This is a genomic window from Glaciibacter superstes DSM 21135, from assembly GCF_000421145.1.
In the GTDB taxonomy this organism is placed as follows: Bacteria; Actinomycetota; Actinomycetes; order Actinomycetales; family Microbacteriaceae; genus Cryobacterium; species Cryobacterium superstes.
This window is the reverse complement of the sequence record NZ_ATWH01000004.1, coordinates 230686-288003: the sequence shown is the minus strand read 5'-3', so window position 1 is coordinate 288003 and position 57318 is coordinate 230686. Positions and strand designations below refer to the sequence as shown.

The window sequence follows — 57318 nt, the reverse complement described above, 5'->3', positions numbered from 1 at the left end:
CGCGGGCAACGACGACGTTCAGATCTACACCGGCGAGGAGGAAGAACGGTCGGAATCGGAGCCAGCAACGGCGGTGATCGCCACCCGGTTTCCGCCGGAACGGGAGGCAGATTTCCTCGAGTGGCAGCGCGAGGTGATGGCGGCCGAGTCTCGCTTCGAAGGCTTCACTGGCCACCGACTTGATCGGCCGATGCCGGGTGTGCGCGACGACTGGGCCATGCGGCTCTCGTTCGACAGTCAGGATCATCTGTCTGCCTGGTTGGATTCAGACGAGCGCCGGACCCTCCTCGCAAAGGGGACGGCCTTCAACGAGAACATGTCGCTCACTCGCTCGTCACGCGGATTCGGTTTCTGGGCTCCTGGCCCACGTGACAAGGATCCGGTGTTCAAGAACAACCTGCTCGTGCTCCTGATGCTGTATCCGCTCGTCTTCCTGTGGGGGTACTTTGTCAGCGAGCCGCTGATCGACAGTCACGGCGTTCCGTTCTGGTTGTCGTTGTTCATCGGAAACCTGGTCAGCACCCAGCTTCTCGGCTGGGTTCTCGTGCCGTGGGTGTTCTCCCGGTTCGGTTGGTGGCTGAAGGGCGGGGGCTCCCGTGGCACCCAGATTCTCGGCTACGGGGTTGTCGTCGCGTTGTTCATCGTTTCGATGGCCGTCTATGCGTGGCTGCTCATGATCCGCGGCTGACGTCGTACGCGGCTGCCGCACTGTTCAGCCGCACTGTTCAGCCGCACTGGTCAGCCGCACTGTTTAGCCGCACATTACAGAGCGGCGAGTCGCAGGTGCATCGAACGCGACTCCGGGCGCAGCAGTGCGTCTGGCCAGACGTCCGGGCCGCAGGCGCGCGAACCGAGCCCGTTCTGGGCGGCGTCGAGGTAGAGATAGGTCGCGACCGGCGTCGGCAATTCGTGCTGGTGCGTAGCCCGGTCCACCTCCTGGGCCGTATGCCGGGCGAGGGTGAACCCCGGACGGCGGCCCCGCACATCCTCCTCGGCGTCCACGCGAAGCCATCCCTCGCCCCGCGAGGCCAGATCGAGGCGCCGCAGATCACTGCGGTGGCCGCTCTCCTGTGGCCACGCGTACGGAAATGTCAGCTGCTCGATGCCGGCCTGGTACCGGCCGACGAGCACGTGCCTGCGCGAGTCCGGGTACGACTCTCCCGGCCCCGTGCCGAACCATTCCGCTTCGTCCACGGCGACCGGCAGGTCGAAGCGGACCCCGAACCGCGGCCAGACGAGGTCCCACCGCGAGGTCGGGACCAACTGCAGGCCGAGCAGCACGGTATCGCCGTCAACCTCCCACCGCTCGTGGAGGTTCACTGCCGCGCGGGTGTCCGCGGCAGCCCAGCGCGTCGTCCGCTCGAGAGTCGTGGTGCTGCGCCGAATGTCGACGACGCGCGAGCTCAGGCGGTCGAGCCCGGCCTCGCGCCAGCGCGCGGCGTACGACGGTCCGGGGATGCCGAGCCCACGCCCCTCCATCGGGTCGCTGACGTCGTAGCTGCCCATGTGCGAGCCGCCGTCGTTGTCGGTGGGAGCGCGCCAGAGCTCGAGGCGCGGTCCGCTGACAGGTACACCGGCGAGCGCGATGAGTCGGCCGTTCGCAAACTCTGCCGGGCCGAGCGAGTAACGGCCGGTGACGTCTCGTTGCGCGCCCACCGCCGTCGGTCTCGCGCCGTCCGGCACCGAGCGGGAGACGGGCACAGTCGACCCGGGCGGCAGGGCCGTCTGTGCTGCGGCGAGCACGTGACCCGCCGCCGCCCAGGCGGTGTCGGCTGAAAGCGCCGCCGACACCGTGAACCACAGCTCACCGGCATCCGGCGTGTAATTGTCCCGATCGAGCTTCACATCGATGATCGCGGATTCTCCCGCGCGCAGAGGATGGCCGTCCGCCCCGGCGACGCCCTGCACACCGGCGGCGACTTCCGCCCCGTCGCGCTCTATCCGCCACGGAAAGACCAGGTCGCCGGCATCCGCCGAATGACGCAGGTTACGCACCGTAACCGTGGCAGTCTGCCGGGCCACGTCAATGGCGAAGCGGATCGGCGCCGTCACGGCCGCGAACTCTGCCAGCCCTGGCGTTGGGGTGCCATCGGACATCACCATGCCATCCATGCAGAAGTGGCCGTCGTGTACTCCGGTCTCGCCGAAGTCGCCACCGTAGCCGAAGAACGGGACGCCGTCTGCTGTGCGGGTGCGGATGCCGTGGTCGCGCCACTCCCACACGAAGCCGCCGTGCAGCCGGGGGTAGCGGTCCACCAGTTCTTCATAGAGCTCGATGCCGCCCGGACCGTTACCCATCGCGTGCACATATTCACAAAGCACGAAGGGCTTGGTGCGTTGGCGTGCGGATTGCGCCCCAGACGCGTCCATCAGCAGGGTCGTCGAGTCGCTGCCGATGCTCACGACCTCCGCGATGGATGGGTACATGCGCGAGTAGACGTCGGTGTAATCACCGGCCCGGTCGCCTTCGTAGTGAACGGGGCGCTCCGGATCGCGCGCGTGTACCCAGTCAGCCATCGCGGCCAGGTTCGCGCCGGTGCCGGACTCGTTGCCGAGCGACCACATCACGATGCTCGGGTGGTTCTTGTCACGCTCAACGGTCCGCTCGATGCGGTCGAGGTAGGTTGCGCGCCAGGCAGGGTCCTCGCTCGGGTTGTCCATCCATTCATCCGTGCCAGGGTTGAACGCGCTGCCGCCGTGATGGAAGGCGTGCGTCTCGATGTCGCACTCGAGCATCACCCAGAACCCGAGTTCGTCGGCAAGGTCGAGCAACCGAGGATGCGGCGGGTAGTGCGCCGTACGGATCGCGTTGACGTTGTGCCGCTTCATCAGCTCCAGATCACGGCGCACGAAGTCCTCGTCGAAGCCGCGACCCAGATCGGGGTGAGTGTCGTGCCGGTTCATTCCGTGCAGCACGACTCGGCGCCCGTTGACGAGGAAGCGGTCGCCCACAACCTCGACGGTGCGGAAGCCGAGGCGCAACTCGATCGTCTCCGCGCCGTCGCCGCTCACCACTGTGGCATCGTAAAGTCGCGGGCGCTCCGCCGTCCAGGGCTCGACCGTGCCGATCCCGATCGCCGTGACCTCCGCGGCGCTCGCCCACTCGACGTCGATGCCGAGCTCTGGTACGTGCATCCGCACGGGGTATGCGGCGTCCGCGGCTCGCAGCTCCGTCGACAGAAGCCCCTCGCCCGTGCGCTGGTCGAACCCAGCACGCACCCACACGTCTTCGAGCCCACCGACCGGCCGCGCCTGCACGGTCACGTCCCGGTAGATTCCCGGTAACCACCACTGGTCCTGGTCTTCGACGTAGGTGGAGGCCGACCACTGGTGCACGCGCACGGCGACAGTGTTGACCCCCGCCCTGACAGCCTCCGTCACATCGAACTCCTGCGCGAGCCGCGATCCCGTGCCGACGCCGATCTCTATTCCGTTCACCCACACCCGGTAGCGGGATTCGACTCCGTCGAATCGGAGCACGATCGCCTCGTATGCGTCGCGCGCCATCCACTCCGCCGGCAACTCGAATGTACGCCGGTGGTCGCCCGTGGGGTTCACGTCGGGCGAGTACGGCGGATCTTGCGGAAACGGCAACTGCACGTTCGTGTACTGCGGGGCGCCGTAGCGCCCCTCTCCCTGCAGAACCCAGTGGCTCGGCACGGGCAGCAGGTCCCATCCGGAGTCGTCGAAGCCCGGGTCGGCGAATGCCTCCGGGGCCTCGCCTGCCGGGAGGACGTCAGGGGCTCCGAGCATCCCTGGCACGCCGGCCAACAGGCGGAAGTGCCAGTCACCGTCGAGCGAGACAGTGGGCGCGTCAGAGTGCAGCCACGACCGCGCGGCGCGGCGCCGTCCCCGGCCGGGACCGACGTCGTTCAGGTAGTGATCGTTCTCAGGCATGGGGTGTCCTCTCAGGCCGCGGTACGCGGAAATGCAGGGTCAGTAGCTCGAACGGACGGATTCACACTGCACAGCACGCTCGAGCAGATCGGTCACGCTCAGGGCTCCTGCGTCGCGACGGGCTGGCGAGTGTAGTAGTCGACCAGTCCCTCCGGCGACTGCAGCACCGGCTGGTCGAACTCCCCGGTGAGGTACATCGGCGTCACCGTGTACGGCTCGCGCGCCCGCTCGGGGCTCGCCCACCGCACGCCGTTCGCGATCACGCGCTGCACGTCCGGGTGGTGGTACACGGGGTAGACCTCGTCGCCTGGACTGAAGTAGAAGACGCGTCCGTACCCGCGCCGGTAAGTGACACCGCTGCGGAACACCTCGCCGCCGGAGAAGCTGCTGATGAACACCAGCTCCTCTGGCTCCGGGATGTCGAAGAACTCGCCGTACATCTCCTGCCCGGGGATGACGATGGGCTGGTGCACTCCCTCGGCGATCGGATGCCGCGGCGCGATCGTCCACACCAGCTCACGATCGCCGTCATTGCGCCAGCGCAAGCTGCAGGTGGTCCCCATCAGACGCCGGAAGATCTTTGAGTGGTGCCCCGAGTGCAGAACGATGATGCCCATGCCCTCGAGCACGTGACGGTGGATGCGCTCGACGACCTCGTCGTCGACCTCCTCGTGGGCAGTGTGCCCCCACCACAGCAGCACGTCGGTCGCCGCGAGCGTCTCCTCGGTCATCCCATGGTCGGGCTCGTCTAGCACGCGCGTCGACACCGTTACGTCGCGTCCGAGCAGGCCGCTGATCCCGTCCGCGATGGTGCTGTGCATCCCGTCCGGGTAGATCCCGCGCACGACGGGGTTCACCTGTTCATGCCGGTTTTCCCCCCAGACGACGACGCGGATCGGTTCTGTATTCGCTGAGTCTGTACTGGTCATATGGCTCCTCCTGATGCGGTCGTGACGGGGGTGGATCCCCAGGCCGGGGTAGCGAGGCCGTCGGCGGCGCTGGCCCAGGAGCGCAGCAGCCCGGCGACGTCGCCCTGCTGCTCGTCGGCGATGGCCTGCGCGAGCGACTCCTCCAGCAACTCGGCGACGACCACGCGCTCGCCTTGGCGGTCGCTGCTGCGGATCGCGCCCTCGACCATTGCCAGGCTGAGGACGTTGGCGCGCACCTCGTTCTGCGGCGTCGTGCCGGCCCGGAGCGAGGTCACGAACTCCTCCAACGATCCCTCGATGCCCTCGCGCCGGTCCGGCACGTCGAATCCGATCCCCTCGGAGTCGACGCGGACATCGCTGTCGCCGTCCCAGGCTGCAGCGCCACGCTCGGCGTAAACGTGCCAGTCGGCGTTCCACGAGGTTTGCAGGCCCGGCGTGCACCGGCTGCCCGAATAAACGAAGCGCGCCCCCGAGGCGAGTTCGAACTCGGCCGTCGCAGCAGCGTCACCCGCGAACCAGCTCCACGGCGGGTTCCACGAGCTGCAGCGCACCGCAACCGGTTCGTCGCCGGTGAGGTAGCGGAGCATGTCGAAATGGTGGACGGACATGTCCACGAGCAGCGGATGCGCCATCTGCTCGCGGAAGCCGGGCTCGTGATCGGCGTGGAAGAACTGCGCGTGCACAGCGGCCAGTGGGCCGAGCGCGCTGACGGCGCCGCGGAACGCCGCCAGGTGGTTGAAATACCGGCGCGACTGGCTCACCATCAGCAGGCCGCCGGTGAGCTCCGCGAGGGCAACCTGGCGGAGCGCCTCGGCGACAGTCGGGCCGAGCGGCTTCTCGCACAGCACCGGCAATCCGGCGCGCAGAGCCTGCTCGTTGACGACGCGGTGGGCCTGCGGCACGGTCACGTTGACCACGGCCTCCGCCCCAGCGCGCTCGGCGACCTCGGCGACGGAGTCACCAACGATGACGCCGCCTTGGCCAACGGATGCCACCACAGTCGCCGCGAGGTCGAGGTCCAGGTCCACGACGCCAACGAGCGCCGCGTGCGGCGACACCGCGAGCATCCGGATCCACTCCCCGCCCATCGCGCCGGCACCCACCACGACGACCGGCAGGCGGTCTCCTGGCTCGGTCGGTTGGTCCGTGCGGTCGATCATCGTCGTGGTCATCCCTTCACCGCGCCGCCGAGGCTGGAGTGGAGCAGATGCTTGCGCACGAAGACGTAGAGCACGGCTGGCGGCAACACGTAGACGATCGCGCTGGCGGCGAGGAGGCCCCAGTCGACCTGGTTGTGCTCGCTGAAGGCCCGGAACAGCCCAATCGAGAGCGGGTAGAGCTCCTGGCTCTGCAGCATCACGAGTGGAGTGAGGAAGTCGCCCCAGATGCCCATGAAGGTCAGCATCGCGGCGGCGCCCAGGCCGGGTCCGACGAGCGGCAATACGATTCGCCGGATGGCCTGGAAACGGGTGTTTCCGTCGACCCAGGCGGCCTCCTCCAGTTCGATGGGAACGGCGGAAATTGTTCCCTTGAGTAGCCACAGCGTCACCGGGAGCTGGAGCACCGCTTCGACGAGGATGAGGCCGATGAGGGAGTTCGTGAGATGCAGGTTCACCATGATCAGGTAGAGCGCAACGATCGTGGCCGGTGCGGGGACCACCCTGATCAGCAGGATGCTGAACATGAATGTGCGGCGCCCCCGGAACGCGAAGCGGGCGAGCGCATACCCCCCGGTGAGCCCGAGAACGAGGTTCAGTGTCGTGCCAGCGATTCCGATGATCAGGCTGTTGAGCAGCAGAAGTGGGGTGCCGGAGTTCGTGAAGAAGCGCCCGAAGTTCTCAAATGAGAATGCAGGCAACTGCACATTCGGCCCCGCATTCGCGTCAACGGCACTCAACACCAGCCAGGCGAACGGCACCACGCAGAAGAGCGCAAGCAACACGATGAGGGTATGGCCAAGCGCCCGCTGCATGACTTCGGCTGGGGTGAGTGGACGTCGCCTGAAGCGTCGCACAGGGGCGACCGGTTCCTGGGACGCGACAGGGATGGCATCCGCCGTCATCTCACACCTCCACTTTCGCGAGTCGCACGTAGACGAAACCCAGAATCAGCACGATGGCCAGCAGGATTATCGACGCGGCGCTGCCGATCCCGATCTGGGAGAACTGCAGCGCGCGCTCGTAGATGTAGATCGCCGCGATGCGGGTCTGGCCACCTGGACCGCCCTGCGTGAGTAAATAGACGAGTCCGAAGGCGCCAACCGTGCTGATCGTGGTCAGCAGTAGATAGAGGAAGACCGGGCCGCGGATCAGCGGCAACGTGACGTGCCGGAACACTTGCACGGCACTGGCGCCATCGATCCTCGCGGCCTCGATGAGCTCGGCCGGCACGTCTTCGAGTGCGGCCTGGAACATGATCATGGCGAAGGCGATGCCGCGCCAAATGTTGACCGCGATGATCGAGGCCATCGGCACCACCTGCAGCCAGTCCGTCGACGCGGCGCCGAAGAGCCCGGTCAGCTGATTCAGCGTGCCAGAGGAGTCGCTGGACAGCACGCTCGCCCAGGTCAGGGACGCCACCACCTCTGGCACGACCATCGGCATGAGGATCGCGGCACCGTAGAGGCCCTTGCCGCGGATCCATGGCCTGCTGAGTATGAGCGCGGCGACCATGCCGAGCACGGTCTGGCCGATGATGGCGGAATAGAGCACGAATTCGCCGGTGTGCCCGATCGAGGCGATGAAGTCCGCGTTCGTCAGCAGATAGACGAAGTTGTCGAAGCCGACAAACTGCGGATCACGGGCTGCGAATCCGGTGAGTTGGGTGTTCGTGAAGCTGAGGTACACGCTGTACACGGCGGGAGCCACGATGAACGCTGCGATCAACACAGCGGCCGGACCGAGCAGCAAAAGGAGCAGGGCCGAATGGCGGGTACGCCGCCCGCTGCGTCGCTTCGGCGACGGCGGGCGTATGCCCACCGCCGCCGAAGCGGGTGCGTCAGTTATCGAGGTCATTACTTGACGAGGGTCGGGCCGAGCAGGTCGGTCGCGTCTTTCACGAACGCAGCGTAGGCCTCCTTGCCGTCCGCCGCGCCGGTGATGATGAGTTCGGTCGCTGCTGCAATCGCCTGCGCGATCTGTTCGGCCCCGTCTCCCGTCGGCACGTAGACGCTGCTCTGAAGGTCTTCGCCCGCCTGCAGCAACTTTGGCTCGTCGGCGTATGGCTTCACGTCGGCGAGGTCGTCACGCGGGGCCGCAGCACCAGAGGAGACAAGCTGCTCGGCGAGCGGCTCGCCGCTGGAGAGGTACTGGGCGAGGAGCATCGCCTCATCCTTGTGCTCTGACTTCTCAGGGATGGCGAAACCGGAGCCGAGGCCGCTCCAGCCGAAGGGCTCGTCGCCGCTCCGGAGCGCCGGGTACTGCCAGGTGTCGACCTTTTCAGTCAGGTCAGGGATCGGAGCGGCACCGTTGGGGCCCCAGTCGAACTTCCAACCCGAGGTGCCCTGCGCCGCGACCTGGATCTCGCCGGCCGGGAACTTGACGTACTTGGTCGGCTCCCACGGATTGGGGTTCTCCAGATCCTGAACCGGGAGTAGTCCATTCGAGTAGAGCTCGCTGTACAGATCGAAGACCGCAGCAAATCCGCTGCTCTCGAGGTCCCACTTGCCTGTCTCGAGGTCGTAGTAGTCCTGATCAGTGCCTCCGAGGATCGGTTGGAACCCCTCGGTCCACGTGCTTCCGCCCCAAGCGGTGCCAGCGGGGATGACGATGGGCGTGCCACCGGTCTTCTCCTTCACCTCAACCAGGCGGGCGATCAGGTCGTCCCAGGTCGCCGGCTGGCTAGTGTCGATACCGAGCTCTGTCAGTACGTCCTTGCGGTAGAAGAGGTTCTGCACGCCCGTGTCGTGCACGAGGGCGTAGATGTGGCCGTCTTGGCGCACCATCGCCTCCTTGAACTGCGGGTAGTAGTGATCCCAGCCGTCCCACTTGTCGAGGTAGTCGTCGAGCGGAGCCAGATAGCCGGCGCCGGCGAAGCCGGGAACGAGGCTGTCGCCCATATCGATGAGGTCGGGAGCCTGGCCGGCGATGAGCTGCTGGGTGACCTTGGTCTTGAACTGGTCGTCGGTCAGGACGTCGGCCACGAGCTTGACCTTGATGTCCTTTCCCTGCTTCTTCATGGCCGCCTCAAAGCCCGGGAGGACCTTCTTGATGGAGTCGATACGGGTCTGTTGAAATTCCATGATGGAGATAGTGACGGATCCGTCGCTGCTGCTGCTGTCAGCAGAGCAGGCAGCGAGCCCACCCGCCGCGACAACAGCGACGACAAAGGCGGCGATCCCACGATTGCGCTTCATTGCGGTGCCTCTCTCCGCTCTGCTCCCAATGGCCACTTTGCCTATTCGATGGGATAAAGTGTGATCAACATGTTAGGACATAGTCGGGCGCCCGTCAACCGGCCGGCCAGTTTCATCTTGTATGCCCGTAAAGTGAGCAGCGGATGGCGAAACCAGACACGACCTGCACGAGGAAAACGAACTGAAGTGGCTGGTCCGGCCGCGCGGCAGTTTGGCTGTTTGATAGAATAATCGGTGCGCGGCAGATTACGGCCAGCGCGTCGGACCGGCTGAGCGCACGGGGGTGACATGTTCCGAGGCAGCAACCTGCTCCGCCTGGCTGACTACAACCAGGCGGTCATCCTCGACCTGATCCGCCGGGATCCCGGCAAGAGCAGGGCAGATCTGCAGCGCAATTCCGGGCTCGCGTCTCAGACCATTTCCAATATCACCCGCCGCCTCATCGACGCCGAGATGGTGTGCGAGAGCGCACCAGGCGATGCGGTTCGCGGACGGCCAAGCATCCCCCTGACCGTCAACGGCGACGGCGCCTTCGCTGTCGGCGTGCACGTCGACCCCGCCCGCCTCACAATCCTGCTGCTCGACGTCGCCGGCGAGGTTCGCAGCCGACAGCAGTTGCGCACCCCGCAGGCCACTAACCCCGGCGAGATGACATCGCTCATCGCTGTGAGCACCGGCCGTCTCATCCGCGAGGCCGGCATCGATCGAGATCGGGTGCTCGGGCTGGGCATCGCCGTGCCAGGCCCGCTCGACGTGCGGACTGGTGTCGTGCTCGACCCGCCCCAGCTGCCCAAATGGCGCGGCGTGCGACTGCGTGCCGACCTCCACGACGCCACAGGGATGCCGGTGCTGCTCGATAAGGATGTCACCGCGTCGGCCACCGCGGAGCTGCGCAAATCTGCCGACTCCGACTCCGACTTCCTGTTCGTCTACCTCGGGTCCGGTGTCGGCGCCTCCGTGGTCAACCAGGGTCAGGTGCTCCGCGGCGTCAGCAACAACATCGGCGAGATCGGTGACATCCTGGTCGACCCCGCGGCAGAGGACCTCGGCTGGAGCGGGCGGCGTGGCGGGCTTGCCGCCGCCTGCGTCCCAGAGGCGCTCGTCATCCAGGCGGCCCAGGCCGGCCTGATGCCGCTGCCCGATCTGACCGATTATCTGACAATCGACGACGCCTGCACCACGCTCTGCGAGCTGGCGGCCGCGGGAAATGCCGAAGCCTCTGTCATTCTGAATCGTGCCGCGCGGCGGGTCGCTGTCGGCATTGGCGTGCTCGTCAACTTCCTCGATGTACCCCGCGTTGTGCTCGGCGGCCCCACCTGGAATCGACTCTCCGGAGCCTTCCTGCCCGTGCTTGAGGACGCGGTGCGCCACGAGCTTGTCGTTTCTCGCGAGGCATTCGCCGTCGTCGGTTCGGCCGTTGGCGAGCAGATCGCCGCCCAGGGCGCCGCCGAACTCGTGATGGATCACTTCCTCGCGCCTCGCGCAAGCGTGCTGGTCATGGACTGATCCCGCCGGCAGCCCGCGACGTGGAGCGCCCAGAAATCGCCACAATCCGCTTCAGCCGGGCGGAGTATCCGACCCGGCGTGGTCGACGACGAAGTCGCTGCCAGGAAAGACGATGCTCTCGTGGCCGTTCTCGAACCGCACCAAGTACGGGGGACCGCCGTCTGCGCCGCGCACCTCGACGATCTCACCGTGTCGATCGGGTGTCTCAACCGTTCTGCCTCGGATGAGTATCCTGTCGCCCGTCGTTGCGTGCGTGGAAATCACCTCCACGTCCCCACGCTACGCCCATTCAGGCATCGTTGACAGGATGCCTGCACGGCTCTACCGTCGGCCGCCGAGGCCGACAGCACCAGGCGGGCTGGCCGTGGTGAATACGGTCTGGATCCAAAGGTCTGCCAGCAATCTGTGCCCCAACGGCGTCGGATGGACCCCGTCATAGGCGATGGCAGCCGCGCCATGCTGTTGCGCCTGGGAGTCGAGGTATGACTGCGCGGGAACGAATATCGCCCCGAACACCTCAGCGAGCTCGCGCACAGCCGCGGCCTTGGGCGCGAGGTCGTTGAGCCACGCGTCCTGTTCCGGCCGCACCGGAAGCAGGAACGGCTCGATCAAGACGACGGATGTCGCCTCCGCCGGAAGCCGCTCGAGTATGCGCCGATAACCGGCGCGGAAGGCGGCAGTGGAGGTGGGATCATTGCGGCTGAACCTGTGCCACATGTCGTTCACGCCAATCAGAATCGACAGGAGGCCCGGGTGGTGATCGACCACGTCGTGGTCCCAGCGTTGCTCGAGGTCACAGACACGATTACCTCCGATGCCGGTGTTCACCACGTCCTTCGCGGCGAGTTCCAGTGCCTCGTTCAGCAGGCGAACATATCCGAAACCGAGATGGTCGGGGTCAGCCCTCCGATCGCAGTCCGTAATGCTGTCTCCGGTGAAGAGGACGCCCGTGCGATGTGCGGCCTGGGACATCTGGAGCACTCCTTTGCCGCTCGGCACCTGCAGTAGGCGCAGTTCACGGCGCCACTGCAAGCATACGCAAATCTTGCATGATTGTCGCATCCGCTTGCATTACCCCAACGACACTCTTCATAATGAGACGAGTTCCGTTCAGCAACGAAAGAGTCGACATGTCGCAACCATCGAACACGTTCATCGCAGGGAACCTCGCCGTCGAGGTGTACGACAGCGAACAGGCGATGGGCAGGGCCGCAGCACAACGAGCCGCCGCGGTCATCACCGACGCCATCACAGCGAGAGGTGAAGCCCGTGTTGTCGTCGCCACCGGCAACTCGCAGTTCGAATTTGTCAACGCGCTGCAGGACCAACCCATCGACTGGGGCAGAGTCACCGTCTTCCACATGGACGAATACGTCGGCATGGATGGTGACCACAGCGCCAGCTTTGTGCGCTGGATCCGCGAGCGGGTCGAGGTGCCGTTCCATCCCGCACGGGTCGAGTACATCCACGGCAACGCGCCGGACCCGGAGGCGGAATGTGCGAGGTACGAGGTCGCACTCCGCGAAGCACCCCTTGACCTCGTGTGCATGGGCATCGGCGAAAACGGGCACATCGCCTTCAATGAACCGTTCGAGGCCAATGTCAACGACGACCGCTTCATCAGGATCATCGAGCTCAATGACGTTTCTCGGCGTCAACAGGTCGGCGAAGGCCACTTCCCCAGCGTCGCAGACGTTCCGGCGCAGGCGATGTCCCTGACCGTCCCCGCATTGCTGTCTGCCCGCGTGGTGCAGGTGTGCGCGCCAGAGTCGCGGAAGGCCGAAGCAGTGGCCAAGACGATGAGCGAGCCCATCTCCAATGCCGTCCCGTCGACATACCTGCGGAACTGCCCGCACGCCACACTGTTCCTCGATCCTTCATCGGCTGGCCAGATCGCGACTCCTGCCGGAAACTAGATCCAGGCCCAGAACGATGGCTATTGGGAAAGGGGTGCCGATGGACAGGTTCGCCCTCACCAACGCCCGATGCGCCCTGCCGGGTGGCATGCAGGAGAACCTGGCGATCGTTGTGGCCGGCGATCGTATCGAGACGATCTGCCCCATGGCAGATTTCTCCAGTGGAACGTCGTTCGAGTCCGTTCCCAGCATCGACGTTGATGGTCGCCTGACGACTGCGGGTCTGATCGACATCCACGTGCACGGTGCTGACGCACTCTCTTTCGACACCGTTGATCCGACCGAACCTGCTCGAATCGCCGACTTCTACGCCGCGAGGGGCGTGACCGCCATCGCGGCGTCGCTGGTTTCTGCGGCGATACCGGAACTCAGTGGCCGGATCGAGAATCTCCGTGCTGCGGTGGAACACCCACAACCCGGGCACGCGCGAGTACTGGGCGCGCACCTGGAGGGACCCTTCCTGGCCGCTTCGCAGGCCGGTGCGCATGATCCGAAGGCCCTGGTGAGCCCGGACTCGGTGGACTGGCGACCCCTTGTCGACGCGGGCGATCTACTCTCTATGGTCACGCTGGCACCGGAACTGACAGGAGCGGTCGAACTGACGCGGGCTCTCGCCGGCGCCGGAGTCGTGGTGGCGGCGGGGCACAGCGAAGCACGCGGCCGTGAGTTGCGCGCCTGTGTGGAAGCCGGGCTCAGTCACATCACCCACCTCTGGAGCGGCCAGTCCACCTTGATTCGTAACGGTCCATGGCGATTGCCAGGCTTGCTGGAGGAATCGCTCGCATCGATAGGGCTCACGGCGGAAGTCATTGCCGACGGCAAACATCTTCCATTCCCCCTCCTTGAGATTGCCAGGCGTTGCCTCGGCGGAAGGCTGGCGATCGTGTCGGACGCAACGGCAGGCGCCGGACTGCCCCGTGGAGCGGAGTATGACCTCGGCGGCATTCGCTGCGTGGTCGACGACGGAGTCGCGGTGGTGAAGGATGCCGCGTCTGGGGCGTTCGGCGGGAGCGTCACGCCGTTGCCCGCGATGCTCGATATTCTTGTCCACCAGGCGGGATGGGACGAACACGAGGCGATCATGGCAGGCACCGCCGTCCCGGCGGGCATCATGAACGCCGGGAATCGGCAGGGCAGACTGGCACCTGGCTACGCAGCCGACATAGCCATTTTCGACCACGGTTTCCGCGCTGTCGGAACAGTCGTTCGCGGGGTGGTGCGGGGCTGCGACGGTCTACACAGCGACGGATCCATCCCGAGGATGCGGGACCGAGGTTGATGAGCGCACGATCAGGTGCGTCTCCAGCTCGACAATCTGTGGCTCGTGTTTTCCAGGTGTGGAGAGTTGCTCCAGGATGATATCGACGGCGGCCACCCCGGCTTCGGCTCCGGGAACATGCACGCTGGTCAGGGTGGGGTACGCCATGCCGGACATGGGGCTGTCGTCGACACCGATCACGCTCATATCGCGTCCGATCCGCAAACCGCGCTCGGTGAGCCTCGCCATTACCCCGAGGGCGATGAGATCGTCATAAGCGATCACGGCTGTGACGGCACTGGCGTAAACCAGGTCGGCAGCTCGTGCTCCAGCCTGGATCTGCGCCTCGAAGGGGCCGAACTCGCTCAGGGTCATGCCGAGGCGCGCGCACGCCGATTCGATTGCAGACTGGCGAAGGGCATTCGACCAGGACCGCTTCGGGCCATTCAGATACGCGATGTTGCGGTGGCCGAGGGCGTGCAGGTGCTCGACTGCCTGCACCATGCCGTCGCCGTCGTCAATGAGCACGAAGGAGGCCCCTTCGACTTCACGATTGACAAACACGATGTTCGGGATGTCTCTCAGGCCGGCCAGGTGAGCGGACGCAGTGCGAGGAGACACCATGATCAAGCCGTCCACGCGTTTAGCGAGGTTGCGTGCACGATCGATCTCGTCGACGGCGTGCTCGTCGACATCACTCAGCAGCACCGTCATCCCGCGCCTGGCCGCCCTGGCCTGGACGGCCTTGATGATGGGCGGGAAGAATGGGTTCGCGATGTCGGGAACGATGATGGCAAGCGTGTCCATCCGTCCGGAGGTGAGCGACCTGGCCACCTGGTTGGGCACGTAGCCCATCTGGTGCACCGTCTGCTGAATGCGCTCCCTGGTCTGGGCGTTGACCTTTTCGGGCATCGACAGGGCGCGGGAAACGGTCGAGGCGCTCAAGCCGAGGGCATTGGCGACATCGGTCAGTGTTACGGCCATAGCCCGTCTTTCTCTGAGGCGCTGCGGGAGCGCGATGGTCCCGTTCACTGCATGCTATCGTCCGAATGCCTCAGTGCAGAAACGGTTTGCGGTGTTTCGAAGGCGGACATCTACCTGTGATCGAGACACTTCGCGTCCTTCCATGCTCTGATGATGCGTCGGGCGATTGATTTGCTATGCACATTGCGACAAGCGCTTGCCTTCCGTAGGCTGATATCTGGAGCGGCCTTCTCTGGCCCCGTCACGCATAACAAAGAGGTGTGGACACGTGAAGAAGCTGCGTTTGGGAGTTGTTGGGTTCGGAAACCGCGGGGTGATCGCGCATCGGGCTCTCGCGGTGGATCCTGATCTGGAAGTCGTGGTGTCCGCGGATCCGGGTGCCACTGCCAAGGAGCGGGCGCGGGCCACTTTCGGAGCGGATGTCGCACTGGTCGATACTGTTCAGCAGCTCATCGACATCGGCGTCGATGCGGCGTTCGTCACTACTCCCGACTACCTCCATCACGATGCGGCGACCGCGCTGCTGCGCGCGGGTGTTGCCGTTTTCGTTGACAAGCCGCTGGCCATCACCCTGGAACAGGCCGATGACATCCTGCAGGCTGCGTACGACACCAAGACCAAACTCTATGTCGGCCACAACATGCGTCACATGCCGGTGATCCGCATCATGAAGGACCTGGTCGACGAAGGCGCCGTCGGTGAAGTGAAGGCGGTATGGGTGCGCAACTTCGTCGGGGAGGGAGGTGACCGCTTCTTCAAGGACTGGCATGCCGATCGGTCCAAAGTGAATTCGCTTGTTCTGCAGAAGGGCTCGCACGACATCGACATCGCTCATTGGCTTGCCGGTTCTTACACGACCAGGGTGACCGCGATGGGGTCGCTCAGCGTCTACGGCCAGATCACCGATCGGACAGACCGCACCGGGCAGGTCGTTCGAGAGTGGATCTCGTCTGACAACTGGCCCCCGCTTTCCCTCACCGGGTTGAACCCGGTGATTGATGTCGAAGACATCTCCATGCTCACCATGCAACTGGCCAATGGAGCCTTCGCCAGTTATCAGGAATGCCATTACACGCCCGACTACTGGCGGAACTTCACCATCATCGGCACAGAGGGACGGATCGAGAATTTCGGCCTCGAAGTCGGCGGTTCAGTTCGCCTTTGGAACAAGCGCACCGTGTATGAAGAGCACGGCCACCGTGAGATCCCCATCCCCCTGGTGGAAGGCGGCCACAGCGGAGCCGACCCGGCATTGCTCGCCGAGTTCATCCGATTTGTGCGTGAGGGCGGTGTGACCGAGACGTCACCGGTTGCGGCGCGAGAGGCCGTTGCGACCGGCGCGCTGGCAGCCGACTCCCTCAGGCACGGTTCGGTGCCGCGCGACGTGCCGCCTCTCCCCGCAGACCTGATCGCCTATTTCGAAGCCGGCCAGCCCGCATGAGCGTGGGATGTCGGCATCAGTCCCCACTGATGATCGGACCTTGCTGTCAGTGGAGGCAGGATGCCGCATATTGCGACAAGCGTTTGCAGCCTGTATCCTCGTACTACCCGCGGGCCAAGTGCCCCCAACCGGTTGGGAATCAACGATGACTTCAACGCCCGGACTCAGTCGCCGCAGCTTCGTTCAGCTCGGAGCAGGCATGATCGCAGGTGTGGCCCTTGTCACCCTGGCCGGCTGCACCTTCGACGCTCCCGCCGGCACGGCCGGTGCCGCTGGAACGAAGACCAGCCTCAAGGAAGCGCCCATGCTCACCAAGCTGGTGAAGGAGGGAAAGCTCCCAGAATTGGCGAAGCGCCTTCCGGCCAAGCCGGCCGTCGCCGCATCTTTCGGTGGGACTGCTCTCTACGGTGGGACCCTGAAACGCGGACAGCTGGATGCCGGCGATCGCGGGGTCATGCAGGCGTTCGCTACGGCGAGCTTCGTCGAATGGGACGAAGACAACCGCAAACCAGTCCCCTCGCTGGCTGAGAAGTTCGAATCGAATGACGACATGTCCGAATTCACGATGACCCTGCGCAGCGGACTCAAATGGTCTGACGGAGAACCGTACACTGCGGACGACGTGCTGTTTGTGATGCAGAACTGGCTCGGCAACAAGACCATGATGCCCTCTGCCCCGTATTGGTTCAGTAGCGCCGACAAATCGGTCCCGCAAGCTGAGAAAGTGTCGGATACGGTGATCAAGATTTCTTTCACCTCGCCGACCCCGCTCTGGCCGAAGTACCTGTCGAACCCTTCCGTCGGAGGACAATTCGTCAAGCCGTTGCACTACCTCCGGCAGTTCCATCCGGATTTCACGGACCAGGGGACCGTTGACGCCCAGGCGAAGGCGGCCGGGTTCGATTCCTGGGACAAGTACTTTGCGGATCGCGACAACACCTGGACGAACCCTGACGTTCCAGTGATGGGTGCATACCGCGTCATCACCTCGGCGAGTTCCGCCAGTGGAACCGCAGATCTCGAGCGCAATCCGTATTACTATAAAACAGATGCCGATGGCCGTCAGTTGCCGTTCGTCGACCGACTGCAGGTGCAGATCCTGGCCCAGGAAGCGCTCGACCTCCGTGCCGCGAACGGCGACCTCGACTTCCAGGCCCAGTTCCTGGGCTACAACACCACGCAGGTGTATCTCCAGAACGCCGAGAAGAACGGCTTCCACGTCGATCGCTGGACTCCGGCCGGGAGCCTCTTGAGCCTCTGCCCGAATCTGAGCCACAAGGATCCCGAGATTCGCGAGCTGTTCTCGAAGAAGGAGTTCCGGGGGGCGCTCTCGCAGGCCATCAACCGCGAGGCAATCAACAAATCGCTTCTGGGCGGCTTGGGCGTTGTGATGCAGCCCGTGGCGCCCAAGGGCGATGAGTACTATAGCGACGGCATCGGTAAGAACTTCCTTGAGTTCGACGCCGACGCAGCCAATAGTGCACTGGACGAACTCGGCCTGACCGAGAAGGACTCCAACGGCGTCCGGCTGATGAACAGCGGCAAACCACTCGACTTCGTGCTTCTCTATGTCGATGCAACCACGGAAATCGCCCGGACCGACGCATACTCCATGGTTGTGAAAGACCTTGCAAACGTCGGCATCAAACTCACGTTGAAGCCGGCCGACAGCACGCTATACACTCAGTCGCGCACGACCAACGATTACGACATCGACGGAACAACCGTTCCGCAGACCAAGTTCGACCTCGAGCCGGTCTGGTACGTTCCCACCGGCGGCAACTCGCATTCAGCGCCGGCATTCGGCCAGTGGTACGCCTCGGCGGGAGAGTCGGGGGAGCAGCCGTCGGCCGATGTGCAGAAACTGCTCGACTCGTGGGATGCGCTGCGCACAGCCACGTCGGACGATGCGCGGGTCAAAGCCGGCAAGGCCATCATGAAGCAGCACAGCGACGAGTGCTACATGATCGGCATTCTTGCGCTACCGTTCGTCCCGGTTGTCATCAACAACGATCTGCTCAATGTGCGCGACGACAAGCCGGAACTGGCCTTCGTCCTCGGCCGGGAGCGCGTCACCAAACCAGAGCAGTTGGCGTTCGCCACCGGTGAATGACGCGCTGCACGCCGGGAGGGGCAAGCGCTCCGAGCCCCACGACGGTGGTGAGGCCTGATGATACGGTTCATCGGCGCCCGGATCCTCTACGTCATTCCGACGCTCTTCGCCATCTCCCTGATCTCGTACTTCATCATCCAGTTGCCGCCCGGCGACTTCCTGACCTCGCAGATTGCGTCCCTGGAGCAGCAGGGCCAGACCCTCGATCCGGCCTACGTCGATGCGCTGCGACAGCGTTACGGGATCGGGGAACCGTTCTGGGTGCAGTACGGCAAATGGATGGGGGGCATCCTCTTCGAAGGTGACCTCGGCCAGTCATTCGAATACGGTCGGCCGGTCACGGCACTGATCGCGGAGCGACTTCCGCTGACCCTGATCCTCGGCGTCACAACACTCATCTTCACCTGGGTCATCGCCCTGACCGCCGGCGTGTATTCGGCGGTCAAGCAGCGCAGCTTCGCCGACTACGCCATTTCGACCGTCGGTTTCATCGCACTGGCGATCCCGAACTTCCTCGCCGCCCTGCTGCTCGCCTACGCCGGTTTCACCCTCTTCGGCGCGAGTATCGGCGGCCTATTCTCCCCGGAGTACGCCAATGCGCCGTGGAGCTGGGGCAAGGTCATCGACCTGATGAATCACCTGTGGATCCCCGTGCTGGTGATCGGCCTCGCCGGAACCGCCGGGATCATCCGGGTCACGAGGGCTAACCTCCTCGACGAGCTTCCGAAGCCGTACGTCGTCACCGCGAGGGCAAAAGGCCTCCCAGAGGGAAAGATCATCAGGAAGTACCCGCTGCGGATCGCGCTGAACCCGTTCATCTCGACGGCCGGCTGGCATCTGCCGTCGCTGTTCGACGGAGAGGTCATCGTGGCCCAGGTGCTCGCGCTCGGAACGACAGGGCCGCTTCTCCTCGGCGCGCTGAAAAGCCAGGATATGTACTTGGCGGGCGGCATCATCCTGATCATCGCGGTCCTGACGGTCATCGGAACGCTGATGTCGGACATCCTGCTCGCCGTGGTCGATCCGCGCGTTCGATTCGGGAAGGCGTGACCATGGTCGACCAGATGAACCCGGCGGCCTTAGAGGCACCGCCAACGCCCCGGCAGATGCGCAAAGCGCGAGCCCAGCTGAAGTTCCTCGACGGGACGGCGTCGCAAAGCCAGCTCATCCGTCGGCGTTACAAGAGCAATCCGATGGCGATGTTCGGTCTCTACCTGCTGTGCCTGATCTACTTCACAGCGATCTTCGCCGGGTTCCTCGCCCCTCACTCCGCGTCGTCGACCAGCGCGGATCATGCCTACCAGCCACCGCAGGCGGTGCATTTCACGCTCGAAGACGGCTTCTTCATCCACCCGACGGAGAGCAGCACCGACATCGAGACGTTGCAGAGGGTGTTCGTCGAAGATCCAGACGTCAAGATTCCGCTGACGTTCTTCGCGACGGGTGACGAGTACCAGCTCCTCGGTTTCATCCCCGCCGACGTTCACTTCTTCGGCACCGTCGATCCCGATCAGCGCCTCTACCTGCTCGGGGCGGACCGCGCGGGAGCGGATCTCTTATCGCTGATCCTCTACGGCGGCCAGATCTCGCTGTCGCTCGGACTGATCGGCGTGGCCGTCTCGCTCGTGCTCGGCATCGTCATCGGGGGTATCTCCGGCTACTTCGGCGGCCTGACCGACACCATCATCCAACGCGTGATCGAGTTCATCATGTCCATCCCGACGCTTCCGCTCTGGCTCGGCCTCGCGGCCGCCATCCCGCCGCGCTGGGGCATAACCGAAACCTACTTTGCGATCACGATGATCCTGTCTCTGCTCGGGTGGACCGGTATGGCGAGGGTGATCAGGGGGCGAGTCCTTCAGTCCAGAGGTGAGGACTACATCCTCGCGGCGAAATTGGACGGCGCCAGTCACGGCCGCATCATCCTGCGCCATATGATGCCATCGTTCGTGTCGCACATCATCGCCTCAATGAGCCTCGCGGTTCCTGCGATGATCCTCGCCGAGACCTCCCTGTCGTTCCTCGGGCTCGGTCTGCGTGCACCCGCGATCTCGTGGGGAGTCCTGCTGCAGGATTCCCAGAATCTCCAGGTGGTGGCGAACGCGCCCTGGCTGCTCATGCCGGCGCTCGCGGTGGTACTGACGGTGATCGCATTCAACTTCGTCGGGGACGGTCTCCGCGATGCGGCAGACCCGTACGGAAAATGAAGAACGGGAAAGGACAGACAATGGACGCTCGGCAGGTTCCGGCGCCCAGCTGGCGGCGGCCGTCGACCGACTGGCGGAGTGATCCGCCACGAGGTGATGTGATCGTGGATGTCCGCAATCTCCATGCCAGCTTCTACACTCCGGATGCCGAAGTGAAGGCCGTCGACGACATCAGCTTCCAGGCCGTCAGGGGACGCACTCTGTGCATCGTCGGCGAGTCCGGGTCTGGCAAATCAGCCACCGCCAGGTCGCTCATGCAACTGATCGACTACCCGGGCCAGATCTCCGAGGGAAACATCCTGTTCTCGCCCGGCGCCGGAAGCGCGGTGCAGGACATCGCCGCGATGGAGCCCACCTGCGAGGAGATCCGTGCCATCAGGGGTCGCCAGATCTCGATGATCTTCCAGGAGCCGATGTCGTCGCTCAGCCCCGTGCACACCATCGGCAACCAGATCAGCGAGGTGCTTGAGATCCATCAGGGCCTCAAGCCTCGCCAGACCCGCGAACGGGTCATCGAGGAACTGCGCCGGGTCGGTATTCCGCTTCCGGAGGAGCGCATCGACTCCTATACCTTCCAGTTGTCCGGCGGGATGCGTCAGCGGGCCATGATCGCCATGGCGCTGATCGCACGCCCGTCACTCCTCATCGCAGATGAGCCGACAACCGCACTCGATGTCACGACGCAGGCGCAGATCCTCGACCTGCTTGCGGAGCTCAAGGAACAACTGGGCATGAGCTTGATCTTCATCACCCACGACATGGGTGTCGTTGCCGAGATCGCCGACGACGTCGCTGTGATGCGTCACGGAAAGATCGTCGAGCAGGGGCCGGTCGACCAGATTTTCCACGACCCGCAGCACGACTACACCAAGCAGCTGCTCGGCTCAGTGCAGGGTGGCGCGACGTCGCGAAATCGCCGGGCGAAAATCGAGCGGGCGGCCGCAAGCCCGGTAGTGCGGGAGCGGGCCGACCCGGCGATCACGGAAGTGACGGAACGACCGCTGCTCAGCATCCGTGACCTTCGCATGGAGTTCCACACCGTCGCAGGCGGACTCTTCGCCCGCCGTTCGAAGAAGAAGCTGGAAGCAGTCAAGGGCGTCAGTCTCGATATCGCCCCCGGCACGACCTTCGGCCTGGTGGGAGAGTCGGGGTGCGGGAAGACCACTCTCGGCCGCTGCATCCTGCGCGCGTACAAGCCGACGTCCGGGCAGATATTCTTCGACGAGGCCGGGCGGGAGCAGGTCGACCTGGCAGCCCTGTCGGAGCGGGAGTTGAAGCCGTATCGGGCGCGGGTGCGAATGGTGTTCCAGGACCCTTACGGGTCGTTGAATCCCCGGATGACCGTCAGGCAGGTGGTGGAGGAGCCGCTTCGGATGCTCGATGGAGTCGACTCGGAGGAAAGGGGCGAGCGCACGGCCGTGATGCTGGAGCGGGTCGGGCTGAAGCGATCCGCCATGAACCGCTACCCGCACGCCTTCTCCGGTGGGGAACGACAGCGGATCGGAATGGCCAGGGCGCTGATCACCGATCCGTCGCTCGTGGTCGCAGATGAGGCGGTGTCGGCGCTCGATGTGTCCGTGCGTGCGCAGGTACTCGACCTCATGGCCGAACTGCAGGACCAGCTCAGCCTGACCTACCTGTTCATCTCCCACGACCTCTCCGTCGTGGAGCGCATCTGTGACGACGTCGCCGTCATGTACTTCGGCGATGTCGTCGAACAGGGGGCGGCGGAGGACGTCTTCGAACGGCCGCAGCATCCGTATACCCAGGCACTGCTCTCCGCGACGCCGGTGACCGACCCGAGTGCGCGGGGCACCAAGGGCCGGCTCACCTATCAACCGTGACCCCGACTATGGCATGACGATCTGCCACAGGTCGGTGCCGGCATCGTAGAGCCGTGGTCCGGCGAGGTCGGCGAGGGTGGGAACGCGCTCACGGTCGAGCTCAACGTCGAGCTCGATTGAATCGTCGACGCTGTGGGCCAGCCAGGCCGTGTACGCGCCGGTCCCCGTACCCGTCATACGGATGCTGCCTGCCGGGCCCAGGAGATCCCGCCGAACCACGGCAGCCGCCACCAGTGCGTCCCAGGCGCGCCCCGCCTGGAGGCTGTCGCCAAGCCAGATCAGGTCGGAGAGGAGTTTGAAGCTGACGGATGCCAGGTCAGACGGATCCCGGTCGTCCTTGTCGTGTGCGCCGACCGCACCGATTCCCCTGGTGTCGAGATAGAGAAGACCCTCGCCCGACGCCCGTTCCGGCATGTCCTCCGCGGTCGGAACCCGGTCGCCGGTGCCCTGCACGACGATCGTGATCGCGGTAGCGTCAGCCGGGGGCCCGACGTAGACCGCCGAATTCCAGAGGTCGCGCTCACTCTGCCAGAAACCGTGGCGCAGCACGTCTTCGCCGATGTGGCCCCTGGCGATCCAGCGGACGTTCAGCGGTGTGGGCATCCGCTGCTCTGTGGACATCCGCTGATCGAGGACCGCGCTGCGCAGCCGGTGCGCGTCGACCGGCGCCGCGGTCGGCAACAGGTCGTGGATCGTGCGAGCGTGTGGCCGCTCGAGCAGGACCTGGCCGCCTCTCGTGGCCTGGAGCGCGGCAGGAGTGAACGGTTCGGACAGACGTGTGACCGGCTGTGCGTCGAGACCGAAGCTTCTGGCGAAGAACTCGGCCGCGCGTGCCGCCATCGCGGGACTGTAACTGTGCTCGCACGCGTCGCGATGAAGCTCGAGACTGCGGTCATCGCCGAGGGCGCCGAACCAGCGACCGGCTCCGGCTACCGTGTCGACGGCGCCCTCGATGGGAAAGAAGTCCGATTCGGCCGCAAGGACAGCGACCGGATTCGGCGCCATGCACGCCAGCAGTTGCGCGTGGTCGATTCCCCTCTCCGTACCGCCCGTCAGCGTCTGCTCGGCATCCTGCCGTTGCCCGCTCCACAGGTACGCACCCCTGCTACTGATGAAGGTGGCGATGGCGGTTGCCCGAATGCGCTGGTCGACGGCGGCAACGAGCGTCGCCTGGAGCCCTCCTCCGCTCTGCCCGGTGATGCCGACTCGGTCCGCATCGACGTCCGGATCGTCGATGAGCAGGTCGAGCAGCGATTGTGCCTCTTCCACGAAGAAGCGGGCCGCCGTCGTTCCCGCAGCCCAGCACTGGATTCCGACGTAGCTGTGTTCGGTGGTGCCCGGTGCGACGAGGAGGTCACCGTCGGGGGAGAGGTAACTGTGCCTCTCCCCCTGCCCGATCGCATCGGTGGCCAGAACAGTGATGCCCTGCCGGCAGATCTGCGCGCACGCACGCTGGTACTCCTCATCGGCCTTGCCGTCAGCGGTATGGCCGGTGAGGAAGAGGACTGCCGGGCCGGGGACGCTGCCTGAGGCACCGCCGGAGCCGCGGCGCTGATCTGAGGCGGCATCCGGAACATAACGCAGGGCGCTGACCACCGTGCCGAGGGAGGTCTCGATCAGAATCGGTTGCACACGGAAACCGTCACCGGCAAGTGAATCCCGCTCCTGCACGACGCGAGACGGGGTGCGGCCCGCGTTTGGACCCGGTGGCAGCCCGATGCTCGTTCGCACCGCTTCTCGCAGCTGTTTCTGGCGGGACAGCACCTCCGGCAGCGCGGGTTCTTGCGCCCAGAAGGCGTCTTCGTCGGCCTCGATGCGGGCCAGGGCTCGTTCCGTTCTCCCGTAGACGTATCGCAACAGCGACAGGCTTGCATCCAGATGACCGTCGAGATTGGCATCGAATTCGGTCTGTGTCATGTGTCTTCGCCTCAGGCTGTCGTGGTTCTCGACCGTGGTTCTCATCGTGGTTCTCGGCGCCGGCAGTAGGGCTGCAATCGCTTGCGGCGAATTGCATTGCGCGTGGTCAGTCTGGCACGATGTGGGGGTGACTTCAAGGAAGAAATACGCCATCTGCGGTCTCTCGAACCGAGGCGTCGCTGCATTCCTGCTGCCGATGCTCGGGCGTGGTGGTGAGGGTGACGCCATGCTCGGGTATGGCGGCGACAGCGAGGACTTCAGCGACGTGGTCGACGTCGTCGCCCTGATCGACGTCGACCTGGAACGCGCCGCGCAGGTCAACGATCGCATCGTCGGCGAGCAGGCGATTCCGGCCTACCTGCCGGAGGAATTCGACCGGATGGTGACCGAGACGGCACCGGATGTCGTTCTGGTCGCAACGCCAGACCATACGCATGGCGAGTACATCCTGCGGGCACTCGCCCATGGGCTCGCCGTCATCTCGGAGAAGCCCATGACGTCGACGGCGGCAGAGGCGAGGGCCGTATTGCAGGCTGAGAAGGCCAGCACCGGTTCTGTGAGCGTCACCCACAACCTCCGGTACGTCGCTCGTCATCAGCAGATCAAGGAGCTGATCATTTCCGGAGCCATCGGCAGGGTCACCCAATTGAACCTCGACTACCACGTCGACATCCGGCACGGGGCGAGCTACTTCCTGCGTTGGAACCGTACCCGGTCGCACTCTGGCGGGCTCTCGCTGCATAAGAGCAGTCACCACCTCGACCTTCTGAGCTGGTGGTCAGGGCAGCGCCCTGAGCAGATCTTCGCCTACGGTGCGCGAAACTTCTATGGTGCAGCGGGTGCCCACCGGCCCCGCGACGCGGACGGAGAGTTCCTCACGGGCGACGCGCTACGGGCTGCTGATCCGTACTATCTCGCCCAGGCGGGTTCTGACGCCTTCCCGGCAGACGCGCGCAGCACACGAACTGGAATGTTTGGCCTGCCATACGGAGTGCAGTACCCGGCGGGCAGGGACGACTATCTCTACGACGACGCGATCGACATCGAAGACACCTACTCCTCGGTCATCCGGTACGACGGCGGAGCCAGCGCCCTGTATTCGGTGACCTTTTCGTCTCCCTGGGAGGGGTATCGCCTGGGGATAAACGGAACCCAGGGACGCATCGAGGCGTTCGTCGGGCGATGGCCAGACGGGACGGAACGCGCGGAGCAGGACGCCATCCTGCTGATGCCGATGTTCGCGGCTCCCGTTGAGATCCCGGTCGAATCAGTCGCCGGAGGACACGGCGGCGCAGACCCGCTCATGCGTACCGACCTGTTCCGGCAGGCCGGTGAACGGTCGGGGCGGCTCGGGCTGGCGGCAGACTCACGGCAGGCAGCGGAGGCCGTTGCACTCGGTGAAGGCATGTGGCGCTCGGTGGCGGACAACCGTCCTTACACGGTGTCGGAACTGCTCGATGAGTCGGAGCTGAGGTAAGTCGCATTTTCCAGGAGCTCGCAGGCCAGCGTGAAGTGGTTGCAGGCACGTTTCGGCTAGCACGTTGGACGGCACGCCCTGCGCCTGGTGCACGCCGGCAATAAGATGGCTTTGAGATACGCCGCCGAGCGGCAACCGGGGGGGATAGCCGATGCGCGCCGACACACGTGACGCCACTGGGGCCAGCGCGGGCGTCGATATCACCGACGCAACGGCCAGGGCGCATTCACCGCGCAGGCGCAGGCGTCGGCGCGCACTCGTCATCACGCTCATCGCTGTTGTCGGTGTGATCTCGATCATCGCAACCGCGTTCGTGGTGAGTCCGTGGCCCGGAGCCCTGGTTGTTCGTGCCCTGTTCGAACGGGATGCCGCAGAGGTTCTGGCGGAGATGCAGCCATACGCTCCGGGTGGAATAACGGTAACAAGCGACCTGTCGTATCGTGCCGACGATCCGGACGCCGTGTTCGACGTGTACTACCCTGATGGCACGGACGAGCCGCTGCCCACCGTGGTCTGGATCCACGGTGGCGCCTGGATCTCTGGTTCAAAAAACGACGGCGGCCCCTACTTCGAACTCCTTGCGGCAGAGGGGTACACCGTTGTGAGCCTGGGGTACACCATCGCCCCAGAGGCCACATACCCGACGGCGCTGAACCAGCTGAACGATGCGTTCGGCTACCTGACCGACAACGCCGACGACTTGAACATCGACCCCACGACGATCGCCATCGCCGGAGACTCGGCAGGGTCGCAGTACACGACCCAGCTGGCCGCACTCACCACAAACCCCGAGTACGCCGATCTGGTCGGCGTCACCCCCAGCCTCACGCCAGACCAGCTGAGGGGTGTCATCCTCAATTGCGGCATCTATGACATTCCCCGGATGCTCCTCGGCACAGGCCTCGTCGGTTGGGGCGTTGACCAATCGATCTGGTCGTACGTCGGAACGCTCGACTATGAGAGTTCAGAGGCGGTGGCGCAGATGTCGACAATCCACCATGTGACGGATGCCTTCCCTCCCGCATTCATCACGGGCGGCAACGGTGACCCGCTGACCGACACCCAGTCGAAGCCTCTTGCCGAGAAGCTCGACGGCCTCGGGGTCGACGTCAGCACCCTGTTCTGGCCGGCCGACCTGGAGCCATCGCTGCCGCACGAGTACCAGTTCAAGCTGGAGCGGCCCCAGGCGCAGGCCGCCCTCGATCACACCATCGAATTCATGGCGACAGTACTGGACTAGCAGCGTCGGCCCAGCCACGCCGGATGAGGAGACAGCCGTGAGCATCAACTCGGATGACGAGAGCGTCACCGTGGCACCGGGACCACAACCAGTCGCACGCACCGCCCACTCGCGCCGGCTGCGGCGGGGCAGCCCCTGGCCGGGTGCCATGCTCATCCGCGCCGTCTTCGAACGCGATGCGCGCGAGGTGCTGCGGGCGATGCAGCGATATGCGCCAGAAGGTGTGACCGCCGTTCTCGACCAGCGCTACAGGGAGGGCGACCGGCACGCGCAATTCGACGTGTACTACCCGGCCGGCACCGCGCATCCGTTGCCCACTGTCGTCTGGATTCACGGCGGAGCGTGGATCTCCGGCAACAAGCACGACGGCCGACCGTACTTCGAATTGCTTGCCGCCGCGGGCTACACCGTGGTCAGCGTTTCCTACCCGATCGCGCCGGAAGCGACCTACCCCGCGGCACTCCACCACCTGAACGACGCGCTTGGTTACCTCACCGCTCATGCCGACTCCCTCTTTATCGACGCCGGGAAAATGGCGCTCGCCGGCGACTCTGCGGGCGCCCAGCTGGCGAGCCAACTGGCCACCCTCACCACCAGCCCGGCATACGCCGCGCTGCTGGGAATCACGTCATCACTGGCACCCGACCAGTTGAAGACGGTCGTCCTCAATTGCGGCATCTACGACGTGCCACGGATGCTGCTCGGCTCTGGCCTGATCGGCTGGGGAATCGAGCGATCGATCTGGGCTTACGTCGGCGCTGCCGACTTTGCGACCTCGGAGGCCGTCCGGCAGATGTCGACGATCAACCATGTGACGGATGCCTTCCCACCCGCGTACATCAGTGGCGGCAACGGGGACCCGCTGACTGAGACCCAGGCGAAGCCGCTGGCCGAGAAGCTCGAGAGACTCGGCGTCGACGTCAACACACTGTTCTGGCCTGCTGACCTGGAACCGTCGCTGCCGCACGAATACCAGTTTCACCTGGACCGGCCAGAAGCGCGGGATGCGCTCGCTGCGACCATCGCGTTCCTGGCGACCGCGCTGGCTTAGGCGGTACGGCCCGCACGGCGTCGTCTTCGACCTCGAACGTCGACGTCTTGGACACCGAACGGCCCGAATCGGCTCTTCACCGGCCCAAGAAAGAGCAGAATCGGGCGGCTCGGCGACCTTGAAGGCGGCAGGGGCGGCCGTGGCGAGATTCCCCAATCTGCAATACGATCCGCGCGGGTCACTCTCGACCGGAACGGGCGCACTCGCCTGCCGAAACGGGCTCGGCCGGCGTAGCGTGACGATATGACGAGCGACAACCCCACCAGGCCACAGGCCGTCTTGTTCGACATCGACGGCACCCTCGTCGACTCGAACTACCTGCACGTTGACGCGTGGAGCCGGGCGTTTGTCGCGGTCGGGCATTCGGTCGCCGCATGGCGCGTGCACCGGGCGATCGGCATGGGGTCGGCCGAGCTGCTTGCGGCGCTCGTCGGCGACGATGCCGAGCAGATCGCCGACGAGGTGAAGCGACTGCACGGCGTGTACCTGGCAGAGAGTGCCTCCCTGCTCAGGCCGTTCGAGCGTGCGCGCGAACTGCTCCGCACCGTTGCGGCCTGGGGAACGCAGGTCGTGCTTGCGACATCCGCCGACCCCAATGAACTTGAGCACCTTCTCCGCGTGCTCGACAGTGACGAGTCGGTGTCTGTCGTGACATCCGCTGCCGACGTTGATGCCGCCAAACCCAACCCCGACCTGCTCAATGCGGCACTGGAGAAAGCCGGAGTCTCGGCCGCCGACGCTGTGATGCTCGGCGATGCGGTGTGGGACGTTCAGGCCGCTGGGCACGCTGACTGCCTACGCCAACTCGACGCCCCTTCCACCCCAATTCCACCCCAACCCGACACCGAGTCGCCCGATTCTGCTCTTCGTTGGCCCGATTACGAGCAGAGTCGGGCGACTCGGCGACCGTGAGGGAGGAAGAGCGGATGCTGATCTCACGTTTGCAACCGGTCGCGCGTCTTCGTAACAGGAGGCAAACACTGTGTCGGTGCCTCCTGTGAGAATAGGAACGAGCGATCCGGAAGGAGCTCAGATGAGCAACCATGCCATCATCGACACCCCTGTCGGCGACCTGACCCTGGTCGGCGAAGACAATGCGCTGACCGGCGTGTATTTTCGGGAACACAGGCATGCTCCGGATGCTGCGATGTTCGGTTCCCGTGACGATGCGGTGTTCGCGGCGGCGGCTGAACAGCTCGCGCAGTACTTCGCGGGGGAGCGCACGAGTTTTGACCTGCCGCTGGCGCCGAAGGGCGACGCGTTCCAGCAGAAGGTCTGGGCGTTGCTGCGTGACATCCCCTACGGCGAGACCCGGTCGTACGGCCAACTGGCCACGGCGCTCGGCGACCGCAACCTCTCGCGAGCCGTCGGCGCCGCGAATGGCAAGAATCCGATCAGCATCATCGTGCCGTGCCATCGCGTGATCGGCGCCGACGGAAACCTCGTCGGCTACGGCGGCGGACTAGACCGCAAGCGGTTCCTGCTCGGGCTCGAGGAGTTGGAAGAGGTGAAGGTCGAGCGGCTTTTCTGAGGTGCAGCTCAGTCTGGCGCAGCCCACCCCCGGAGGGCTCCCAGCAGAGTGCGAACCAATCGCCCTGAGACGGTCGTGCGGGACAATTCAAGAGAGCTCATCAAGTCGAGCACGTCGCGTGGGTCGAATATCTGGTTCCAGAGGAACAACGCTTCTTCGTCGGGAATCGTGATGCCGAGTTCCTTGCAGGCCTCGACGAGAGGTCGGTGCATTGCGGCTTCTTGTAGTTTCAGGTCAGGGGCTTCATTCCGAAGTCGCGCCAGATAGCCTTGGCGCGACCTGGAGTGGCTCATCGCCCGGCCGTCCCGGATGACGAGGTCCACCCATTGCAGGCAGACATCCTCGAGGAGACGAATGCCCGTCTCTGTCGAAGCAGCGCTGAACTCCACTACCTCGGAAATGACACTGCTTCTGAATGCCTCGACGACTCCTTCGATGGATCCGTAGTAGCGATACACGCTTGCCGGTGAGACCTGTGCTTCGCTCGCCAATTGTCGCATCGAGAGTGGGGCCGGCGCCTCGGCGAGGAGTTTTTGCGCGACCTTCAACAACTGCTGCTGGTTCCTCGAGGTGTCCTGGCGCAGACCCGTTGTCCTCATGTATCTCCCTATTCCCGTTCAGTGCTCATGTCGAGTACAGAACTGAGCCTACGGATACCCTCCCATATGTCCTCCGGCGCTGCGGCGAAAGAAAGTCTGATGTGTCCTTCGCCCGCTGGGCCGAATTCACGCCCTGGTCGAACGAGGACGCCGGCCGCAGTTGCAGCTCGACTTAGTCCAGTCGAATCACGGGAGTCCGCGTAGCGGCAATGGAAGTAGAACGCACCGGCAGGGGTACGTGCCTCCAGGCCAGAAACCGAAGACAACGCATCCTCCATCACAACCCGGCGTTCAGCGTATTCCATCAGCATCCGGCTGGCGTCGGGCTGCGCATCTGAGATCGCGGTTATTGCGGCATATTGCACCGCGGTGTTGACGGAGCCGTTGAAGGTGCGGTGCACGACCGAAGCAGCAGCGATCAACTCCGACGGTCCGAGGAGATAGCCCACTCGCCAGCCCGTCATGGCGAACTTCTTGGAAAACGTCTGACACAAGATGCCTCGCGTCTCCAAGCCGGGAACATCGAGAATGGACGTGAACGCATTGCCGTCGTAGATCAGGCTCGCATAGGCCTCATCAGACAGGATAAGGCTCTGGTTGATGCGCGTGGCTTCGACGATAAGTCCCCAGTCCGATGAGGAGAGGATGGCGCCCGTTGGGTTGGACGGCTGGCAGACAATCACCAACCTCGCACTTCTGACCGCGTCGTGGAGGGAGTCTGCGTCGAGCTCGCCGTTCTGATTTCGCCGGAATGTCGTCACGGTCCCTCCTGCGAAAGCGACCAGATCGGCGTAGAGGGAGTAGGTGGGGTCCTCGATTGCGACCACGTCTCCCGGGTTTACAACCCCGAGAATGACGGCGGCGAGGCCGGCGGAGGCGCCGTGGGTGACGAGAACGTCGTCCACGGTGATCGAGCGCCTCCGGCTTCGTCGCTCGTCTGACGCGATGGTCTCTCTGAGCGGCATCAACCCGAACTGATCACAATAGTGGGTAGCGCCAGAGGCCAATGCCTTCAGCATGGCATCGCGGATGACGTTGGGGGTGTCGAAGCTCGGTTCCCCGATGGCAAGCGAGATCGTTCCAACTGGCGCAGAATGCAGGGGACCTCGCAAGGAGACACTCCTGATTCGCTGCACAGAAAGGGATCCAGGGCGAGAAACTGACGACGTTTCCATCACAGAACTCTCGACAAGAAATCTCGTGTTCGCGGATGATTCGGCTTGCGCAGAACCTCGTCAGGATCGCCTCGTTCCACGACGACGCCATCCGCCATGAAGATCGCTTCGTTCGATACTTCCCTGGCGAACGCTACCTCGTGCGTTACCACCAGCATCGTTATTCCGGAATTCGCCACCTCCTTCATCACGGACAGCACTTCGCCGACCAACTCTGGATCCAGGGCGGAAGTCGGCTCGTCGAAGAGCATGACTTTAGGCTTCATCGCCAACGCACGGGCAATTGCGACGCGTTGCTGCTGGCCACCTGAGAGCTGTGCAGGATACGCTCGCGCCCTGTCGCCCAGACCCACCCGATCGAGTAGTTCTCGAGCTTCTTCCATGGCCGAGGTGCGCGACTTCCCCAGAACCCTGATCGGTCCCTCGATGATGTTTTCGATGGCGGTCATGTGAGCGTAGAGATCGAAGCGCTGAAAAACCATCCCGATACCGGCGCGCTGTCGAGCGAGAGCCCTTCCAGAGATTTCTGACAGAGTGTCGCCATTGCGGGTGTATCCGACGTATTCGCCGTCGACCTGGATAGCTCCGGCGGTCGGCTTTTCAAGGTGATTGATGCACCTCAGCATGGTCGACTTGCCCGAGCCCGATGGGCCGAGGATAGAGGTGACCGATCCTGGTGGGACCGCGATATTGATGCCCCGCAGTACCTCTACTCGTCCGAACGACTTGTGGAGGTCTGTGATTTCCACCATCGGTCTCATGCTGCACCCCCCTGCCTGGCTTCGATAGAAGCAATCTGGTCGGTCACGGCCGCCTCGCTGAAATTGGTCACTCCTCTGCCGACCCAACGTTCGAGGTAGTACTGGCCGGCACTTGCAACCGTCACGATCACGAGGTACCAGATACTGGCAACGACGAGAAGCGGGATGACCGCGAAATTGACTGCATAAATGTCCTGCACGGCGGACAACAGGTCACCGCCGGCAATGAACGCGACCAGAGACGTGGCCTTGAGAAGGTTGATTGCCTGATTCGCTGTCGGCGGGACAATGACGCGCATCGCCTGCGGCAACACGATTCTCCGCATGCTCTGGCTTTCGGTCATTCCCGTCGACAGTGCTGCTTCCCGCTGCCCGATGTTCACGGACTGGATACCGGCGCGGACGATCTCGGACATGTAGGCGGCTTCGTTCAGTGTGAAACCCAGCACGGCGGCGACGAACGCCGTGATGACGGCATTCGTGGAGACGCTCGCACCGACGCTCGTGAAAGGGATGCCGATGCCCAGAACGGGGAAGAGTGCTGCCAGGTTGTACCAGAAGATGAGCTGAACCAGGAGGGGCGTGCCACGAAAAAACCACACGTATGCGAACGCGACCGACGACAGCACCCGGTTCTTTGACAGCCGCATGACGGCCAGGACCGTCGCGAGTGCTGTTCCCATCGTCATGCAGAGTACGGTCAACAGGAGAGTCGTGACGATCCCTCTCCCGACCTGCTCATCCCACAGGTACTGCCACACGATGTGCCACTGCATGTTGTCGTTCGTTGCAAGGCTCTGCGCAAGCAGGAACGCGAGCAACAGGACCACAACGGCCGCGGCGATCTGGAGGTAGTGACGACGCGGTGCGAGTTTCAGAGTCGGAGAGGCGACTGGCGTGTCCATGGCGACCGTCGTCATTCGGTTGTCCCGTTGATGAGAACCTCAGTCATTGCCATCTGTGGCACGCCCCACTCGTCGAGGATCGCCTGGTACACGCCGTCTTCGATCAATCCATTGAGTCCTGCCTCGAGCGCGGCCTGGAGTTCTTTGTCGTCCGGTCGCACCGCAGCGCCGTGGTAACCCAGGGCAAACGGCTCACCGGACAATTCGATCTTGTCTGGTACCTGTTGCACGTTGTAGCTCCCGATTGCGTAGTCGATTGCCATCGCATCCGTCCTGCCGTTCTGCAAGGCCAATTGGGTTTCCGCACCGGTCGGATACTGCTGGACGTCCACGGCCGGCTGGCCGTCATCGACACAGGCCTTCGATTGCTCTTTTGCCAATTCCACGGACAGACTTCCGGCGGGTCCGGCCGCCGATTTGCCGCACAGGTCTTCAAGCGAATTGATGTTCTCCGGATTGCCCTTGGCGACCACGAGGATCTGGCCTGCCTCTGTGTAGTCGATGAAGGTCACCTGTTGCTGTCGCTCCAGAGTGTCGGAGAAGTCCGACATGGCAACATCGAAACGCTCAGACACCAGGCCCGTGACCATGGCCGCGAACTTCGTGTTCGTCACCTCGACCTTCAAGCCGAGAGCCTTTCCCAGGGCTGCCATGATGTCCGCCTCCACGCCGGTCAAAGTGCCTTCCGACAGGAATAGGTACGGTGGGAGGCTGGTCTCTCCACCGACCTTGAGCACGCCGGACGTCTTGATCGACTCCGGCAGGAGTTCACTGGCGTCTTCATTGACTTCCACCCCGTCGGTGAGCTTGGACGTTTCAACCGAGACGTCGCCCGTGTTCCCCGGCTCAGTGGATGCCTGACCACCGGACGATCCGTTTTCACTGGACGCACATCCCGCCAGGAGCACTGCGGCCGTTGCGAGGGATGCAAACACCATCATCTTGCGCATAACTTTTCTTCCTCTTCTTTGAGTTTGATCGTTGAGATGGGCTTCTTATCGAATGGTGAATCGAGTCAGCTCGCGAGCTGACTCGCCATTTCTGCTTCACGCGCGACGACGGCATGGGCGGAGGAGAGTATCTCCTGCGCCCTCTCCACCGGAATGAACGCGACACCGTCGTCATCGGCCGCCACGATGTCGCCCGGGTGCACAACGACGCCGCCGATTGCGGCAGCGTGTCCGAGGATCGCCGGCCCGTTCTTGTATGGACCAGCAGGGTTCACCCCGCGCGCCCAGACGGGGTACTTCATGTTTTCCAGAGCTGAGCGATCCCGAATGCAGCCGTCCACGACAACACCTGCGACGCCGATCTGCGTGAGCTTCGTGGCAAGTAGGTCGCCCAGGAGGGCGCGCGAGAGGTCACCTCCGCCGTTCACGACAAGGACGTCGCCCTGTCGAAGATGCTCCAACGCCACATGCAAGCCGGCGTTGTCACCGGCGCGTACCGTAACCGGGAAGGCGTTTCCTACGCATCGTGCCCCCCGCCACATCGCTCGCACGCCCGCATCGCACACGCCCATGCGATCCATTGCGTCGCCAAGATTTGCGACCGGGATGTCGGCGAACAGCGCAGTGAGCTCCGCCCGATCGAATCCCACGTTGCCTATCTGGATCAAACTGCGGTCTATCGTGATCACCGTGAATTCCCCGTTCAACTTTGAATGAGACATGTGTCCTGATTGAGACAAGCATCTCATTCCGTTAGGAGCAACGTCAAGCGGTTGTTGCTATAACCGCAGTTCATGCGGCACCCGCGAGAATGGAGGTCCTGCCGGTTCTGGACTCTCGTGCCGGGAAGAACACTGAGACTGTGCGAATGACGGAGAATTTCTTGAAGGACCAAACTGAGACAGCGACGGGTGTAATCAAGACGAGTTCCGGCATGATTCCGGCCCCGGCATCCGGAATCGTGGTCGGCGACGACGGCCTCGCCCGCCCGAGTTGGGCGGCAACCGACCCGCTCATGCGGGAATACTACGACACAGAGTGGGGCATGCCGGTGCGCGATGAACATGGGATGTTCGAGCGCATCAGTCTCGAGGCATTCCAGTCAGGGTTGTCGTGGGCGACCATCCTGCGCAAGCGGCCGGCGTTTCGCGAAGCGTTCCACGGCTTTGATCCAGATGTGATCGCCGAATACACGGATGCCGACGTCGAACGTCTGCTGGCCGACGCCGGCATCGTGCGCAACCGGCTCAAGATCCTCGCCACGATCACCAATGCGAAGGCCACGATCGCGCTCCGCGATGAGGGCGGACTGGTCGATTTTGTCTGGTCGTTCCGGCCTTCGTCGACGCCGGAGCCGCGAACGTATGCCGACATCCCGACGACCTCGGCGGAGTCGATCGCCCTCTCGAAGGCGCTGCGCAAGAAGGGTTTCGCCTTTGTCGGGCCGACCACCATGTTCGCTCTGATGGAGGCCGTCGGAATCGTCGACACGCACCTGGTCGACAGTCATCGCCGGGGAACATCAGACGTCTGGTCCGCTGCCCGTTAGCCGGGCTCGGAATCGCAACTCGCTCGGAATCGCCGTTTGCGCCGAGTGACCCCGCTATAGCGGCGATTCTGGGCGCGAACGGCGATTGCCGACGCTTGAGGGTCAGCCGGCGGTCAGTGTGTGGCGGACGGATGGCGGTCAGCGGCTGGCGGTCAGGCATCCTCGAAGGGGTCAGAGATACCCACATAGCGCGTCTCGAGATACTCCTCGATTCCCTCGAAACCGCCTTCGCGACCCAGTCCAGACTGCTTCACTCCTCCGAACGGCGCGGCCGGGTTCGACACGATCCCCGTGTTGAGACCCAGCATGCCGACCTCCAGCTCTTCTGCCAGCCGCAACCCGCGGTTCAAGTCCCGCGTGTACGCGTAGGCGACCAGGCCATACTCGGTGTCGTTCGCGAGCTCAACCGCTTCCGCCTCGGTCGAGAAGGTCATGATCGGCGCGACCGGCCCGAATATCTCTTCATGCATGATCCGTGCCGTCGCCGGCACGTTCGTCAGCACCGTCGGCTGGTAGAAGTAGCCAGGGCCCTCGATGCTGTTTCCGCCCAGGGCCAGGGTCGCTCCGGCTTCGATCGATGCGGTCACGAGCTCGTGCACCTTCGTGCGGGTGCCTTCGTCGACCAGCGGACCGATCTTCGAGTCCGGATCCGTGCCACGCGCGACGGCGTGGTTCCGCATGCGGTCCGTCAGCCTGGCGGCGAACTCCGCCGAGACAGATTCCTGCACCAGCAGCCGGTTCGCCGCCGTGCACGCCTCGCCGCCGTTGCGCATCTTGGCCAGCATCGCACCGTCGACGGCCTTGTCGAGATCAGCGTCGTCGAAGACGATGAAGGGCGCGTTGCCGCCGAGCTCCATCGAGACCCGCAGCACCTGGTCGGCTGAGTTCTTCAGCATCCGTCTGCCGACTTCCGTTGAACCGGTGAACGACAACTTGCGGAGGCGCGGGTCGGTGATCAGGGGGCCAGTGACCGCCCCGGCCCTCGTCGTTTGAATCACGTTCAAGACCCCGTCAGGCAACCCGGCCTCCTGCAACACCTGCGCGAAGAGCAGGGCCGTGAGTGGGGTCAGCGCTGCCGGCTTCAACACCATCGTGCAGCCAGCCGCGATCGCGGGGGCGATCTTGCGGGTGGCCATTGCAAGCGGAAAGTTCCAAGGCGTGATGAACAACGACGGCCCGACCGGATGCTTGGTCACCAGAAGTCGGCTTCTCCCGTCTGGCGCCGTGGCGAACCTGCCGGAGACACGAACGGTCTCCTCCGAGAACCAGCGCAGGAACTCCGCCCCGTACGCCACTTCGCCGAGGGACTCTGCGAGCGGTTTTCCCATCTCGAGTGTCATCCAGGAGAGCAAACTCGTCGGTGCGCACAGTGACAGCCTCGAACGCTCGTCTGAGCAACTCTGCGCGCTCGCGCGGCGCCGTCTTCGCCCACGATCTCTGAGCGGAGTGGGCAGACGACAAGGCATCGGCTCCGTCCTCCGGCGAGGCATCGGCGACACTCCGCAGAACTCGCCCTGTCGACGGGTCGTTCACGTCGAAGGCCCGGCTGCCGGTCGCATCCCGCCATTCGCCGTTGATGAACAGGCCTGTTGGGACCAGATCCAGGACCGCCTGCTCGTCTGCCTCGGTGATGCGAGCAGGGGTGCTCATAATGCCTCCGTGAGAATGCGCACCACGTCGTCGATGCTCGGTTGAATGGGATTGTTGACGGTAACGGCGTCGGCGAGGGTGTCAGCGGCGAGTGAGGCGAGCGATTCTTCGGTCACGCCGAAGCGAGAGAGCGGGCCGATCATGCCCACGTCCGCAGCGAGCGCGGCAATCGCCGTGATGGCCGATTGCGCATTCTCCTCGTCGGCGAGATGCGTGTCGCCCACGCCAAGAGCAAACGCGACCCGCCCGATCCGTTCGGTGCGGGCTAGCAGGTTGAAACGGAGCACGCTTTCGATCACGGTGCAGAGTGCCAACCCGTGGGGGATGTTGAACTGCCCGCCGAGCGGGTGCGCGATGCCGTGCACCAGCCCGAGCCCCGTGTGGGAGAAACCCACCCCGGCGATGTGGCTGGCCAGGAGCAGTTCCGATCGCGCTTCAAGGTCTGCGCCGTTCGCGACGGCGCGGGGAAGGTAGGTCGCGACGGTCGAGATCACCTGCAGGGCGATGCCGTCACTGTATGGATTGGCCCGAATCGACAGGTATGACTCCAGCGCATGGGTGAGCGCGTCCATGCCCGTCGCGGCCGTGGCTGCCGGCGACAATCCCACCGTGAGTTCCGGATCGAGCACTGCCGCTCGCGCCAGCGCGCTGTTGTGCCCGACATAGAACTTTCGGTGGCTGACGACGTCGGTGATGACACCGAAGGCGTTGACCTCCGCGCCGGTCCCCGCCGTCGTCGGAACAGCAACGATCGGAATGGCCGGCTGGGAGAACACGCTCGTATAGTCGAGGTCCAGTCCGCGCTGGGGATTGCGCGCGCCGAGAGATATTCCCTTGGCGGCATCCATCGAAGAGCCGCCACCGACAGCGACGATGGCGTCCGCCCTGACGGATGCTGCCAGGTCGCTGCCCTCGTCGACACAGGTCGTCGTCGGGTTGGGCGTGACACCGCCGTAGACAGTGACCAGCAGGCCGGCACTCTCGAGTGACACCCGAACGGCATCGACAACGGCAGAGGTCGCCAGGAACGGATCGGTCACTATCAACACAGCGGTCGCACCGGTTGCAGCGGTGATCAGGCCGACCTCTGACACCCGACCGCGGCCGAAGTAGGCAACGGGCTTCGCGTCGAGCGTCAGCTCGGTCTCTGCGAGCGGGCGCGGCAGGGGAGCCAGGCCGGTGAACGCGGTCATACCAGCACCCCTTCCAGGCGGAGCGGCGATCCGATCAGATCTTCGTACAGCTTCACGGGCGCCATCTCCCCTGCACGGTCGCCGTAGCTGGCCTTCGCACGGCGGTAGATCTGCTCCACCAGCCCGCTGAGTTCGGCCGGCACTCCGACCGACCTCGCCAGATCGATCGAGAGACCGAGGTCTTTGCAGGCCAGGGCGATCGCGAAGCCCTCGTCGTAGTCGCCACGCTCCAGGATCGACAGGATGTCGTTCTGCACAAAATTGCTGTTCGCCGGGCTGGCGATCAAAGCATCACGCAGAACATCAAGCTCCACTCCGGCCTTGACCCCGATGCTCAATACTTCTGCTGTGGCGACGAGGTGGGAGAACCACAGCTGGTTGATCATGAGCTTGACGGCATAACCCGTGCCGGCGGCACCGACATGGAGGATGCGATCCGGGTTGCCCATCGCTTCGAAGACCGGACGCAACCGTTCGACATCCGCTATCTCACCACCGATGAAAATCTGTAGCATTCCCGTGGCTGCGCCAATAGACATCCCACTGACCGGCGCATCCAGGATGCGCAGACCGCGGGCGGAGTGATCCGATCTCACTCGATTCGCCACCTCAGGAACCGACGTCGACATGTCGACCCAGGTGCCGCCGTCGGCGATTCCGGCCAGGATTCCATCCGGTCCGGCGAGTACAGCCTCGACATGTCGTGGCGTCGGCAGCATGGTGATGACCACGTCGCTGAGGGCGGCGACCTCCGCGGGCGTATCCGCCCAGACGGCGCCACCGGCGATCAGCTCCGCCGCAGCTGCTGAACGGATGTCGTTGACGACGAGTGCGAAACCGCATTTCTGCAGGTTTCGCGTCATGCCGGAGCCCATACTGCCCAGGCCGATGAACCCGACACGGGTCGGGGAAGAAGCGTTCATCTATTCGGTTCTCAATCGTTGTTCAGGGGCGCATCGCCCAGGTTGATCCAGGTGGTTTTGAGCGCGGTGTACGCGTCGAAAGCGTGGAGAGATCTGTCCCGCCCGCTTCCGGAGTTCTTGAACCCGCCGAACGGCGTGATCACGTCGGCCACGTCGAAGGTGTTCACCCACACCGTGCCCGCACGCAGTTGGCGCGCGACGGTGTGTGCGGTGCTGATGTCCTGGGTCCACACGCTGGCTGCGAGCCCGTATGGGCTGTCGTTGGCGACCCTGACGGCTTCGGCAGCACCGCGCACCGTCGTCACGGCGAGTGCCGGTCCGAAGATCTCTTCCTGGCCGATCCTGCCGGCGTTGTCGACGCCATCGAACACCGTCGGCTCGACGTAATACCCTCCGTCAAGGCCGTCCGGCCTGACGCGCTCGCCACCGTGGACGGTCACCCCCTCCGCCCTGGCGACGTCCACGTATCCGAGCACGCGCTCAAGCTGTTTCTCGCTCGCGATCGTGCCGATCTGCGTCGATTCGAGGAGTGGGTCTCCCAGGCGCAGCGAGGCACCGACCTTCAGAACCCCGGCGACCAACTCGTCGTGCACGCGTTCGTCAACGATGAGTCGGCTGCCGCCATGGCAGGTCTGCCCGGCGTTGTAGAAGATCCCCCAGGCGACGGATGATGCGCAGGCGGCGATATCCGCCACATCGGCGAGCACCACCTGCGCCGACTTGCCGCCGAGTTCCAGGGCGACCTGCTTGCCGTTGGATTCGGCGGAATAGCCGAGGAACGCGCGACCGACGGCAGGCGAGCCGGTGAACGTGACCTTGTCGACCAGCGGATGCCGCCCGAGCGCGGCGCCGGTGACGGGACCGAGCCCCGGCACCACGTTGAAGACCCCATCCGGCACTCCGGCGATGGCGGCCAGTTCTGCGAGCTTCAACGCCGACAGGCTGGTGAGCTCGGCCGGTTTCAGTACAACCGAGTTGCCCGCGGCGAGCGCTGGGGCGATCTTCCAGGCGGTGATGATCAGGGGATAGTTCCAGGGTACGACCGCGGCAACGACTCCGAGGGCCTCCCTGGTGATCAGGGCGAGTGCATCCTGCGGGGCCGGTGCGATCTCGTCGTACATCTTGTCGATGGCCTCGGCATACCAGCGCACCGTGCGTGCGGCATTCGGCACATCAACATTCCGGGCATCGCTGATGGGGTGCCCGGAATCGATCGACTCCAGGAGCGCGAGCTCATCGAGGTTCTCGAGCATCAGGTCGGCCAGGCGAAGAAGCACCCTCTGCCGTTCGCGCCGATCGGCGCGTGACCAGCTGCCTGACTCGAAAGCGCGGGCCGCCGCGCTCACAGCCGCATCAACATCCGCTTCACCTGCGGCGCTCACCCGAGTAATAAGGCTGCCGTCTCGTGGTGCCCTGGTCTCGAAGGTCTCCCCGTCGGCGGCTGGGCGGAAACTTCCGTCGATGAAGAGCCCGGATTCGGGGGCGAGTGCCCGTGCGCGTGCAATCCAGTCGGTCATATCGTGTACCTCTTCACAGCATCCGCGTCGATCTCTGTTCCGAGCCCTGGCGCGTTCGGAACCAGCAGGTCTCCGTTCTCATCGATGTCGAGGGGCTTCATGAAGAAGTCCCGTCGTTCCGGTGTCCACCCCGGCGGATCGTATGGAAACTCGAGATAAGGGGATGCGTCGACCCCCGCGGCCACGTGGAGGTTGGCCAGCAGGCCGAGTCCGTTGCTCCAGGTGTGTGGAGTGAAGAGACGGTGGCGCAGATTGGCGGACTCGGCCACCTGCCTGGCGCGGTACATGCCCACCGCGAGGACGACATCCGGCTGGTAGATGTCGTAGGCATCTGCTTCGATCAGTTGAGCCAGTTCGGGCATGCTGCGCACCATCTCGCCCCCGGCGATCTGGATTCCGGTTTCAGCCCGCACCCGGCGGGCGCCGATGACGTCTGCCTGCGGCAACGGTTCTTCGAGCCAGAGCACGCCGATCTCGGTGAGTTCCGCTGCTATTCGTTGCACCTGTGCGAGCGGGAGGGCGGCCTCGATGTCTCCGCTCATGCGCCACATCTGGTTGAGATCCACCATGATGTCGAAGTCGTCGCCGACGGCTTCCCTGGTCGCCCTCACGGCCGCGATGCCGTCAGCGAGCCGATGACGCGCGAGCCGGATCTTCATGGCTTTGAAGCCGCGTTCCTTGGCGGCCAGTGCCGATTCCGCCCGTGCAGCAGGTGGCTTGAGTTCCCCGCACGAGGCGTAGGCGGGCAGGCGGTCCCGTGCACCGCCGAAGAGAACACTGACCGGGAGTCCCGCCACCTGGCCGATGATGTCCCACAGGGCAGCCTCAAGCGGCCAGTACCGACCTCCGTGGAAGTTGATCGTCTCGATGCGTCGCACCTGGTTGAGAATCTGTAGCGGATCGGTGCCGATGAACAGATCCTCGTATGCCTCGAACCCGTCCATGGTGTCGCCAGAGCCGAATCCGACGACTCCTTCGTCGGTCTCCACCGTCACGAGTGTCGCCGGGAAGGTCGTGCGGGGGGTCGGGTCCCATGCGGCATTGAATGGCGGATCGAGTGGCAGACTCAATCGCGTGAGGCGAATGGCCGTGATCTTCATGTGGTGCTTTCTGGCTTGGCCAGGCTCTAAGCCTGTGGGGTGAAGAAGGGGTTGGTCGGCGTGTTCCGTGCGGCGATGACCTCATCGGTGTTCGGCAGGAGCCGAGATCCGTTCTCGAGGGCCGTGCGAACCGATTTCCGGTTGTTCGCGTAGACCGTTTGAGCGTCATCTGCGCCCGGATTCACCCAGACCGCAGCGATGACGACGTGGGAATCCGCCTGTTCGACGGTGATGACGCCGTCAGCGAGTGCATCAGCCACACCGGCCGCGATGCCGGCCTGGGCCGGCCCCCAGATCAGGAGTCCGTGTTCGTCGCCCGCCGGGGCGGACTTGGTCACGAAAAGGGTCAGTGGCTTCACCGGCAGCGAGGGCCGGAGGACGGCCACGAAGGGAACATGCCCCTGGCTCGGGGTGGCCAGGGCCGAAGCCCAGGCCACTCCGGCAGGTCCATCCCGATGGCCGAAGACCGTGTTGACGTGCGCGGCGTTCACGCCGTCGCCGATGAAGCTTTCGCCAATCTGAAGGGTGCCCTGCATCAGATCAAGCCTTCCTCGGTCAGCCAGTCATTGGCGATGTCTTCCGGGTCTTCCCCGTCGACATCGGCCAGTGCGTTCAGATCCTGCATAACCTCCGTCGTGAGCTTGCTAGACATCAGCGCGATGACATCGGCGATTCCGGGGTACTCGTCGAGCGTGCTCTGCTTGAGGGTGAAAGCCCCCTGGTAGACGGGGAAGAACTCCAGGTCGTCTTCCATGACCGTGAGATCGAGCGCCTTGATCCGACCATCGGTCTGGAAGACCTCTCCGAAGTTGCAGTCATCGCCCTTTTGCGTCGCGGTGTAGATGACGCCGGTGTCGAGGAGTGCGACATTCGAGTCTGGAACATCGATCCCGTAGGCGGACTTGAGGCCTGGCCAGCCGTCGTCACGAGTCGAGAATTCGCTTTCAATGCAGAATGTCTGGTCTTCAACCGGAAGGTCGGCGATGTCGCTGAGCGACTTCACACGGAGTTCTTTCGCCTTGTCTGAACGGATGGCGAACGCGTAGGTGTTGTTGAGCGGCGCCGGGTCGAGCCAGGCGATGCCGTTTGCGGCGTCAGCCTCCTTCGTTGCTTCGAACTGGGCTTCCTCTCCCTGAACAGGCTCGGTGTTGCCGTTATACGTGATCCAGGACGTGCCGGAGTACTCCCAATAGCCCATGAACTCGTCGCTCTCCAGGGCCGCACGCACGTTGGCGGAACCGACCACCTGGATGTTCGCATCCGTCTCGGCCCCGTGGGCGTTGAGGATGCCGCTGGTGAGGTAGGCGAGGATGAACTGCTCTGAGAAGTCCTTGGCGCCGATCGTGCCGGTGAGGCCGGCCACTTCGTCGCCCTGGGATCCGCCGGAGTTCTCGGCGCTTCCGCTGGCGCAGGCGGTGAGCCCGAGTGTTCCGATGGCCGCGATGGCCAGGAGGGAGAGGGCGGTGCGTTTTTTCATGATTGCTCCTTGGTTGTTTGACACTGTGTTTGTTGTTGCTGTGCGGATGTTGCTGTGATGCGCGGTGCGTCGCGCGGTGGTGTGGATCAGGTCCCTTTGGGCCTGAGCAGGTCTTCTGCCACCGCGGCGACCCAGTCGATCAGGAGGGCGATGCAGGCGACCAGCACGGCCCCGACGATCAGGACCGGGTAACGCTGGAGCTTGAGTCCGTTGACGATCATGTCGCCAAGACCGCCCGCGTTGATGAAGGTGGCGATGGTCGCGACTCCGACGCAGAACACCAGCGAGGTGCGGAGCCCCGCGAGGATGACGGGAACGGCCAGGGGAAGTTCGATGCGCAGGAGCACCTGGTTGGGAGTCATCCCCATGCCTTTGGCCGACTCGCGGACGCTTTCGTCGACTTGCTGGAGGCCGACCATGGTGTTGCGCAGCACCGGGAGGAATGAATAGACGACCAGTGCGACCAGGGCTGTGGTGTATCCGGTCTGCCAGACGATGGCCAGCAGGATGATGACGCCGACGGCCGGAGTTGCCTGGCCGATATTGGCGATTCCCAGCACGATGCCTCTGATGGTCTTCGATTTCGTGCGACTGAGCGCGATACCGGTCGGGATCGCCAGGACGGCGACCAGTGCCGAGGCCACAATGGCGAGTCCGAGATGCTCGCGCGTACGGGCAATGATGTAATCCCAGTTGAGGGTGCGTTGTTCGATCGAGTCGAGTTTCAGTGTGGAAACCCAGAGCAGCAGAAGGCCGAGCACGACGACAACGACGATGGGCGTGGCGAAACGCTTCAGAGTGAAGAAAGCCTGCCGCTGGGTGGGGAGGGTATCGGGGCTCTCGCCGACGATCCTGGCGAGCTCGGTGCTCATGGCCGAACGCCTGCTTCTGTCTGCGATGGCGCTGACGACACCCGAGGCAGCTCAGCGCCGAGAACGGCGGAGATGGCGTCGATGGTGATCGAGCCAACCGCCCGGTTGTCCGGCCCGACGACGGCAAGGGAAGTCGCCCCGGTGAGAACGAGCGAGTCGAGGGCGTCCCGAAGTGAATCGGTGGTGCTGACCGTGATCGGACCGCTGGGAGCCGACGATGCAGACCCGAGGAGGGCCTCGCTGACCGGGATCAGTGTGAGTCGTTTGATGGCGGCGCCGTGCCCGATGAACGATGCAACGTATTCGTTGGCCGGTGCGGCCAGAATGTTCGCCGGAGTGTCGAACTGTTCGATCTGGCTGCGTTCGCTCAATACGGCGATGCGGTCGCCGAGTCGCACCGCCTCGTCGAAGTCGTGGGTCACAAAGATGATCGTCTTGCCGAGCGAATCCTGCAGACGGAGGAACTCCTACTGGAGCTTCTCCCTGGTGATCGGGTCGGTTGCCCCGAATGGTTCGTCCATGAGCATGACCGGCGGGTCTGCTGCGAGGGCACGAGCAACTCCGACGCGCTGCTGCTGGCCGCCGGAGAGCTGCTTCGGGTATCGGGTGGCGAAGGCGGCGGGATCGAGCTCCACCGTGGTGAGCAGCTCGTCGATCCGGCTCCGGATCTTCTCCTTGCTCCAGCCGAGCAGCTGGGGAACCACGGCGATGTTCTCCGCGATGGTCATGTGCGGGAACAGGCCGATCTGCTGGATCACATATCCGATGTGGCGTCGCAGCTCATTCGGGTTGAGCGACAGCACATCGCGTCCGTCGATGGATATCGACCCGCTGCTCGGTTCGATGATGCGGTTGATCATCTTCATGGTGGTCGTCTTGCCGCATCCGCTCGGGCCCACGAACATGATCAGTTCGCCGGGTTCGGCCACCATCGAAAAGTTCTCGACGGCCGACACCGGTTGATTGGGGTAGGTCTTGGTGACACGGTCGAGTTCGATCCGAGCACCGCTGTTGTTGCGAGCGATCTGGGTGATGGCGGTGTCTGGTGACTTAGGCACGGAGCCCCCTTGAGGTCGTGATGCGGGTGATGAGGACGAACAACGCGTCGATCAGGAGCGCCAGGATGATGACGCCCACCGTTCCGGTGAGTGCAAAGTTCAATGCGTTCTTCGACCCAAAGGGACGAAAGGCCCTTGAAGATGAACTGCCCGAGACCCGGGCCCGCAACGTATGCGGCGATGGCCGCGATTCCGATGGTCAACTGTGCCGCGACACGAACGCCGGTGAGTATCACGGGCCAGGCCATCGGGAGCTGAATCCTCACCAGCACACGCAGGGGGTTCATGCCCATGCCCTTGGCGGATTCCATGATGGCGGGCGGTACTTCCCGCAGGCCGACGACGGTGTTGCGAACGATGGGCAGGAGCGAGTAGATGACCAGTGCGATGACAGTCGGCACCCAGCCAAGTCCAAAGGCTGGGATCAGGATCGCGAGCAGCGCGAGGGAGGGGATGGTCAGCGCGACCGCTGCTGCTGCGATGACGCCGGTACGGGGCATCGGCTTGTCCCAGACCAGCATCCCAACGCCGATGCCGATGATCATGGCGATGGCGAGTGCCAGGGCGACCACGGTGACATGCTCCACAACCATGCTGAGGATGTCGTCCCAGCGACGTGCCCAGAACGTCAACATTCCGTCGAAATCGAAGCCTGTCATCGATGCCTCCTCACTCTTCATTGAGATTCACCTTCGCAGTACGGCGGCGGCTGTTACAGACACTAGGAGCCAGTTCTTATTTGCGCAACTACAGTTGTGCGTATGGCAATACTATGGTTATGGTGAACCAATGGAACCGATCGCAGAGACAGGCACCCCGCCTCGGCCGAGGCGCAATTCGGCCGGGTTGCGGCGAGACCTGGAGCTACTGGAGGTTCTCGGGTCCCTGGAGTCCGAATCGGCCGGAGGGCTCGGGGTGGTTCGGGTCGCGGAACTGGCCGGACGCGATAAAGGCGTCGTGTCGCGCACCCTGGCAACGCTCGCGGAAGCCGGGCTGGTTTCACGCGACCCGGTGACCCAGAACTACCAGCTGGGATATCAGCTGTACGCGCTCGCCGCCCGCACACTGGAGTCTCGACTGGTTCGAGCGGCCGCGCCTTACCTCAGGCGTGTGGTGACCGCGACCCACGAGACGACCAATCTCTGCGTGTTGCGCGGCGGCAACGTGTTGACACTCGCGACCGAGACGAGTGAGTATGCCTACCGTGGCGTCGGCTGGGAAGGGGTGAGCACCGCGGCGTGGCATACCTCATCCGGACGGGTGTTGATCAGCGATTGGGCGGAGGACGAGCTTCGCGGATGGTATGAGGTGCATGGCCGAGACACGGCGGTCACGAGCCGGTTCGCGCCCGTGGTCGCCGATATCGGCGGCGTCGCATCCACTCCTCCCGCACAGGGAGTCTCTCGGGTTACTGACTTCGAAAGCCTCAAAAGGGAGATACTCCGAATCCGCACGAAGGGATACGCGACCGTCGACGAGGAGTTCGAGAAGGGAGTCGTCGGTGTTTCAGCGCCCGTTTTCGACTTCCGACGGAGCATCGTCGCCGCCATCAATGTCAGCGCACCCAAACCGCGGCTCGGTGGTCATCTCGATGAGGCTGGCGCCCTTGCCGCCCGGGTGGCCGCGGAGCTTTCGGTTCAACTCGGGGCCGACCCGGCCAAGCGGTGAGCGACGCGCTAGTTCTCGCCCCCAAATCGCCGTTTGCGCCGACTGACGCCGCTGTAGCGGCGATTCTCGGAGCGAACGGCGATTCCGGCGTCGAGAGGGTGACGCGGGGGCCACCGTCAAACGCCGGCAGCGGCGCTGAGGCTGTCGCGGATGGTCTGGCCGGTCTGTCGAACGTGGTCGGCCATGTGCCGGGCGGCCGCTTCGCCGTCGCCGGCGCGCAGAGCCTCCAGAATCTCGGTGTGCTGGCCCCACGAGCCCACTGAGCGCGTGACGACCACCCGTGAGAAATACCAGCGGATGCGCCGCTGCAGGCTGACCATCATCTTCGCCATGACGGAATTGTCTGATGCGGCAAGCACCGTGTTGTGGAAGCGTTCGTTGAGCTCAAGAAGCAGCGTCGCGTCTTTCGCCTCGACGGCGGCAGCACCCAGGCGCAGCAACTCCTCGAGCTGGTCGAGATCTTCCGCCGAGATGCGTCCGGCCGCAAGCCTGGCGCTCTCACTCTCCAGCAACACCCTGACGTGGAACACCTCTTCCACCTCGCGCAGGCTGGGCTCGTGAACGAAGACACCCTTACCTGGCCGGTGGTCGACCAGGCCGTCGTGAACCAGCCGCTGCAGCGCTTCCCGCACCGGGTTACGGCTCACACCCAGCCGTTTGGCCAGGTCGTCTTCGCGCAGGTGGAACCCCGGCGGGAAGATCCCGTCGACGATGATCTCCTCAAGGGCGTCGTACACCCGCTCGCGCAGCGGCTGAGCTGCCGCGAGCAATCCGAACGCCGACGCACCTGCGCCGCCAATCGTGTCTTCCGCAGTAACCATGTGTTAGCCCACCTCAGTCAGGGTCGGAAGGACGGGAAGGATGAGGCGCATGGCGCACTCACCACCGATGTTATCGCCCGCCCTATCGTCCGACCGCGTATCCCTTCCCGCGCGGACTCGCCGCTGCCTTCAGCCACCCCTGGTCGCGTGCGACCGCAGTCGTATAGCCTTCCGTCCAGTCTCCGCCCACGACGACACCGTGCCCACGTCGCTCGAGTTCGGCGAGGGTGCCAGACGCGAATCGGCCTTCCATCAGCACCTGACCGGGATGCGCATCCCGCGGGTAGAACGAACTCGGCATGTGTGTCGAGTGGAACCCAGGCGCATCGAGCGCTTCCTGGAGATTCATCCCGCTGTGCACGAGGTTGAGGAAGAACTGCAGGGTCCACTGGTCCTGGGCGTCGCCACCCGGCGTGCCGAATGCCAGCCACGGCTGTCCATCCCGCAGTGCGAACGACGGCGTGAGAGTCGTCCTCGGCCTGGCCCCTGGCCGAAGCGAGTTCGGCAGGCCTTCCTCCACCCAGAACATCTGGCCGCGGGTGCTCAGGCAGAATCCGAGCCCGGGGATGGTCGGCGACGACTGTAACCAGCCACCGCTCGGCGTCGCGGAGATCATCATCCCGTTGCTGTCCACGACATCGAGGTGGCACGTGTCGCCGCGCGTCTCACCGGTCGGCGCCACCGTCGGCTCACCGATGCCCGCCGCATACTGCATCGCATTCGTCGAAGCCGGGTAACGCGGAAGCCGTGGCGCGCGTCCCGTAGGACTGCCTGGGTTCAGGTCGAGGGATGCGGTGGCACCGATGAGAGACCGGCGCGCGTCGTTGTACTCCCGGCTCAGCAGGCCATCCAGCGGCACATCGCTGAACAGCGGATCCCCGTACCAGGCTTCCCTGTCGGCGAAGGCAAGTTTGCTCGATTCCACGATCGTGTGCACCCAGTCCGCCGAGCCGACGCCCATCTCAGCCAGATCGAACCCCTCCAGCAGGGCGAGCTGTTGGAGGAACACCGGTCCCTGACCCCAGGGCCCCGTCTTGCACACCGTGTAGCCGTGGTAGTCGAACGTGACCGGTTCCTCGACGGTGGCGTCCCAGGCTGCGAGGTCGTCAGCGGTCATCAAACCACCGTGACGTTCCCCAGAGGTGTCCATGACTTCCGCCGTCTGGCAGTACTCGCCGATCGCCTCCGCGACAAAACCGCGGTACCAGGCATCGCGCGCGGCCTGCACCTTGTGCTCACGGCTGCCGCCCGCACTCTCCGATTCGGCGACGATCCGCCGATAGGTCTCAGCGAGCACCGGGTTGGTGAAGTGGCTTCCCTCCGCGGGAACCGAACCGTCAGGCAGCCAGGTCGCCGCCGACGTCGGCCATTCCTCCTTGAAGAGAGTCTCAACGGTTCCAAGTGCGGCAGAGACCCGCTGCTGCAACGGATGCCCCGTCGCAGCGTAGTGGATGGCCGGCGCCAGCACCTGACCAGGCGTCATCGTGCCGTACTGCTCGAGAAGCAGCATCCACGCCCCGAACGAACCGGGAACGACGGTGGGCAGCAGGCCGGTGCCCGGCATCAGGTCGAGGCCCAGTTCGGTCAGACGCGAGACGGACGCGGCCTGCGGAGCGACACCCTGGCCACAGATCGCGTCTACTCGCTGATCCTTCTCCGACCAGACCAGGATCGGCAGGTCTCCGCCAGGGCCGTTCAGGTGCGGCTCGACGATCTGCAGCACAAAGCCGGTGGCGACGGCGGCGTCGGCCGCGTTACCGCCCTGCTCCAGGATGCTCATGCCCGTCGCCGATGCCAGCCAGTGGCTCGACGTCACCATTCCGACATTGCCGACTAATTCAGGACGCGTTGTGAACACTGGGGGTTCCTCCCATTGAGTTGATAGGCGCGGAGATGTCTGGCGCGCCGGATTCGGCGGTCACAAGATGACAGGCGGTGAGATGGTCTGGTGCGGTGATGCCGGCCAGCGGCGGGACATCCGTCACGCATTTCTCTATCGCGATCGGGCAGCGACTGTGGAACGGGCACCCCGTCACGGGTTCGGACGGACTCGGCAGGTCACCGCTGAGGATGATGCGATCGCGATTCCTGACACCGGCCGGATCGGCGACGGGCGCTGCCGAAAGAAGCGATTGGGTATACGGATGCTGCGGATCGCGGAACAGTTCGCCGCGCGTCGTCGTCTCCATGATCTTGCCGAGATACATCACCGCAATGCGGTCGCTGATGAACTCGACGACCGAGAGGTCGTGGGTGATGAACAGGCAGGAGAAGCCCATGTCGGCCTGCAGGTCGAGGATGACGTTGAGAATGGACGCCTGCACGGAGACATCGAGGGCAGACACCGGTTCATCGGCCACGACAAGCGACGGCCCGAGCACCAGCGCCCTGGCGAGGGCGACGCGCTGCCGCTGGCCCCCGGAGAGTTCGTGTGGATAGCGAGAACGGATGTCGTGGCTGAGCCCCGTGCGTTCGAGCATCTCTGCGGCCGTGCCGATGCGTTCTCTGCGATTGCCGTGACCGTGCTGGCGCAGCGGTTCCATGACGATCTGGCCGACCGTCATTCTCGGGTTCAGGGAGGAGAATGGGTCCTGGAAGACTACGTGGACGTCATTGCGGAATGGGCGCATCTGGCCGCGGGTGAGCGTGGAGATATCGCGACCGAGAAGTTTCACCGTGCCGCTGGTCGGCGTCGTCAGCCGGGAGACGCACTTGCCGACTGTCGACTTGCCACTGCCGGACTCGCCGACGAGGCCGAGGATTTCGCCGCGACCGATCGTGAGGTCGACCCCGTCGACCGCGCGAACCACGCTGCGCGCTCCGCCGAGGCGCGATCCGGTCTGATAGTGCTTGACCAGTCCGGTGACTTCAAGGACGGGTTGCTCTGTCATGGCGTGTCTCCTGGTCCTGGGTGATAACACGCCACCTCATGCTCGGCGGCCACCAGCTCGAGGGCCGGGCGCCGGATTATGCACTCCGCGGTGGCGCGCGGACAACGCGGGGCGAACTGGCACTCATCCGGATCCGTTGTGGGTGGTGGGACAAATCCGGGAATGTCGGTCAGGCGACGGCGGCCGCCTTGCATGACTGCGCGGGCGGGAAGGGCGCCGAGGAGACCGCGGGTATACGGGTGTGACGGAAGGGAGAAGACGTCTTGCGCGCTGCAAAGCTCGACGATGCGCCCGGCGTACATGATCGCCACCCGGTCGGCGATATCGGCGACGACGCCCAGGTCGTGGGTGATCAGGATGATCGATGTCCCGAGGGTGTCGCGCAGGCGACGGAAGATATCGAGGATGCCGGCCTGGATGGTGACGTCGAGCGCGGTCGTCGGTTCGTCGGCGATCAGAACCTGGGGATCACAGGCGACGGCGATGGCGATCATGACCCGCTGCCGCATGCCTCCGGAGAGTTCGTGGGGAAAGGCGCCGAGCCTGCGCGCGGCATCCGGAATTCCCACGAGTTCCAGGAGCTCGATCGCTCTCGCCTTCGCGGCCTGCCTGGACAGCTTCTGGTGCTGCCGGATGACCTCCGCGATCTGGTTTCCGATCGTGTATGCGGGATTCAGGGAGGTCATCGGCTCCTGGAAGACGACAGAGATGTCTTTGCCGCGGACTGCCTGCATCTCCTTCTCATTCAGGGACGACAGGTCGGCGCCGTTCAAGCGCACGGAGCCGCCGATGGTCACATTGGAGTCACCGAGCAGCCGGGGGATTGACATCGCCACCGTCGACTTCCCGCATCCTGACTCGCCGACCAGGGCCAGGATCTCGCCCCGGCCGAGCGTGAACGACACGTCCTTGACGGCAAAGATACGGCCGTCCTCCGTGCCGAACTCCACCCGGAGGTGGGAGACGTCGAGTACTCTCATCGCTTCTCCTTCGGGTCGAGCGCGTCCCGAAGGCCGTCGCCGAGCAGGTTGAACCCGAGCGTGGTCAGCGCGATCGCGATGCCAGGGAACAGGGCGAGGTACGGCGCTTGGGCGAGGAACTGCTGGGCGCTCGTGAGCATGATGCCCCAGGACGCCATCGGTGGCTGCACGCCGAGACCGAGGAAGCTGAGCGTCGCCTCGCCGATGATCGCGCCTGGAATGGCTACCGTCGCCTGCACGATGAAGGCGCTCGCGGCATTGGGGGCGATATAGCGCGCCATGATCGTGAAGTCCCGCGCACCGTCTGCGACGGCACCGCTGACGAACTCTTGCTCCCGGATCGCCATGGCTTCTCCACGGGCGATCCTGACCACCTCGGGAATCTGGGAGACGCCAAGGGCGATGATCACGTTGGTCAGGGATGCGCCGAGGATGGCCGCGAGCCCGACGGCGAAGATCAGGAACGGGAACGCCAGCATGACGTCGATGATCCGCATGAACACCACATCGAACCAGCCGCGGTAGAACCCGGTGATCAGGCCGAGGGTGATCCCGATCACCATGGCGATCGTGGTGGACAGGACACCGGCCAGCAGGGAGACCCTCGCACCGCTGGCGATCCGGGAGAGCACGTCCCTGCCGAGATCGTCTGTTCCGAGCAGGTGGGCGAGCGACGGCGGCTGCAGGAGCGTTGCGAAGTCCTGCTTGTTCGGGTCGGGGAGGAGAAGCGGACCGAACACGGCCACCAGGATGAACGCGACGACGAGGACGAGGCCGATGACGGCCAAGGGTCGTTTGAGGAAGCGCCGCATGACTCGGCGCCATTGTGCCTGCGACTTCCGCGAGCCCGTCGCGCCGAACGTGGACAGATTCGTGGTCTTGGGGACGCTGGTCATTCCGAACCTCCTGACAGTCGCATCCGTGGATTCAAATAGGCGTATGCGACATCGACGAGCAGGTTGACGAGCACATACCCGGTGACGGCGACAAGCACCGCACCCTGGAGGATCGGATAGTTTCGCGCTGCGACCGCATCGATGATGAGCTTTCCGAAGCCGGGGATGACAAAGATCTGCTCGGTGACGATGGCGCCGCCGATCAGTGCGCCGAGTTGCAGGCCGAGCACAGTGACCACGGTGGTGAGACTGTTGCGAAGTGCGTGGCTGACCTCGCGGCCACGGGTCACTCCCTTGGAGCGTGCCGTGCGAACGTAGTCGGCCGAGAGCTGACCGAGCAGTGCGGCCCTGGTCTGCCGCATGAGCACAGCAGATAACCCGATCCCCAGAACGGTGGCGGGGAGAATCATTCCCCTGAGGTTGCCGATCGGATCCTCTGCGAAGCCGACGAAGCCGGATGCGGGAAGCACCTGCCAGGTGATGGCGAACAGCAGGATGGCCAGCAGCCCGAGCCAGAAGCTCGGCACGCTGAGGCCGACCAGTCCGAACCCGGTGGCGACATAGTCGACGAAGGTGCCGCGTTTGACCGCGGAGACAACGCCGGCGGTGATGCCGATCACCAGCCCGATCAGGATGGCCAGGCCGGCGAGTTCCAGCGTGATCGGCAGGCGCTGGAGCAGGATCTCGGCGACGGGGATGTTGTCGCGCGTAGAGACTCCGAGATTGCCGGTCAGTGCCTGGCCGATGTAGGTGAAGTACTGCACCCAGATCGGCTGGTTGAGTCCGAACTGCTCGCGGATCGCCTCGAGCAGTGCCGGGTCGGCCGATTCGCCGGCGAGAACCTGTGCAGGGTCACCCGGCAGCATGCGCGCACCGATGAACACCACGATGCTGGCGAGGAACAGGGTGATGACCGAGGTGATCACCCGTTGGAGTATGAATCGGGTCACGTGAAGCCGTCCGTTGAAGTTTCGGTGCTACTCGGTGAGCGAAGCCGTCTTGAAACGCGGGATCGCGTCGCTCGAGTACTCGACTCCGGTGATGCCGGAGAGTCCGAGGAACCAGCTGTCGTGATAGAGGTAGATGTTCGGCTTGAGCTCATCGATTCGGGTCAGTACCTGTTCATACAGGTCCTTTCGGGCATCCGTGTCAGTGACGGATGCCGCCTCCGCGACCAGCGAGTCGAGCTGCGGATCGCTGACCCGGCTGAAGTTATTCGATCCCCCAGACGTGACGAGATCGTTCACGTCGCCATCAGGGTCGATGCGCCCTGACCAGCCGATCAGGAACATCTCGAAGTCACCGGCACGACCGGCTTCGAGCGCCGATATGAACTCGACAGGCTTCAATGTGACATCGAAGCCGACGTCATTCGCCATCTGCTGGATGACCTCGACCGTCTTCTGCGCGGTGGGCGACGACGGGTACATCAACTCGACCGCCAGTGGCAAGGTTTCGCCTGAGTCCTCCAGGATCTTCCTCGCGGCTTCCGGATCGAATTCTGAACACGTCACGTCGTCTGGACGGAAGGCGGACTGCCCGGGGAGGGGGATGCAGTCTACGACGTTGGTGCCGTTGAAGACGACATCATTCACTGCCTCGCGGTCCAGGCTCAACTCGAACGCCCTGCGCAGGTCGACCGAGGTGGCGAGCGGATTGCTCGATGTGGCCGGGTCGACATTGATGGACACAGATTGGTAGGCGATCGTCGCGGACTCAAGGATCTCGATGCCGGCCTCCGTCTTCAACTGGGGAAGGTCGCTGGCATTGACTCGCTCCGCCACGTTGATGTCCCCTGAGCGCAGGTTCGCGACCCTGATGTTGGCATCGGTCACGAACTGGTAGGTGACCCCGTCGAGCTTGACCTTGTCTTTGTCGTAGTAGAAATCGGACTTGACGAAGTTCATCTCGCTGCCGGATACCTGGTCTTCGAATGCGAACGGGCCGACACAGACAGGGCTGGAACCGAAGTCGTCACCGAGCTCCTCGAGCGCGGTTGGAGACATGATCGCGCCGGCACGGTCGGCAAGTTGGGCACCGAGTGGGCTGAACGGACGGCTCAGTGTGAGTCGCACCGTTGAATCGTCGACAACCGCGACGTCGGAGATGGCCGCGAGCTCCAGCTTTCTCGCCGAGGTCGGCAGGGTGCGGTGGCGGTCGAGACTGATCTTCACCGCGGTGGCGTCGAACGGCGTGCCGTCGTTGAACGTGACGCCTTCACGCAGCGCGATGTCGACAGTGAGGCCGTCTTCAGACACCTCGGGGAGTTCGGCCGCGAGCTGGGGGACCAGCTCGAGGTTGTCGTCGGCGTCGTACAGCTTCTCGCATACCGAGGTGAAAATGATCCTGGCCGTGAAGGTGTTGGCCGTTGACGGATCGAGTGTGCCTGGCTCGCCGGCGAGCGACACGACGGCGACTCCGCCGGCCGTCGTCTCCGGTTCGGCGCCCTGGCCGGCACCGCCCGGTGTCGAGCATGCGGTGAGCAGCAAGGCGACGATAGCCGTTGTTGCCAGTGCAACTTTCGATCGTGTTTTCACAGAGTTCTCCATCGATAGGGGACGGCGACAGGGGGACGGCAGGGAGGACGGACTCAGATGCGAGCCGCGACTACTCGGTCAGCGAAGCCGTCTTGAAGCGCGGGATCGCGTCGCTCGAGTACTCGACTCCGGTGATGCCGGAGAGTCCGAGGAACCAGCTGTCGTGGTAGAGGTAGATGTTCGCCTTGAGCTCGTCGAGCCTGTCCAACGCCTCGCCATACAGCTTCTGGCGCTCATCAGTGTCGGTGACAGCGGCGGCCGCTGCGATCAGGCCGTCGAGTTCCGGGTCCGCAAGCTGGTTGAAGTTGTTGGCTCCACCAGTGGTGACCAGGTCGTTCAGGTCACCGTCAGGGTCGATGCGCCCAGACCAGCCGATGAGGAACATCTCGAACTGGCCGGCCCTGGCAGCGTCGAGTGCTGAGACGAATTCAACGGGCTTGATGGTGACATCGAAGCCGACGTCATTCGCCATCTGCTGGATGACCTCTGCCGACTTCTGGTCGGTCGGGCGGGCCGGGATCAGGAGCTCGACCGGCACCGGAAGCGTCTCACCGGACTCTTCGAGTATTTTCGTCGCTTCATCGGGATCGAACTTCGAGCAGGTGATGTCTTCTGGCCGGTACGCCATCTGGAGCGGCAGGGGAGCGCAGTCCGGCGTGACCTGCCCGTTGAAGACCACATCGTTCAGGGCATCCCGGTTGATGCTCAGTTCAAGAGCACGTCGCAGGTCGGGATTGGAGGCCAGCGGGCTCGCGGAGAGGGCGGGATCCACATTGATGGACAGGCTCTGGTACGCGATGGTGTCGGCCTTCAGGACCTCGACCTTCTGGTCGGTTTCGAGGGTCTCCACGTCGCTGGCGTTCAACCGCTCAGCCGCGTTCACCTCGCCGGATCGCAGGTTTGCAGAGCGAACGTTCGGGTCGGTGATGAAGGTGTACGTGACGCCATCGAGCTTGACTTTGTCCTTGTCGTAGTAGTAGTCGGACTTGGCGAGGTTGATTTCACTGCCGGCGACGCGGTCGGTGAAGTCGAACGGTCCGACACACACTGGGTCCGTTCCGAAGTCGTCTCCGAGGGCTGCCAGAGCCGTCGGCGACATGATCGCGCCTGCCCTGTCGGCGAGTTGCGCGCCGAGGGGGCTGAACGGCTGGCTGAGCGTGAGGCGGACGGTGTTCTCATCAACGACCGAAATGCTCTCAACCGCCGCGAGTTCCTTCTTCCGCGAAGAGGTATCCAGTGTGATGTTGCGATCCAGTGTGGTCTTCACTGCCTCGGCGTTGAAGGGCGTGCCGTCGTTGAACAGGATGCCCTCGCGCAGGGGGATGTCGACGGAAAGGCCGTCAGCCGAAGTGATGGGCAACTCGGCGGCGAGTTGCGGGATGATTTCGAGATTCTCATTTGCGTCATAGAGCTTCTCGCACATTGACGTGAAGACAACCCGGGCGACGAAGGTGTTGGCGATTGTCGGGTCGAGGGTGTCCGGTTCGTCAGAAAGGGCGACGACGGCGACTCCGCCGTCGGTGCTCTCTGCCGCGCCGGGGGATGACGATGATGACGGGGTGGAGCAGGAGGCCAGAAGCAGGGCGGCAGCGGCGACTCCGATGATCTTCAATGATCGTGATGACATTTCTTCTCCATTGAACAAGGGTTCACACAAACGAGCATTGGTGCTGTGCTACATACTGTATACGGTAGACGAACGAGACGTCTACGGAGCGGGAGAAATACATGAGCCTCATCGATGGCCTCATCATTCTTGTAGCCGGAGTGATAGCGGGCATCATCAATGTCGTTGCGGGGGCAGGTACGCTCATCACGTTTCCGACGCTGCTCGCCCTTGGCATCCCGCCCGTTACGGCCAACGTCTCGAACACCGTCGGCCTGGTGCCTGCTTCCGTCACCGGCGCGATCGGGTATCGCAGAGAACTGGCCGGTCAATGGCGTGCGGTCATCACCATGGCCGCTTTCTCGGCCGTCGGCGGCATCGTAGGTGGGATCCTTCTGCTGGCATTACCAGAGTCGAGCTTCTCTACCGTTGTGCCGTACCTTCTCCTGCTCGCCGCGCTGCTCTCCGCCATCCAGCCGCGGGTGGCGCGTTTTGTTCGCCGTCATTCAACCGAGGCCTCGGCGG

Annotated in this window: 51 protein-coding genes and 1 pseudogene (2 of these 52 cut by a window edge); 17 read left to right on the top strand and 35 right to left on the bottom strand. The window is 64.2% G+C overall.

Annotated features, from left to right (window positions below):
• Positions 1 to 688: the 3' portion of a putative antibiotic biosynthesis monooxygenase gene (locus tag K323_RS0107280; protein ID WP_022884629.1), read on the top strand. Its footprint begins 251 nt before the window's first position; only the last 688 of its 939 coding nucleotides appear in the window; the start codon falls outside the window, past its left edge; it ends in the stop codon at positions 686 to 688.
• Positions 689 to 762: 74 nt separating this feature from the next.
• Here the strand turns inward: K323_RS0107280 and K323_RS0107275 are convergent, their stop codons facing one another.
• The 6 genes from K323_RS0107275 to K323_RS0107250 form a co-directional block, all read right to left on the bottom strand.
• Complete coding sequence (locus K323_RS0107275) at positions 763 to 3897, bottom strand: glycoside hydrolase family 2 TIM barrel-domain containing protein (RefSeq protein WP_022884628.1); 3135 nt, start codon at positions 3895 to 3897, stop codon at positions 763 to 765.
• 98 nt (positions 3898 to 3995) lie between these two features.
• Positions 3996 to 4826, bottom strand: coding sequence for a ThuA domain-containing protein (locus K323_RS24810; protein WP_022884627.1), 831 nt, complete (start codon positions 4824 to 4826; stop codon positions 3996 to 3998).
• Positions 4823 to 5998 carry a Gfo/Idh/MocA family protein gene (locus tag K323_RS0107265; RefSeq protein WP_022884626.1) on the bottom strand — a complete coding sequence of 392 codons (1176 nt, stop codon included), beginning with the start codon at positions 5996 to 5998 and terminating at the stop codon, positions 4823 to 4825. The genes K323_RS24810 and K323_RS0107265 overlap by 4 nt, the downstream gene beginning before the upstream one ends.
• Positions 5995 to 6888, bottom strand: a complete 894-nt coding sequence (locus tag K323_RS24805; protein WP_022884625.1) for a carbohydrate ABC transporter permease — start codon at positions 6886 to 6888, stop codon at positions 5995 to 5997. The genes K323_RS0107265 and K323_RS24805 overlap by 4 nt, the downstream gene beginning before the upstream one ends.
• Position 6889: 1 nt before the next feature.
• The gene (locus K323_RS0107255) at positions 6890 to 7840 is read right to left on the bottom strand and encodes a carbohydrate ABC transporter permease (RefSeq protein ID WP_022884624.1); all 951 of its coding nucleotides are present in this window, start codon (positions 7838 to 7840) and stop codon (positions 6890 to 6892) included.
• Entirely contained in the window at positions 7840 to 9180 is a 1341-nt protein-coding gene (locus K323_RS0107250) for an ABC transporter substrate-binding protein (RefSeq protein ID WP_022884623.1), read from the bottom strand. The genes K323_RS0107255 and K323_RS0107250 overlap by 1 nt, the downstream gene beginning before the upstream one ends.
• Before the next feature lie 288 nt (positions 9181 to 9468).
• On the opposite strand from K323_RS0107250, the gene K323_RS0107245 reads away from it, so the two are divergent.
• Complete coding sequence (locus K323_RS0107245) at positions 9469 to 10686, top strand: ROK family transcriptional regulator (protein ID WP_022884622.1); 1218 nt, start codon at positions 9469 to 9471, stop codon at positions 10684 to 10686.
• Positions 10687 to 10737: 51 nt separating this feature from the next.
• Here K323_RS0107245 and K323_RS0107240 read toward each other — a convergent pair whose 3' ends face one another.
• Together K323_RS0107240 and K323_RS24800 are read right to left on the bottom strand one after the other, a co-directional pair.
• Positions 10738 to 10956, bottom strand: coding sequence for a DUF1918 domain-containing protein (locus K323_RS0107240; RefSeq protein WP_022884621.1), 219 nt, complete (start codon positions 10954 to 10956; stop codon positions 10738 to 10740).
• Positions 10957 to 11007: 51 nt separating this feature from the next.
• Positions 11008 to 11658: an SGNH/GDSL hydrolase family protein gene (locus K323_RS24800; protein WP_022884620.1), complete on the bottom strand. Its 651-nt coding sequence runs from the start codon at positions 11656 to 11658 to the stop codon at positions 11008 to 11010.
• A gap of 158 nt (positions 11659 to 11816) precedes the next feature.
• Between K323_RS24800 and K323_RS0107230 the strand changes: the two genes are divergently transcribed.
• Positions 11817 to 12602, top strand: a complete 786-nt coding sequence (locus tag K323_RS0107230; protein ID WP_022884619.1) for a glucosamine-6-phosphate deaminase — start codon at positions 11817 to 11819, stop codon at positions 12600 to 12602.
• A 40-nt stretch (positions 12603 to 12642) separates the two neighbouring features.
• The gene (locus tag K323_RS0107225; RefSeq protein ID WP_022884618.1) at positions 12643 to 13881 is read left to right on the top strand and encodes an N-acetylglucosamine-6-phosphate deacetylase; all 1239 of its coding nucleotides are present in this window, start codon (positions 12643 to 12645) and stop codon (positions 13879 to 13881) included.
• Here the strand turns inward: K323_RS0107225 and K323_RS0107220 are convergent.
• Entirely contained in the window at positions 13837 to 14844 is a 1008-nt protein-coding gene (locus K323_RS0107220; RefSeq protein WP_033372551.1) for a LacI family DNA-binding transcriptional regulator, read from the bottom strand. The genes K323_RS0107225 and K323_RS0107220 overlap by 45 nt on opposite strands.
• Positions 14845 to 15112: 268 nt before the next feature.
• Here K323_RS0107220 and K323_RS0107215 point away from each other — a divergent pair, with 268 nt between their 5' ends.
• The 5 genes from K323_RS0107215 to K323_RS0107195 all read left to right on the top strand — a co-directional run bounded on the left by K323_RS0107215 (position 15113) and on the right by K323_RS0107195 (position 22449).
• Positions 15113 to 16285 (top strand): Gfo/Idh/MocA family protein, encoded by a 1173-nt coding sequence (locus K323_RS0107215; RefSeq protein WP_033372550.1) that lies wholly within the window; start codon positions 15113 to 15115, stop codon positions 16283 to 16285.
• Positions 16286 to 16430: 145 nt separating this feature from the next.
• Entirely contained in the window at positions 16431 to 18398 is a 1968-nt protein-coding gene (locus tag K323_RS0107210) for an ABC transporter substrate-binding protein (protein ID WP_022884615.1), read from the top strand.
• Positions 18399 to 18455: 57 nt separating this feature from the next.
• The gene (locus K323_RS0107205) at positions 18456 to 19448 is read left to right on the top strand and encodes an ABC transporter permease (protein WP_022884614.1); all 993 of its coding nucleotides are present in this window, start codon (positions 18456 to 18458) and stop codon (positions 19446 to 19448) included.
• Between the two features lie 2 nt (positions 19449 to 19450).
• Positions 19451 to 20605, top strand: coding sequence for an ABC transporter permease (locus K323_RS24795; RefSeq protein WP_033372549.1), 1155 nt, complete (start codon positions 19451 to 19453; stop codon positions 20603 to 20605).
• A gap of 20 nt (positions 20606 to 20625) precedes the next feature.
• Positions 20626 to 22449 carry an ABC transporter ATP-binding protein gene (locus K323_RS0107195; RefSeq protein WP_022884612.1) on the top strand — a complete coding sequence of 608 codons (1824 nt, stop codon included), beginning with the start codon at positions 20626 to 20628 and terminating at the stop codon, positions 22447 to 22449.
• A 6-nt stretch (positions 22450 to 22455) separates the two neighbouring features.
• Here K323_RS0107195 and K323_RS0107190 read toward each other — a convergent pair whose 3' ends face one another.
• Positions 22456 to 24366 (bottom strand): alpha/beta hydrolase family protein, encoded by a 1911-nt coding sequence (locus tag K323_RS0107190; RefSeq protein WP_022884611.1) that lies wholly within the window; start codon positions 24364 to 24366, stop codon positions 22456 to 22458.
• Between the two features lie 127 nt (positions 24367 to 24493).
• On the opposite strand from K323_RS0107190, the gene K323_RS0107185 reads away from it, so the two are divergent.
• The 5 genes from K323_RS0107185 to K323_RS0107165 all read left to right on the top strand — a co-directional run bounded on the left by K323_RS0107185 (position 24494) and on the right by K323_RS0107165 (position 29665).
• Positions 24494 to 25843 (top strand): Gfo/Idh/MocA family oxidoreductase, encoded by a 1350-nt coding sequence (locus K323_RS0107185; protein ID WP_033372616.1) that lies wholly within the window; start codon positions 24494 to 24496, stop codon positions 25841 to 25843.
• Positions 25844 to 25994: 151 nt separating this feature from the next.
• Positions 25995 to 27083 carry an alpha/beta hydrolase gene (locus tag K323_RS0107180; RefSeq protein WP_022884609.1) on the top strand — a complete coding sequence of 363 codons (1089 nt, stop codon included), beginning with the start codon at positions 25995 to 25997 and terminating at the stop codon, positions 27081 to 27083.
• Positions 27084 to 27120: 37 nt separating this feature from the next.
• Positions 27121 to 28134: an alpha/beta hydrolase gene (locus K323_RS24790; RefSeq protein ID WP_022884608.1), complete on the top strand. Its 1014-nt coding sequence runs from the start codon at positions 27121 to 27123 to the stop codon at positions 28132 to 28134.
• 243 nt (positions 28135 to 28377) lie between these two features.
• Complete coding sequence (locus K323_RS24785) at positions 28378 to 29046, top strand: HAD family hydrolase (RefSeq protein ID WP_022884607.1); 669 nt, start codon at positions 28378 to 28380, stop codon at positions 29044 to 29046.
• Positions 29047 to 29167: 121 nt separating this feature from the next.
• Complete coding sequence (locus K323_RS0107165) at positions 29168 to 29665, top strand: methylated-DNA--[protein]-cysteine S-methyltransferase (protein ID WP_022884606.1); 498 nt, start codon at positions 29168 to 29170, stop codon at positions 29663 to 29665.
• Positions 29666 to 29673: 8 nt separating this feature from the next.
• On the opposite strand, the gene K323_RS0107160 is transcribed toward K323_RS0107165, so the two are convergent.
• The 6 genes from K323_RS0107160 to K323_RS24770 form a co-directional block, all read right to left on the bottom strand.
• Positions 29674 to 30264, bottom strand: coding sequence for a TetR/AcrR family transcriptional regulator (locus tag K323_RS0107160; protein ID WP_022884605.1), 591 nt, complete (start codon positions 30262 to 30264; stop codon positions 29674 to 29676).
• Positions 30265 to 30272: 8 nt separating this feature from the next.
• Positions 30273 to 31439, bottom strand: a complete 1167-nt coding sequence (locus K323_RS24780) for a pyridoxal phosphate-dependent aminotransferase (protein ID WP_033372548.1) — start codon at positions 31437 to 31439, stop codon at positions 30273 to 30275.
• Positions 31439 to 32191: an amino acid ABC transporter ATP-binding protein gene (locus tag K323_RS0107150; RefSeq protein ID WP_022884603.1), complete on the bottom strand. Its 753-nt coding sequence runs from the start codon at positions 32189 to 32191 to the stop codon at positions 31439 to 31441. Before K323_RS0107150 ends, K323_RS24780 begins: the two co-directional genes overlap by 1 nt.
• A gap of 5 nt (positions 32192 to 32196) precedes the next feature.
• Positions 32197 to 33120 (bottom strand): amino acid ABC transporter permease, encoded by a 924-nt coding sequence (locus tag K323_RS24775; RefSeq protein WP_022884602.1) that lies wholly within the window; start codon positions 33118 to 33120, stop codon positions 32197 to 32199.
• Positions 33117 to 34055 carry an ABC transporter substrate-binding protein gene (locus tag K323_RS0107140; RefSeq protein WP_022884601.1) on the bottom strand — a complete coding sequence of 313 codons (939 nt, stop codon included), beginning with the start codon at positions 34053 to 34055 and terminating at the stop codon, positions 33117 to 33119. Before K323_RS0107140 ends, K323_RS24775 begins: the two co-directional genes overlap by 4 nt.
• A gap of 65 nt (positions 34056 to 34120) precedes the next feature.
• On the bottom strand, positions 34121 to 34777 hold the full coding sequence (locus tag K323_RS24770; protein WP_022884600.1) for an RraA family protein: 657 nt from the start codon (positions 34775 to 34777) through the stop codon (positions 34121 to 34123).
• Positions 34778 to 34989: 212 nt separating this feature from the next.
• Between K323_RS24770 and K323_RS0107130 the strand changes: the two genes are divergently transcribed.
• Positions 34990 to 35604, top strand: coding sequence for a DNA-3-methyladenine glycosylase I (locus K323_RS0107130; protein WP_026851360.1), 615 nt, complete (start codon positions 34990 to 34992; stop codon positions 35602 to 35604).
• A gap of 152 nt (positions 35605 to 35756) precedes the next feature.
• Here K323_RS0107130 and K323_RS28430 read toward each other — a convergent pair.
• The 11 genes and pseudogenes from K323_RS28430 to K323_RS28420 form a co-directional block, all read right to left on the bottom strand.
• Positions 35757 to 37254, bottom strand: a pseudogene (locus K323_RS28430) (NAD-dependent succinate-semialdehyde dehydrogenase).
• A complete protein-coding gene (locus K323_RS0107120; protein ID WP_022884598.1) occupies positions 37251 to 38447 on the bottom strand; it encodes an iron-containing alcohol dehydrogenase family protein in 1197 nt (398 codons plus the stop codon). The pseudogene K323_RS28430 and the gene K323_RS0107120 overlap by 4 nt, the downstream one beginning before the upstream one ends.
• Entirely contained in the window at positions 38444 to 39370 is a 927-nt protein-coding gene (locus tag K323_RS0107115; protein WP_022884597.1) for an NAD(P)-dependent oxidoreductase, read from the bottom strand. The genes K323_RS0107120 and K323_RS0107115 overlap by 4 nt, the downstream gene beginning before the upstream one ends.
• Before the next feature lie 11 nt (positions 39371 to 39381).
• Positions 39382 to 40887 carry an aldehyde dehydrogenase gene (locus tag K323_RS0107110; RefSeq protein WP_022884596.1) on the bottom strand — a complete coding sequence of 502 codons (1506 nt, stop codon included), beginning with the start codon at positions 40885 to 40887 and terminating at the stop codon, positions 39382 to 39384.
• On the bottom strand, positions 40884 to 41987 hold the full coding sequence (locus tag K323_RS0107105; RefSeq protein WP_022884595.1) for a mandelate racemase/muconate lactonizing enzyme family protein: 1104 nt from the start codon (positions 41985 to 41987) through the stop codon (positions 40884 to 40886). Before K323_RS0107105 ends, K323_RS0107110 begins: the two co-directional genes overlap by 4 nt.
• Positions 41988 to 42013: 26 nt before the next feature.
• On the bottom strand, positions 42014 to 42523 hold the full coding sequence (fae, locus tag K323_RS0107100) for a formaldehyde-activating enzyme (protein ID WP_022884594.1): 510 nt from the start codon (positions 42521 to 42523) through the stop codon (positions 42014 to 42016).
• Positions 42523 to 43464 carry a glycine betaine ABC transporter substrate-binding protein gene (locus tag K323_RS0107095; RefSeq protein WP_022884593.1) on the bottom strand — a complete coding sequence of 314 codons (942 nt, stop codon included), beginning with the start codon at positions 43462 to 43464 and terminating at the stop codon, positions 42523 to 42525. The genes fae and K323_RS0107095 overlap by 1 nt, the downstream gene beginning before the upstream one ends.
• Before the next feature lie 86 nt (positions 43465 to 43550).
• Complete coding sequence (locus K323_RS0107090) at positions 43551 to 44336, bottom strand: ABC transporter permease (protein ID WP_022884592.1); 786 nt, start codon at positions 44334 to 44336, stop codon at positions 43551 to 43553.
• Positions 44333 to 44758, bottom strand: coding sequence for a hypothetical protein (locus K323_RS30850; protein WP_425402267.1), 426 nt, complete (start codon positions 44756 to 44758; stop codon positions 44333 to 44335). Before K323_RS30850 ends, K323_RS0107090 begins: the two co-directional genes overlap by 4 nt.
• Positions 44759 to 44803: 45 nt before the next feature.
• A complete protein-coding gene (locus K323_RS30845; protein WP_425402266.1) occupies positions 44804 to 45268 on the bottom strand; it encodes an ATP-binding cassette domain-containing protein in 465 nt (154 codons plus the stop codon).
• On the bottom strand, positions 45244 to 46053 hold the full coding sequence (locus tag K323_RS28420; RefSeq protein ID WP_245570938.1) for an ABC transporter permease: 810 nt from the start codon (positions 46051 to 46053) through the stop codon (positions 45244 to 45246). Before K323_RS28420 ends, K323_RS30845 begins: the two co-directional genes overlap by 25 nt.
• A 130-nt stretch (positions 46054 to 46183) precedes the next feature.
• Here K323_RS28420 and K323_RS0107075 point away from each other — a divergent pair, with 130 nt between their 5' ends.
• The gene (locus tag K323_RS0107075) at positions 46184 to 47062 is read left to right on the top strand and encodes an IclR family transcriptional regulator (protein ID WP_022884591.1); all 879 of its coding nucleotides are present in this window, start codon (positions 46184 to 46186) and stop codon (positions 47060 to 47062) included.
• Positions 47063 to 47178: 116 nt separating this feature from the next.
• Here the strand turns inward: K323_RS0107075 and K323_RS0107070 are convergent, their stop codons facing one another.
• The 8 genes from K323_RS0107070 to K323_RS24740 all read right to left on the bottom strand — a co-directional run bounded on the left by K323_RS0107070 (position 47179) and on the right by K323_RS24740 (position 56814).
• Positions 47179 to 47883 (bottom strand): GntR family transcriptional regulator, encoded by a 705-nt coding sequence (locus tag K323_RS0107070; protein WP_022884590.1) that lies wholly within the window; start codon positions 47881 to 47883, stop codon positions 47179 to 47181.
• Between the two features lie 82 nt (positions 47884 to 47965).
• Positions 47966 to 49741: a gamma-glutamyltransferase gene (locus K323_RS0107065; protein ID WP_022884589.1), complete on the bottom strand. Its 1776-nt coding sequence runs from the start codon at positions 49739 to 49741 to the stop codon at positions 47966 to 47968.
• Positions 49722 to 50774 carry an ABC transporter ATP-binding protein gene (locus K323_RS24750; protein ID WP_022884588.1) on the bottom strand — a complete coding sequence of 351 codons (1053 nt, stop codon included), beginning with the start codon at positions 50772 to 50774 and terminating at the stop codon, positions 49722 to 49724. Before K323_RS24750 ends, K323_RS0107065 begins: the two co-directional genes overlap by 20 nt.
• Positions 50771 to 51754, bottom strand: a complete 984-nt coding sequence (locus tag K323_RS0107055) for an ABC transporter ATP-binding protein (RefSeq protein WP_022884587.1) — start codon at positions 51752 to 51754, stop codon at positions 50771 to 50773. Before K323_RS0107055 ends, K323_RS24750 begins: the two co-directional genes overlap by 4 nt.
• A complete protein-coding gene (locus K323_RS0107050) occupies positions 51751 to 52650 on the bottom strand; it encodes an ABC transporter permease (protein WP_022884586.1) in 900 nt (299 codons plus the stop codon). Before K323_RS0107050 ends, K323_RS0107055 begins: the two co-directional genes overlap by 4 nt.
• Positions 52647 to 53600 (bottom strand): ABC transporter permease, encoded by a 954-nt coding sequence (locus tag K323_RS0107045; RefSeq protein WP_022884585.1) that lies wholly within the window; start codon positions 53598 to 53600, stop codon positions 52647 to 52649. The genes K323_RS0107050 and K323_RS0107045 overlap by 4 nt, the downstream gene beginning before the upstream one ends.
• A 27-nt stretch (positions 53601 to 53627) precedes the next feature.
• The gene (locus K323_RS24745) at positions 53628 to 55187 is read right to left on the bottom strand and encodes an ABC transporter substrate-binding protein (RefSeq protein ID WP_022884584.1); all 1560 of its coding nucleotides are present in this window, start codon (positions 55185 to 55187) and stop codon (positions 53628 to 53630) included.
• A 70-nt stretch (positions 55188 to 55257) separates the two neighbouring features.
• On the bottom strand, positions 55258 to 56814 hold the full coding sequence (locus K323_RS24740) for an ABC transporter substrate-binding protein (protein WP_022884583.1): 1557 nt from the start codon (positions 56812 to 56814) through the stop codon (positions 55258 to 55260).
• A gap of 101 nt (positions 56815 to 56915) precedes the next feature.
• Here K323_RS24740 and K323_RS0107030 point away from each other — a divergent pair, with 101 nt between their 5' ends.
• Positions 56916 to 57318, top strand: the 5' portion of a protein-coding gene (locus tag K323_RS0107030; RefSeq protein ID WP_022884582.1) for a sulfite exporter TauE/SafE family protein. 362 nt of this gene lie beyond the right edge of the window; only the first 403 of its 765 coding nucleotides appear in the window; it begins with the start codon at positions 56916 to 56918; its stop codon lies off the right edge, out of view.

What these genes read in the sequence shown, in the direction of transcription:
- K323_RS0107275 (WP_022884628.1), bottom strand. Translation starts at nt 3,897, where the DNA reads ATGCCTGAGAACGATCACTACCTGAACGACGTCGGTCCCGGCCGGGGA.
- K323_RS24810 (WP_022884627.1), bottom strand. Translation starts at nt 4,826, where the DNA reads ATGACCAGTACAGACTCAGCGAATACAGAACCGATCCGCGTCGTCGTC.
- K323_RS0107265 (WP_022884626.1), bottom strand. Translation starts at nt 5,998, where the DNA reads ATGACCACGACGATGATCGACCGCACGGACCAACCGACCGAGCCAGGA.
- K323_RS24805 (WP_022884625.1), bottom strand. Translation starts at nt 6,888, where the DNA reads ATGACGGCGGATGCCATCCCTGTCGCGTCCCAGGAACCGGTCGCCCCT.
- K323_RS0107255 (WP_022884624.1), bottom strand. Translation starts at nt 7,840, where the DNA reads ATGACCTCGATAACTGACGCACCCGCTTCGGCGGCGGTGGGCATACGC.
- K323_RS0107250 (WP_022884623.1), bottom strand. Translation starts at nt 9,180, where the DNA reads ATGAAGCGCAATCGTGGGATCGCCGCCTTTGTCGTCGCTGTTGTCGCG.
- K323_RS0107245 (WP_022884622.1), top strand. Translation starts at nt 9,469, where the DNA reads ATGTTCCGAGGCAGCAACCTGCTCCGCCTGGCTGACTACAACCAGGCG.
- K323_RS24800 (WP_022884620.1), bottom strand. Translation starts at nt 11,658, where the DNA reads ATGTCCCAGGCCGCACATCGCACGGGCGTCCTCTTCACCGGAGACAGC.
- K323_RS0107230 (WP_022884619.1), top strand. Translation starts at nt 11,817, where the DNA reads ATGTCGCAACCATCGAACACGTTCATCGCAGGGAACCTCGCCGTCGAG.
- K323_RS0107225 (WP_022884618.1), top strand. Translation starts at nt 12,643, where the DNA reads ATGGACAGGTTCGCCCTCACCAACGCCCGATGCGCCCTGCCGGGTGGC.
- K323_RS0107220 (WP_033372551.1), bottom strand. Translation starts at nt 14,844, where the DNA reads ATGGCCGTAACACTGACCGATGTCGCCAATGCCCTCGGCTTGAGCGCC.
- K323_RS0107210 (WP_022884615.1), top strand. Translation starts at nt 16,431, where the DNA reads ATGACTTCAACGCCCGGACTCAGTCGCCGCAGCTTCGTTCAGCTCGGA.
- K323_RS0107205 (WP_022884614.1), top strand. Translation starts at nt 18,456, where the DNA reads ATGATACGGTTCATCGGCGCCCGGATCCTCTACGTCATTCCGACGCTC.
- K323_RS24795 (WP_033372549.1), top strand. Translation starts at nt 19,451, where the DNA reads ATGGTCGACCAGATGAACCCGGCGGCCTTAGAGGCACCGCCAACGCCC.
- K323_RS0107195 (WP_022884612.1), top strand. Translation starts at nt 20,626, where the DNA reads ATGGACGCTCGGCAGGTTCCGGCGCCCAGCTGGCGGCGGCCGTCGACC.
- K323_RS0107190 (WP_022884611.1), bottom strand. Translation starts at nt 24,366, where the DNA reads ATGACACAGACCGAATTCGATGCCAATCTCGACGGTCATCTGGATGCA.
- K323_RS0107180 (WP_022884609.1), top strand. Translation starts at nt 25,995, where the DNA reads ATGCGCGCCGACACACGTGACGCCACTGGGGCCAGCGCGGGCGTCGAT.
- K323_RS24785 (WP_022884607.1), top strand. Translation starts at nt 28,378, where the DNA reads ATGACGAGCGACAACCCCACCAGGCCACAGGCCGTCTTGTTCGACATC.
- K323_RS0107165 (WP_022884606.1), top strand. Translation starts at nt 29,168, where the DNA reads ATGAGCAACCATGCCATCATCGACACCCCTGTCGGCGACCTGACCCTG.
- K323_RS0107160 (WP_022884605.1), bottom strand. Translation starts at nt 30,264, where the DNA reads ATGAGGACAACGGGTCTGCGCCAGGACACCTCGAGGAACCAGCAGCAG.
- K323_RS24780 (WP_033372548.1), bottom strand. Translation starts at nt 31,439, where the DNA reads ATGGAAACGTCGTCAGTTTCTCGCCCTGGATCCCTTTCTGTGCAGCGA.
- K323_RS0107150 (WP_022884603.1), bottom strand. Translation starts at nt 32,191, where the DNA reads ATGGTGGAAATCACAGACCTCCACAAGTCGTTCGGACGAGTAGAGGTA.
- K323_RS24775 (WP_022884602.1), bottom strand. Translation starts at nt 33,120, where the DNA reads ATGACGACGGTCGCCATGGACACGCCAGTCGCCTCTCCGACTCTGAAA.
- K323_RS0107140 (WP_022884601.1), bottom strand. Translation starts at nt 34,055, where the DNA reads ATGCGCAAGATGATGGTGTTTGCATCCCTCGCAACGGCCGCAGTGCTC.
- K323_RS24770 (WP_022884600.1), bottom strand. Translation starts at nt 34,777, where the DNA reads ATGTCTCATTCAAAGTTGAACGGGGAATTCACGGTGATCACGATAGAC.
- K323_RS0107130 (WP_026851360.1), top strand. Translation starts at nt 34,990, where the DNA reads ATGATTCCGGCCCCGGCATCCGGAATCGTGGTCGGCGACGACGGCCTC.
- K323_RS0107120 (WP_022884598.1), bottom strand. Translation starts at nt 38,447, where the DNA reads ATGACCGCGTTCACCGGCCTGGCTCCCCTGCCGCGCCCGCTCGCAGAG.
- K323_RS0107115 (WP_022884597.1), bottom strand. Translation starts at nt 39,370, where the DNA reads ATGAACGCTTCTTCCCCGACCCGTGTCGGGTTCATCGGCCTGGGCAGT.
- K323_RS0107110 (WP_022884596.1), bottom strand. Translation starts at nt 40,887, where the DNA reads ATGACCGACTGGATTGCACGCGCACGGGCACTCGCCCCCGAATCCGGG.
- K323_RS0107105 (WP_022884595.1), bottom strand. Translation starts at nt 41,987, where the DNA reads ATGAAGATCACGGCCATTCGCCTCACGCGATTGAGTCTGCCACTCGAT.
- fae (WP_022884594.1), bottom strand. Translation starts at nt 42,523, where the DNA reads ATGCAGGGCACCCTTCAGATTGGCGAAAGCTTCATCGGCGACGGCGTG.
- K323_RS0107095 (WP_022884593.1), bottom strand. Translation starts at nt 43,464, where the DNA reads ATGAAAAAACGCACCGCCCTCTCCCTCCTGGCCATCGCGGCCATCGGA.
- K323_RS0107090 (WP_022884592.1), bottom strand. Translation starts at nt 44,336, where the DNA reads ATGAGCACCGAGCTCGCCAGGATCGTCGGCGAGAGCCCCGATACCCTC.
- K323_RS30845 (WP_425402266.1), bottom strand. Translation starts at nt 45,268, where the DNA reads ATGGTGGCCGAACCCGGCGAACTGATCATGTTCGTGGGCCCGAGCGGA.
- K323_RS28420 (WP_245570938.1), bottom strand. Translation starts at nt 46,053, where the DNA reads ATGACAGGCTTCGATTTCGACGGAATGTTGACGTTCTGGGCACGTCGC.
- K323_RS0107075 (WP_022884591.1), top strand. Translation starts at nt 46,184, where the DNA reads ATGGAACCGATCGCAGAGACAGGCACCCCGCCTCGGCCGAGGCGCAAT.
- K323_RS0107070 (WP_022884590.1), bottom strand. Translation starts at nt 47,883, where the DNA reads ATGGTTACTGCGGAAGACACGATTGGCGGCGCAGGTGCGTCGGCGTTC.
- K323_RS24750 (WP_022884588.1), bottom strand. Translation starts at nt 50,774, where the DNA reads ATGACAGAGCAACCCGTCCTTGAAGTCACCGGACTGGTCAAGCACTAT.
- K323_RS0107055 (WP_022884587.1), bottom strand. Translation starts at nt 51,754, where the DNA reads ATGAGAGTACTCGACGTCTCCCACCTCCGGGTGGAGTTCGGCACGGAG.
- K323_RS0107050 (WP_022884586.1), bottom strand. Translation starts at nt 52,650, where the DNA reads ATGACCAGCGTCCCCAAGACCACGAATCTGTCCACGTTCGGCGCGACG.
- K323_RS24740 (WP_022884583.1), bottom strand. Translation starts at nt 56,814, where the DNA reads ATGTCATCACGATCATTGAAGATCATCGGAGTCGCCGCTGCCGCCCTG.